This is a genomic window from Bacillus canaveralius, from assembly GCF_002860125.1.
GTDB lineage: Bacteria > Bacillota > Bacilli > Bacillales > Cytobacillaceae > Bacillus_BJ > Bacillus_BJ canaveralius.
In genome coordinates, this window is the sequence record NZ_PGVA01000020.1 from 1 (window position 1) to 54,660 (window position 54,660).

At 38.6% G+C, this 54,660-nt stretch carries 43 protein-coding genes and 3 riboswitches; of the genes, 6 read left to right on the forward strand and 37 right to left on the reverse strand.

Annotated elements, in window-relative coordinates:
- Positions 1 to 317 precede the first annotated feature (317 nt).
- The 24 genes from ptsG to CU635_RS09190 all read right to left on the reverse strand — a co-directional run bounded on the left by ptsG (position 318) and on the right by CU635_RS09190 (position 34,882).
- Positions 318 to 2,378, reverse strand: a complete 2,061-nt coding sequence (gene ptsG, locus CU635_RS09070; RefSeq protein ID WP_101577050.1) for a glucose-specific PTS transporter subunit IIBC — start codon at positions 2,376 to 2,378, stop codon at positions 318 to 320.
- A gap of 196 nt (positions 2,379 to 2,574) precedes the next feature.
- Complete coding sequence (gene glcT, locus CU635_RS09075; RefSeq protein WP_101577051.1) at positions 2,575 to 3,417, reverse strand: glucose PTS transporter transcription antiterminator GlcT; 843 nt, start codon at positions 3,415 to 3,417, stop codon at positions 2,575 to 2,577.
- Between the two features lie 114 nt (positions 3,418 to 3,531).
- Positions 3,532 to 4,866, reverse strand: a complete 1,335-nt coding sequence (locus CU635_RS09080; RefSeq protein WP_101577052.1) for an NCS2 family permease — start codon at positions 4,864 to 4,866, stop codon at positions 3,532 to 3,534.
- Positions 4,867 to 5,050: 184 nt separating this feature from the next.
- A riboswitch (purine riboswitch) is annotated at positions 5,051 to 5,152 on the reverse strand.
- A gap of 188 nt (positions 5,153 to 5,340) precedes the next feature.
- A complete protein-coding gene (gene guaA, locus CU635_RS09090) occupies positions 5,341 to 6,861 on the reverse strand; it encodes a glutamine-hydrolyzing GMP synthase (protein WP_180956561.1) in 1,521 nt (506 codons plus the stop codon).
- A 179-nt stretch (positions 6,862 to 7,040) separates the two neighbouring features.
- Positions 7,041 to 7,142: riboswitch (purine riboswitch) on the reverse strand.
- 34 nt (positions 7,143 to 7,176) lie between these two features.
- Positions 7,177 to 9,387 carry a DUF4129 domain-containing transglutaminase family protein gene (locus CU635_RS09095; RefSeq protein ID WP_308303522.1) on the reverse strand — a complete coding sequence of 737 codons (2,211 nt, stop codon included), beginning with the start codon at positions 9,385 to 9,387 and terminating at the stop codon, positions 7,177 to 7,179.
- Positions 9,384 to 10,598: a DUF58 domain-containing protein gene (locus tag CU635_RS09100; RefSeq protein ID WP_101577055.1), complete on the reverse strand. Its 1,215-nt coding sequence runs from the start codon at positions 10,596 to 10,598 to the stop codon at positions 9,384 to 9,386. Before CU635_RS09100 ends, CU635_RS09095 begins: the two co-directional genes overlap by 4 nt.
- A gap of 2 nt (positions 10,599 to 10,600) precedes the next feature.
- On the reverse strand, positions 10,601 to 11,557 hold the full coding sequence (locus CU635_RS09105) for an AAA family ATPase (protein WP_101577056.1): 957 nt from the start codon (positions 11,555 to 11,557) through the stop codon (positions 10,601 to 10,603).
- A gap of 477 nt (positions 11,558 to 12,034) precedes the next feature.
- Entirely contained in the window at positions 12,035 to 12,520 is a 486-nt protein-coding gene (gene essA / locus CU635_RS09110) for a type VII secretion protein EssA (protein WP_101577057.1), read from the reverse strand.
- On the reverse strand, positions 12,510 to 15,140 hold the full coding sequence (gene esaA / locus CU635_RS09115; protein WP_101577058.1) for a type VII secretion protein EsaA: 2,631 nt from the start codon (positions 15,138 to 15,140) through the stop codon (positions 12,510 to 12,512). Before esaA ends, essA begins: the two co-directional genes overlap by 11 nt.
- Positions 15,137 to 19,618: a type VII secretion protein EssC gene (gene essC, locus CU635_RS09120; protein ID WP_101577059.1), complete on the reverse strand. Its 4,482-nt coding sequence runs from the start codon at positions 19,616 to 19,618 to the stop codon at positions 15,137 to 15,139. Before essC ends, esaA begins: the two co-directional genes overlap by 4 nt.
- Before the next feature lie 24 nt (positions 19,619 to 19,642).
- Positions 19,643 to 20,986 (reverse strand): type VII secretion protein EssB, encoded by a 1,344-nt coding sequence (gene essB / locus CU635_RS09125; RefSeq protein WP_101577060.1) that lies wholly within the window; start codon positions 20,984 to 20,986, stop codon positions 19,643 to 19,645.
- Between the two features lie 14 nt (positions 20,987 to 21,000).
- A complete protein-coding gene (gene yukD, locus CU635_RS09130; RefSeq protein WP_101577061.1) occupies positions 21,001 to 21,240 on the reverse strand; it encodes an ESX secretion system protein YukD in 240 nt (79 codons plus the stop codon).
- A gap of 143 nt (positions 21,241 to 21,383) precedes the next feature.
- Positions 21,384 to 21,677, reverse strand: coding sequence for a WXG100 family type VII secretion target (locus CU635_RS09135; RefSeq protein ID WP_101577062.1), 294 nt, complete (start codon positions 21,675 to 21,677; stop codon positions 21,384 to 21,386).
- Between the two features lie 209 nt (positions 21,678 to 21,886).
- Positions 21,887 to 22,219, reverse strand: a complete 333-nt coding sequence (locus tag CU635_RS09140; protein ID WP_101577063.1) for a hypothetical protein — start codon at positions 22,217 to 22,219, stop codon at positions 21,887 to 21,889.
- Positions 22,220 to 22,232: 13 nt separating this feature from the next.
- Positions 22,233 to 24,245, reverse strand: a complete 2,013-nt coding sequence (locus tag CU635_RS09145; protein WP_101577064.1) for a DUF6792 domain-containing protein — start codon at positions 24,243 to 24,245, stop codon at positions 22,233 to 22,235.
- A gap of 21 nt (positions 24,246 to 24,266) precedes the next feature.
- Complete coding sequence (locus tag CU635_RS09150; protein WP_125927825.1) at positions 24,267 to 24,866, reverse strand: hypothetical protein; 600 nt, start codon at positions 24,864 to 24,866, stop codon at positions 24,267 to 24,269.
- A gap of 390 nt (positions 24,867 to 25,256) precedes the next feature.
- Complete coding sequence (locus CU635_RS09155) at positions 25,257 to 26,153, reverse strand: LysR family transcriptional regulator (RefSeq protein ID WP_180956560.1); 897 nt, start codon at positions 26,151 to 26,153, stop codon at positions 25,257 to 25,259.
- A gap of 70 nt (positions 26,154 to 26,223) precedes the next feature.
- Positions 26,224 to 27,630, reverse strand: coding sequence for a hypothetical protein (locus CU635_RS09160; RefSeq protein WP_101577067.1), 1,407 nt, complete (start codon positions 27,628 to 27,630; stop codon positions 26,224 to 26,226).
- A 21-nt stretch (positions 27,631 to 27,651) separates the two neighbouring features.
- Complete coding sequence (locus CU635_RS09165) at positions 27,652 to 29,082, reverse strand: hypothetical protein (RefSeq protein ID WP_101577068.1); 1,431 nt, start codon at positions 29,080 to 29,082, stop codon at positions 27,652 to 27,654.
- Positions 29,083 to 29,441: 359 nt separating this feature from the next.
- A complete protein-coding gene (locus CU635_RS09170) occupies positions 29,442 to 30,716 on the reverse strand; it encodes a TRAP transporter large permease (RefSeq protein WP_101577069.1) in 1,275 nt (424 codons plus the stop codon).
- Positions 30,717 to 31,274 carry a TRAP transporter small permease gene (locus tag CU635_RS09175; protein ID WP_101577070.1) on the reverse strand — a complete coding sequence of 186 codons (558 nt, stop codon included), beginning with the start codon at positions 31,272 to 31,274 and terminating at the stop codon, positions 30,717 to 30,719.
- An 11-nt stretch (positions 31,275 to 31,285) separates the two neighbouring features.
- Positions 31,286 to 32,311: a TRAP transporter substrate-binding protein gene (locus CU635_RS09180; protein WP_180955703.1), complete on the reverse strand. Its 1,026-nt coding sequence runs from the start codon at positions 32,309 to 32,311 to the stop codon at positions 31,286 to 31,288.
- 171 nt (positions 32,312 to 32,482) lie between these two features.
- On the reverse strand, positions 32,483 to 33,574 hold the full coding sequence (locus CU635_RS09185) for a zinc-dependent alcohol dehydrogenase (protein ID WP_101577072.1): 1,092 nt from the start codon (positions 33,572 to 33,574) through the stop codon (positions 32,483 to 32,485).
- A gap of 27 nt (positions 33,575 to 33,601) precedes the next feature.
- Positions 33,602 to 34,882: a Rieske 2Fe-2S domain-containing protein gene (locus CU635_RS09190; protein ID WP_101577073.1), complete on the reverse strand. Its 1,281-nt coding sequence runs from the start codon at positions 34,880 to 34,882 to the stop codon at positions 33,602 to 33,604.
- Between the two features lie 291 nt (positions 34,883 to 35,173).
- Here CU635_RS09190 and CU635_RS09195 point away from each other — a divergent pair, with 291 nt between their 5' ends.
- The 5 genes from CU635_RS09195 to CU635_RS23290 all read left to right on the forward strand — a co-directional run bounded on the left by CU635_RS09195 (position 35,174) and on the right by CU635_RS23290 (position 37,867).
- Complete coding sequence (locus CU635_RS09195) at positions 35,174 to 35,416, forward strand: Rossmann-fold NAD(P)-binding domain-containing protein (RefSeq protein ID WP_101577074.1); 243 nt, start codon at positions 35,174 to 35,176, stop codon at positions 35,414 to 35,416.
- 98 nt (positions 35,417 to 35,514) lie between these two features.
- Positions 35,515 to 35,844 (forward strand): helix-turn-helix domain-containing protein, encoded by a 330-nt coding sequence (locus CU635_RS09200; protein ID WP_101577075.1) that lies wholly within the window; start codon positions 35,515 to 35,517, stop codon positions 35,842 to 35,844.
- A gap of 670 nt (positions 35,845 to 36,514) precedes the next feature.
- Positions 36,515 to 36,826, forward strand: a complete 312-nt coding sequence (locus CU635_RS09205) for a hypothetical protein (RefSeq protein WP_101577076.1) — start codon at positions 36,515 to 36,517, stop codon at positions 36,824 to 36,826.
- Positions 36,792 to 37,259: a hypothetical protein gene (locus CU635_RS09210; protein ID WP_101577077.1), complete on the forward strand. Its 468-nt coding sequence runs from the start codon at positions 36,792 to 36,794 to the stop codon at positions 37,257 to 37,259. The genes CU635_RS09205 and CU635_RS09210 overlap by 35 nt, the downstream gene beginning before the upstream one ends.
- Before the next feature lie 434 nt (positions 37,260 to 37,693).
- Positions 37,694 to 37,867 (forward strand): hypothetical protein, encoded by a 174-nt coding sequence (locus tag CU635_RS23290; protein WP_180955702.1) that lies wholly within the window; start codon positions 37,694 to 37,696, stop codon positions 37,865 to 37,867.
- Between the two features lie 926 nt (positions 37,868 to 38,793).
- On the opposite strand, the gene CU635_RS09225 is transcribed toward CU635_RS23290, so the two are convergent.
- The 10 genes from CU635_RS09225 to CU635_RS09270 all read right to left on the reverse strand — a co-directional run bounded on the left by CU635_RS09225 (position 38,794) and on the right by CU635_RS09270 (position 49,546).
- Entirely contained in the window at positions 38,794 to 39,246 is a 453-nt protein-coding gene (locus tag CU635_RS09225) for an ASCH domain-containing protein (protein ID WP_101577079.1), read from the reverse strand.
- A 370-nt stretch (positions 39,247 to 39,616) separates the two neighbouring features.
- Positions 39,617 to 40,447: an STAS domain-containing protein gene (locus CU635_RS09230; protein WP_101577080.1), complete on the reverse strand. Its 831-nt coding sequence runs from the start codon at positions 40,445 to 40,447 to the stop codon at positions 39,617 to 39,619.
- Between the two features lie 238 nt (positions 40,448 to 40,685).
- Positions 40,686 to 41,186, reverse strand: coding sequence for a FixH family protein (locus CU635_RS09235; RefSeq protein ID WP_180956559.1), 501 nt, complete (start codon positions 41,184 to 41,186; stop codon positions 40,686 to 40,688).
- Positions 41,187 to 41,710: 524 nt separating this feature from the next.
- A complete protein-coding gene (locus CU635_RS09240; protein WP_101577082.1) occupies positions 41,711 to 41,962 on the reverse strand; it encodes a hypothetical protein in 252 nt (83 codons plus the stop codon).
- 94 nt (positions 41,963 to 42,056) lie between these two features.
- Positions 42,057 to 43,547 (reverse strand): hypothetical protein, encoded by a 1,491-nt coding sequence (locus tag CU635_RS09245; protein ID WP_101577083.1) that lies wholly within the window; start codon positions 43,545 to 43,547, stop codon positions 42,057 to 42,059.
- Positions 43,548 to 44,399 carry a hypothetical protein gene (locus CU635_RS09250; RefSeq protein WP_101577084.1) on the reverse strand — a complete coding sequence of 284 codons (852 nt, stop codon included), beginning with the start codon at positions 44,397 to 44,399 and terminating at the stop codon, positions 43,548 to 43,550.
- Between the two features lie 129 nt (positions 44,400 to 44,528).
- Positions 44,529 to 45,425, reverse strand: coding sequence for an HNH endonuclease (locus CU635_RS09255; protein WP_101577085.1), 897 nt, complete (start codon positions 45,423 to 45,425; stop codon positions 44,529 to 44,531).
- Positions 45,426 to 45,590: 165 nt separating this feature from the next.
- Positions 45,591 to 45,677: riboswitch (cyclic di-GMP riboswitch) on the reverse strand.
- A gap of 528 nt (positions 45,678 to 46,205) precedes the next feature.
- Positions 46,206 to 47,897: a DUF262 domain-containing protein gene (locus CU635_RS09260; protein ID WP_101577086.1), complete on the reverse strand. Its 1,692-nt coding sequence runs from the start codon at positions 47,895 to 47,897 to the stop codon at positions 46,206 to 46,208.
- 999 nt (positions 47,898 to 48,896) lie between these two features.
- Complete coding sequence (locus tag CU635_RS09265) at positions 48,897 to 49,277, reverse strand: retropepsin-like aspartic protease (protein ID WP_180960020.1); 381 nt, start codon at positions 49,275 to 49,277, stop codon at positions 48,897 to 48,899.
- An 8-nt stretch (positions 49,278 to 49,285) separates the two neighbouring features.
- Positions 49,286 to 49,546 carry a hypothetical protein gene (locus tag CU635_RS09270; RefSeq protein ID WP_101577088.1) on the reverse strand — a complete coding sequence of 87 codons (261 nt, stop codon included), beginning with the start codon at positions 49,544 to 49,546 and terminating at the stop codon, positions 49,286 to 49,288.
- Between the two features lie 144 nt (positions 49,547 to 49,690).
- Here CU635_RS09270 and CU635_RS09275 point away from each other — a divergent pair, with 144 nt between their 5' ends.
- A complete protein-coding gene (locus CU635_RS09275; protein ID WP_101577089.1) occupies positions 49,691 to 50,296 on the forward strand; it encodes a restriction endonuclease in 606 nt (201 codons plus the stop codon).
- Positions 50,297 to 50,974: 678 nt separating this feature from the next.
- Here CU635_RS09275 and CU635_RS09280 read toward each other — a convergent pair.
- The 3 genes from CU635_RS09280 to CU635_RS09290 form a co-directional block, all read right to left on the reverse strand.
- Positions 50,975 to 52,414: a caspase family protein gene (locus tag CU635_RS09280; RefSeq protein ID WP_101577090.1), complete on the reverse strand. Its 1,440-nt coding sequence runs from the start codon at positions 52,412 to 52,414 to the stop codon at positions 50,975 to 50,977.
- Between the two features lie 30 nt (positions 52,415 to 52,444).
- Entirely contained in the window at positions 52,445 to 54,190 is a 1,746-nt protein-coding gene (locus tag CU635_RS09285; protein ID WP_101577091.1) for a hypothetical protein, read from the reverse strand.
- Positions 54,187 to 54,660, reverse strand: a 474-nt coding sequence (locus tag CU635_RS09290) for an AAA domain-containing protein (protein ID WP_219620169.1), incomplete at its 5' end; no start/stop codon positions are given. The genes CU635_RS09290 and CU635_RS09285, both read right to left, overlap by 4 nt.

The window sequence follows — 54,660 nt, forward strand, 5'->3', positions numbered from 1 at the left end:
TTTTGCTTGCTTGTTCAGTTTTCAAAGAGCAATAAATTCGTTTGCCGCCGAGAAGCGACTTTACTAATATATCACGGTGTCGATATTATGTCAACAACCTTTTAAAAAGTATTTTCTAAATGTGATTGTTTAACATGTTTTGTTTGCGACACTGTTCATATATAATATCACCCTCGTTCCAGCGCGTCAACACAATTCAGGTGATTTTACAGATGGTATTTAAACCCAAATAAATAGCATTTAAACATAATAGCGCCTGACCGTTTCATAAAAACAGTCAGGCGCTAATTGCTTATATATAATAAGTAGAAACTAGTCTATTTCCGGATGGAAATAATGTTTTCTTCCTTTATATTTACACTTCCTGATTTGTTGATGGCAATTGATTCACCAGCAGAAAGGTTAGTAAAGACAATCGGTGTTATCGTCGCAGTAGCATTGTTTTTAATATAGTCGAGATCTACCTTCAAGAGTGGTTGCCCGATCTTAACACGGTCATTCTCAGCAACCAGTGCTTCAAAGCCTTGGCCTTTCAAATTAACCGTATCAATTCCGACATGAATTAATATCTCTCTGCCAGCATCGGAAAGGATTCCAATTGCATGTTTCGTCGGGAATAAGTTTACGATCTTCCCATCTACAGGTGAAACAATCGTTCCGTCTGCGGGAATGATCGCGAAACCATCGCCCATCATTTTTCCGGAAAAGACAGCATCCGGAACTTCGGTAATAGGCTTGATTTCCCCTTTAAGCGGAGAGACAAATACATCTTCTCCACCCTTTTCAGTTTGGAGCGCTTCTGGATTTACTTCTTCGATTTGTTGCTCAATACCTTTTTCAGGAGCTTTTTCGATAACCCGCGGCTTTTTACCGTTCATAATATCTTTCATTTGTCCTTTAATCGTTTCAGAACGAGGTCCAAAGATTGCTTGTATGTTATCGCCAACTTCAAGAACTCCAGCAGCACCCAGCTTTTTCAGGCGATCTTTATCAACATTCTTAATGTCCTTGACAGAAACGCGCAGACGCGTAATACATGCATCAAGGTGGGCAATGTTTTCTTTACCACCCATTGCGTCCAGAATGTTAGAGGCCAAATCTCCCGCATGGGCAGTTGTCATTTCTTCTTCCTCAACCTCTTCGCGGCCAGGTGTCATTAAATTAAATTTGCGAATTGCAAAGCGGAATCCGAAATAGTAAATAACTGAAAACACAAGTCCGACAGGAATGACAAGCCACGCGTTCGTTTGCGGGTTGATTAGGCCGAAGAGGATATAGTCAATCAATCCGCCGGAGAATGTCATTCCGATTTTCACATCTAATAAATGCATCGTCATAAATGACAGACCTGCAAAAATCGTATGAATTGCAAATAATAACGGCGCAACAAAAAGGAATGAGAATTCAATCGGCTCGGTAATACCCGTTAAGAAAGCTGTTAACGCGGCAGAAGCCATTAATCCGCCAACTACCGTTTTTCTTTCAGGTCGTGCTTCCTTGTAGATCGCTAATGCTGCAGCAGGTAATCCAAACATCATGAACGGGTATTTACCTGTCATAAATGTACCAGCAGTAAGATCTTGTACTCTATCCTGGATCTGCTCCATGAAAATCCGCTGGTCACCGCGAACGATTTCGCCAGCAGCATTCGTATATTGGCCAAACTCATACCAGAAAGGCGAATAGAATATATGATGCAGTCCGAACGGAATTAACGCCCGTTCAATCACACCAAAAACAAAAGCTGATAAAGGTAAATATGCGTGTACCATGTTTTGCGAAAACGTATTAAGGCCATTCTGAATTGGAGGCCAAATTAGCATCATCAATAATCCCAATAAAACTGCGCTTGCTGCAGTCACAATTGGAACAAAGCGTTTACCGGCAAAGAAGCCAAGATAAGACGGCAGTTCAATTTCATAAAACCTGTTATACATATAAGCAGCGAGAATCCCGACGATAATACCTCCGAACACCCCCGATTGCAAGGTAGGAATCCCAAGCACTGCTGCGTATTCAAGGCTGCCTTCCAAGTCGGCGGCTTCAATCCCGAGCACCGTACCCATCGTTACATTCATTATTAAATAACCGATGATCGCTGCCAGTCCGGCAACACCTTCACCGCCAGCCAGGCCAATCGCAACCCCAACAGCAAAGAGTAATGGAAGATTGGCGAAAACAATATTTCCTGCTGCTTCCATAACCGATGCAACCATTTCGACCGCCCCATTTTCAAGAAAAGGAGCAAGTTCAAGTAAAACCGGATTTTGCAATGCATTACCAAAGGCAAGCAATAAACCGGCGGCTGGTAAAAGGGCAACCGGAAGCATAAGCGCTTTACCGACTTTTTGCAACACTCCAAAAGCCTTTTTAAACATAATAAAAACCTCCCGTTAAATTCTTTCAGCTCATAAAGCGTTTTCATCATCGCGCATCAAAAGCAAATAAAAAAGGCATGAGAAAAGAGTACGATTGAATAGGAGTTGCACTTAAGGGTAGAATACCCTGAATACTCCATTCCAATTATCTTCTTTACTCATGCCTGATCGTATCAGTAACACGTTAAGATAATACCTATTTATTTTTCTTCTGAAGCCTCTGCAAATGCATTGTCAAATAGACTGCTTCAGCGTCATAAACTTGCTTCTTCATTACTTGCTGCATGACTTTAATGAGCTTCCAGGCTAGATTATAGCATAAAGGATATTCTTCCTTCAATAGTGAAGATATTTTTTCAGGCTCATCCACTTTTTCTCCTGTCATGACGCGCTCAATCGCAAACCGCAAATGACGGACAAGCCTCATATAATCGACTGATTCTTTATCAATTTTAATATCAAGCTGTTCCTCAATCATATCAAGCAGCTTTGTTACGAGCTGTGAATGCTGATTCACGTCTGATAAATTTTTATTGGTTAAAGCACTGTGGATATGCAGAGCAATGAAGCCGACTTCCCCTTCCGGCAAATGAATTCCTGTCTTTTTGCCGATTAGTGTGACCACTTCTTTAGCCAGTTTATATTCAAAAGGGTAAAGCGCTTTTGTTTCAATTAAAAACGGGTTGTTAATCTCCATTCCCTTTGAAAGCCGGCTTACCGCAAAAAGGAGGTGGTCAGTAAGGGCAACATGAATATGTTCATTTAACGGTTCCGATGTGTTTTCCTTTATATGGAGTGTCGCTGTAATAATAGCCTCAAGTAAATGGTCCTCCAGTAAAGGCAAGAGCTTTAAGTAATTTTCCTGTTCTTTCTCATTTTTAAGAACAAACAGCTTTTCAGCTGTATTTTCCTCAATTTGATCATCCTTTTTCCGATTAAAGCCGATCCCTTTACCGATTAAGACTACTTCGCCGTATTCGGGATGGACAGCGATTATAACATTATTGTTTAAAGCCTTACTCACCGATAAATTCGCCATTTGATTCCTCCGCCTTACCAAGCTTTTCTATCCATCTACATGGTAGCGGAGAGCATAAACTAAGTCAACGCATAAAGAAAGAGAACCGCACAGTGTACGATTCTCCATAATGTTCTATCTAAGAACAAAGATGAAATACAGTATAAAAATCATAGCCAAAGCATACATGATTGGATGTATCTCGCGGCCGCGGCCTTTCGTGATCATCGTAATCGGATAAAAAATAAATCCGATTGCAATTCCGGTTGCGATACTATAAGTCAACGGCATCGCGATGATCGTCAAAAACGATGGAACAGCAATTTCAAATCGTGTCCAATCTATTTGCCCTAAAGATGCGACCATTAACACGCCAACTATGATCAATGCAGGCGCCGTTACCGGTGCCGTAATTACTTCAAGCAACGGCGAGAAGAATAAAGCAAGTAGAAAAAATCCCGCTGTTACAATGGAAGCGAAGCCTGTTCTTGCACCCGCAGCGACACCCGCTGATGATTCGATATACGAAGTCGTTGTTGATGTTCCTAACACGGCTCCGATCACTGTTCCGCAAGAATCGGCAAATAGTGCTTTTCCCGCGCGCGGCAGCTTATTATCTTTGATTAATCCCGCCTGGTTTGCCACAGCAACTAAAGTTCCTGCTGTGTCAAAGAAATCTACAAACAAGAGCGTCAAGATGACGACTAACATTTGTACAGTAAACAGCTGGCTGTCGCCGGTAAACGCCTGGAAGGCCGCCCCAAAGGTAGGTTCAATACTAGGCACAGCGCCGACTACTGCTGAAGGACTTTTAATCAGGTTAAAAATCATCCCGGCGATGGTGGTGATCACCATTCCGATAAAGATTCCGCCTTTAATCCCTCTTGTCATTAAAATAACGGTGATGAAAATCCCGAATACCGCCAGCAGTGTATTTCCATTCGTTAAATCACCAAGCCCGACCAATACCGCATCATCATTTGTTATAATGCCGGCGTTTTGAAACCCGATAAAGGTAATAAACAAACCGATCCCGGCCGCTACGGCATATTTTAACTCTGCCGGAATTGCATTAATAATTTTTTCACGCAATCCCGATAGTGTTAGCAACATCATAACCAGACCTGAAATAAGCACACCGGAGAGAGCCGTTTGCCATGGTATCCCCATTGTAAGTACGACCGTATAAGCAAAAAATGCATTCAAACCCATCCCTGGAGCAAGAGCAATCGGGTACCTTGCGACCAGTCCCATGACCAGAGACCCTAAAGCAGCTGCAAGCGCAGTTGCGACGAATACAGAACCGTAATCCATTCTCATCGAATCCGGCAAATCAGGCACGGTCTGCAATGACAATGTGATTGGATTAACAATAAGAATATAGGCCATTGATAAGAAAGTTGTTAAACCGCCAAGAAACTCACGGCGATAATTTGTTCCCAGTTCTTCAAACTGAAAATACTTTTTCATTCCCTTTTCCCCCTAGAATATTGTGTAGGCCGATTTATAACACAAAAATGAATTCATCATTTCGACATATACCCGAAAAATAAAAAAAAAACGCACCGGTTCAGTTCTACCGGAGCGCTTGACGAAAGGCCTGTGCATCATAAAGGGAGATAAAAAAAATCCTTAAAAACAAAAGGCATTCCCCTAATAAAAACACATACCTCGTAGTCAAGCTATTTACGGCAGCTTGGTAGAAACTTCTGGGCCATATTCCCAACATTATACGACGTATTATGACAATATTCTTTTTGCTTTATACATTTTATCAAGGGGCGTATGTCCCGTCAACAAATAAACGAACATTATTCCTGTTTTTTGAATTTTCGTTCGTGTATTCTATCACTTCAAAGCCATGAAAATGTTTGACTGAAAAGGAAAGGACCGGGATCCGGTCCGAGGTACTTTCCTTATCATTGCTCGCTTCTGAATCCGCTCTTATTCCCACTCAATTGTTGCTGGCGGCTTGCTTGTGATATCGTAGACAACCCTGTTAATATGATCCACTTCATTAACGATCCGCGTTGAAATGATTTCAAGTACATCCCAGGGGATTCGTGCCCAGTCTGATGTCATTCCGTCAATTGAGGTAACAGCACGAATGCCAATTGTGTAATCATAAGTGCGGGCATCACCCATTACTCCGACGCTGCGGATATCAGGAAGGACCGTAAAGTATTGCCAAATATCACGATCCAGACCCGCCTTCTTAATTTCTTCGCGTAAAATGGCATCCGATTCGCGGACAATTTCAAGTTTTTCCTCGGAAATCTCACCAAGGACGCGAATTCCCAAGCCTGGTCCCGGGAACGGCTGGCGCCAGACAATCTCATCGGGAATACCAAGCTCGGTGCCAAGAGCCCGAACTTCATCTTTAAACAGCGTATTAAGAGGCTCGATCAGCTTGAATTGCATGTCTTCCGGCAATCCGCCAACATTGTGGTGCGATTTTATCGTCTGCGCTGTCGCCGTGCCGCTCTCAATAATATCTGTATAAAGGGTTCCTTGTGCTAAAAATTCGATGCCCTCAAGTTTTGTTGCCTCATCGTCAAACACATAAATAAATTCGTTTCCAATAATTTTACGTTTTTGCTCAGGATCGGAAATACCGTTTAATTTAGTTAAGAAACGGTCCTTCGCATCGACTTTAATCACGTTCATATTAAATCCATCGGCAAATGTTTTCATAACACTGTCGGCTTCATTTTTGCGAAGAAGGCCGTGATCGACAAAAATACATGTCAATTGGTCGCCGATCGCTTTATGAATCAGCACAGCTACCACCGATGAATCGACGCCGCCACTCAACGCACAAAGAACTTTTTTATCACCAACAGAATGACGGATTTTTTCCATCTCGATTTCAATAAAGTTTTCCATGGACCAGTCGCCCGTGCACTCGCAGGCATTGAATACAAAATTTCTGATCATATCGTTTCCATATACAGAATGCCTTACCTCAGGGTGAAATTGGACACCATATAAGCGGCGCTCTTCATTGCTGATTGCAGCAATCGGGCATGACGGATTGGTGCCATCTACTGTAAAACCTTCAGGCGCTTCAACGACAAGATCGCCGTGACTCATCCATACGACCTGTTCATCGGGCAGCCCGGCAAGCATTCGATTTGACTGCTGCACCTTCATGACTGCTTTTCCATATTCGCGGTTTTTGGCGCGTTCTACTTTTCCGCCAAAATGCATCGTCATTAATTGCATTCCATAGCAAATCCCCAAAATAGGCAGGCCCAATTCAAAAATTTCCTCATCACAGCGGAAAGAGTTTTCTCCGTAAACGCTATTTGGCCCGCCGGAGAATATAATTCCTTTCGGATTCATTTTTTTGATCTCTTCTGCCGTAATGGTATGGGGATGCAACTCACTGTAAACCCCAAATTCACGAATTCTTCTGGTAATCAATTGATTGTATTGGCTGCCGAAATCGAGCACCACGATCATTTCCTGGTGTTGCAATTCTGTTTTCCCTGGCAAAATGGTCACCTCGTTCAAATTTGTTGAAAGCTGTCAGTTTAATTCTATTATTTACTGTTGGGTCAAAAATCTTCAATAAACAAATAAAACCAGAATTCTCCCTGAAAAAAACTAAAGGCAGAATTCCGGCTTTTATGCGTGCTGATAAAAGAATGATCTGCCTTCATAGTCAAATCATTTACGGTGATTTGGTAGAAACTTTCGAACCCTATTTTCGAGGATATATGAAGGTAAGTACAATATATAGTTCCAAAACATTGTATCAGGTGATCATTTTTTCGGTCAAGCACTCGTTTTTTTAATTAAATTTTCCCACAATTCCTTCATTTCAGCCCAGCTGCCTTCCTGAAGAGTTCCCCTGTACAAGAAGTGTTCATATTTATCAGTTAAGCTGGACATTTCTTGCGAAGAAAAGAAAGAATCAATATAATTGGCATACTCTCTTAACGTCTGGTCGTCTTTTCGTATTAACCCAAAGCGGTGAAATTGCTTTAACAAAACTAAATAAGCCTGTGCAAAATCTTCATTGTTGTTTTTGTGCCTGAATCGCCAAATAAAGTAATATGGCAGCCACTTTGTCCTTGTTTTATACAAAATAACCGCAATGATAGCTGCTCCGCCAACCGCCAAAAAGATACGGTCCCAATGCGCAGCAAAGAAGTCTTTTATGGCTTCCCATGCATGCTTGAAGGAAAACGTTGAATTACTGTCACCGTTTGTTTCTTTGGATTTGTCCTGCTCAGGTATGTGTGGTCTTTGTGCAGGAGTGGCTGTCTGTGCATTCGGCTGCTGCGCTGTAACAGAGTCGTAATTAAAGCGGGTACTATTTGAAAAGCCTTGCGTCGGTTCAAACTGAACCCAGCCAGCGTTCGGGAAAAATACTTCTACCCAGGAATGGGCATTATTGTTGGTTATCTCGAAGATCCGTTTGTTTGGGCCGATCATCTCGATAAATTCCCCTTCCGTATACCCTTTTACCCAGCGGGTCGGAATACCGAGTGTCCGCAGCATAATGGCCATTGAAGACGAATAATTATCGCAATAGCCCTTCTGGGTCTCAAACAAAAATTGATCGACATAATCATCGGTTGGTCCCGGAACCGCGACATCAGTCTGGTCATAAGTAAAGCCGCTTCTACCAAAATACTGTTCGATCTTCCTCGCTTTATTAAACCATGATGTCTCTCCTGCTGTAATCTCCTCAGCCAATTCCCTGACTCTCGCGGGAAGCTGCTCAGGAACCTGCGTATACTGTTCAATGAATGCACTTTCCAGCCCAACACGATTTGCATCGACCGTTTCGCGCAACGCAGTCACGCTGTATTCAGGCATTTCATAGTTTACTGTGTACTGGTTAATCGGGGCCAACTCGCCTGACCGCAGCGTATTAATTTTTTCCGTTATCGGATTTGCCTCAAACGTATAGCCGACATCCCCGGAAATTTCCTTGAGTCCAACCGGATATGTGATATGTGAGTAATTCTGAGTGAAAAACAGCGACCCTTCCCGCTCAGACGTTTTTATCCCCTCCGGTGTAGCAGAAATTGGAACGGGTTCATTTTCGGCGAATGGAACCAATGGCTGATTTTCCCCGGAAGTGACCCAGCCTTTCCCCGTATAGACATCCTTTGTCTCCACCTTCCAGTAATGGCGTGACTCAACTTCCGCTCTGAACACGACTTGATTACTGCCGATGAATGGTCCGCCAAGCTGCGAATCATCTGTTCCATAACCAACTCTTCGTATGCCTCCCCCTTCTCCGCTGCCACTTTCCTGATTATAGGATGTGATAAAAGGGACAGGATCTGGCCAAATCGGTTCTGCCTTAGGTGCAACGTAACCGAAGATTGCACTGACCGCGACCATCCCGGCCAGCGGTATAATCCATCTTTTCGAAAAAACCGATCCTTTATTAATCGATTCCTTCTCCACCAAACGGAAAAAAGTGAGCAGTCCCATCAACGTAAATCCGCCAATAACTGTGCGGACGATGGCTCCATCAGCTTGATAAGGCGTGAACGTATCTAGGACAGTAATATAAATTAACGTCATAAAGAAGAAAACAAATATTTTCCGGCGGCTTATCAGCCAATATTGGATCAGGTAGGCCATTAGCCATAAAAGCACAAAGAATAACAGGCTCCGGAACATATCCGTCAGTTGCTGCCATTCTGCAGCCAGGATGAACACTGCATTACTTTGAATATCTGTGATGAATGACGGGATCCACTGCAAACTGAAGAAAGAACCTTCCAGATGAAAATAGTTTAAAGCATAAACAATATAAACAACTTTTACAGCTGCCCCAAAAACTTTGCGATACCCTAGAATGGATAGTCCGAAAGCAAGGATTAGGAAAATCAAGAATATATGGATATTACCAGTTGCAGTCAGTTGTTCAAGCGGCTGAAGCCATTCCCATAAAAGCAAAAACCCGAAAATATAGAGCAAAAGATTTGGAAAACCTTTGCCGGATGTGCTGGAGGTCATCATCGGTTCACCTCCGAAAATGCCTCTTTAAACAAGCCATTATGAATCATCACTACACGGATTCCCCTTGCCGTTGCAGCTGCTTTTAAGGTGAGTTCATTCTGGGAAGGGGATTCTTTTTCATTCTTTATTAAAAATAAAACGACAGAGCTCTTCCGCTGAGCAAAATAGCCGGCTCTTTCAATCAGCTGCTTTGTCAGCTGGGCAGTCACAAGCATGATGGTGACATTTTGCTGTGTCAAAAAGGTCTCCGTTTCCAAGATGCGGTCCAGCATGACCGGACTTGCATCCCTTACCTTAGCAAGATGATAGAAAAGCTGCTGTTGCTGGACCTCACCGCCACGAATCGGAAAAGCTGCCCGTTCATCACTGGAAGATATCAGGCCTACCTGAGCACCTTTCCGAAGAATCGCCCGAATAATCGACGCCGTAAAAGAGACAATGATTTCAAATCTGCCTTCCGGTGCGCAATCCATCATAATAAAAACATCATGCGACTGGCGCTGCTCAAATTGCTTGGTCATAATATCATTCCGCTTTGCCGTTGCTTTCCAATTAATCCACGAAAAGCGATCACCTGGCTGGTATTCGCGAATGCCGATTGCCATCGACGTGTCCCGCTGCACCCTTTCCTTGGATGCCGTCATTCCCTGGTCATAATGATTTTCCAAAGGCCGGTATATCAGCTCTTCAAAGGCCGGGTAAACAATTACTTTATCATCAGCAGCAATTCGCTGCTCTTTTTCAATCAAACCAAGCGGATCACCCGTTTTGACCCGAATTGCTTTTAATGCATGTTCACCTCTTGGCATCTCATCAATCGTATACTGAAACGATAATTCTCTTCGGAAGCCCGGTGTTAAAAAAGTCTTCGCCTGCTTCTGCTGGCGGGAAAAAGCCAGCGACTCCCCAAGACAATCCTCGATGACGATATAAAACAAAGGGAAGGCAATTCGTCTCGACAGGCGCACTTCCGCTTTCAATGTTTCACCAGCATTAAATTCTTTCTTTACAAGCACCCGTTCTACTTCGATATCAGTAAGTGAGTAGAAAGCCAGGGCAAGGCCATAAAAAGCAAAGGGAAGAAAACTATAAAACAGAAACCAGCTGACAAATCCACCTTGAAACATTGCGTAAGAAAAAGTGACGATGACTAAAAACAATAGAACAATCAGCTTCCAAATGCCTTGCAGGTGAGTCCAATGATTTTTCATTGTTATTTCACAAGCCTTTGTACAGGAACAGGCACCCTCGCCAGCACCCGGATAATGATTTCTTCAGGCGATATCCCTTCAAACTTTGCTTCCGATTTTAAAATAAGCCGGTGCGCAAATACGTTCGGAGCCAGGTATTGAATATCATCGGGAATAACATAATCCCTGCCATACATAAAAGCAAAAGCCTGTGCTGCTTTCATTAAGGCAATCGAACCACGCGGACTTGCACCAAGATAAACACTTCCATGATTTCTAGTCCGGTTCGCGATATCGACAATATATCTTTTAATCGTATCATCTACAAAAACCTCTTTGATTTGCTGCTGTAAATACCTGAGTTCTTCAAGATCGACAACCGGTTCCAATTCTTCAATCGGCGGAACCTTTTGCGCCCGATTAAGCACTTCCACTTCCTCGTCGATGTCCGGATATCCCATCTTCATTTTTAACAGGAACCGGTCGAGTTGCGCCTCAGGAAGCGGATATGTCCCCTCATACTCTATCGGGTTTTGCGTTGCCATAACAAAAAACGGCCGGTCAAGCTTATGGGTCACTCCATCAATGGTGACACTGCCCTCCTCCATCCCCTCGAGCAAAGCAGATTGGGTTTTCGGAGAAGTACGATTGATTTCATCGGCCAGAATAATATTTCCCATTATCGGTCCAGGCCTGAACTGGAATTCAAGCTCCTTCGGATTATAGATAGAAACTCCCGTCACATCGGAAGGTAATAAATCAGGGGTAAATTGGATCCGTTTAAAGCTGGCACTTACCGATTTTGCGATCGCTCTGACCATCATCGTTTTTCCCACTCCGGGAACATCTTCAAGAAGCACATGGCCCCCAGCCAATAATGCGACTAAACTTAATTCGGCGACATTCCGCTTGCCGGTCATGACTCTTTCAATATTGCCGATAATCCTTTCAATCGTCGGGTTCATTTCATCTCTCGCCATTGTTTCCCTCCTGAATCTCTATATAAAATTATCTCCCCCTCATACGAAAAAGGAAGGTCGCTGCTCAAAAAAAACTGTTTATTTTTATATTCTCTAAATTCTGTAAAATTCCTGTAACAAAAAAATAGAAATCGGGAAAATTTCCGTTGATTAGACAAAAAACCCCATGATTATATAGACGTTCATCGTAGGAAGAAAGTTTCGAACAATTCATTTTAAAATTCTTCCATTACGCTCAATGAAAATCAGAAATTGGAACAACCAAAATGCCCACCTGATACTAGCAGGTAGGCATTTTTCATTTTTGGGTAAATAGTTACGTTATTGAGTCAATTTCACAATGTAATAAGCTAAACCGAAAAACGAATGAATTTGTCTACATATTAAAGGAGTATGCCGTAGGAAACGAATAATATGCTTAACTTAAATTAACTGTTCGTTTTTCACTTAAAGAATTGCTTTATGAAATTCAGTCTATTAAAAACCATTTTTGCTTTGTGCCATTTTCGGAATAAGCAAGCCCAGCATGACAATAACTCCTACCGCAAGCAAGCAGATGTATAGAATAATAAGCTTGGGATTATCGTTTGTGATGCTTTCTGTATCTTCAGAAACATCAAATTTGTTTTTATTCTCCACATCCGAAAAAAGTTTTAACCGTTCTGCTTTTGCTGTTATTGTATTATTGGCTTTGGCATCTCCGCTAAAAAGCTGATCTTTTACACCTTCGAGTGGATTCGATTTCTGCCCTTCAAAGGTTAAACCCTTTTGTTCCTCTGGAATTGCTTTTTTATTGTCATAAAGAGAATCTTCATGCAAGAAATTAGTGTTTTCGTTAAATTCTTTTTTTTCATAAGTATTGGGCATTAAATCATCAATATTGGGACTTGCTCCCACTGAAATTCCGTTTAAGAAAATTGCGGCGGGGAACATATAAGCGATAATAAAGCCTTTAAGCTTCATGTGCCTCTTCCCCTGCCTTATGAGCGCGTGCATTCTTCAGTGCATTGAACGCGAACGGTATGATGGAAAGGAAAAGAATGGTCCCTGCTAACACGATAATAGCAGGTATGAACAGTGCACTTGAACCATACTGAATCGACATATAAACCTTTGACATTTGGTCTTCATATTGAAAGTTTGGTGCAGCAAGAGCAAGCAGCGGTGTGATGAAAAACGCAACAAGTGCCACACTTGCAACCCAACCAATTAAATTGCCTATTTTAAAGCTGACCAGCACGAGCGTCGAAGCAGTGGCCAAAAGAAGAATCGTAAATATCGACCATTCAATCGCGCGAGTTTCACCTAGTGGATAGATATTTAACCCGAATAAACTAATAATCAAACCGACGATTAAATTTAGTAACACAAACATCGAACCTTGCACCAGTATTGAAGCACCTTTGAAGTAGTGGCTGAAATAACCGATTAACAGGCTGCTCAACAATACAATCGCCAAAATGACAACTGGAGGAACTTTCTTTTCTTCTTCCTCTTTAGAAGATCCATCCCCACTGATTTGCAGCGGTTGAGATAAATATTCATACACCGGACCATTTTGCTGTCCGTCTACATACGCGTTGCCGAGAACACCAAAGATATCATCGCGGAACAACTGAGTAGTAGCGACATTTGTGCCCCATTTTTCATTCAGCTTATCTGCATCCGCCTGGACATTTTGGACCTGGGACTGCAGTTCGTCCGTATAAGTGACAATACTCCCCTGGCTCTCACCGAGTGATGTCATTAACTCGTTAATGCTCAGCATTTCCTGGCTGATACTTTTCTGGCTTGAAACTACCACCGTACCATCAGCACCTTGGTCAGGTCTTGGTACGTTTCGAGTTAACAGATGAGTAGGGTTTTGAATTTGCTTTAGGACTGAGCTGGCAGTTTCTTCGATTGATTTTAGGTCATCTTGGACTATTTTTTGTTCTTTATCTAGGTTTGCACCGTATTCTGTCATGAACGCTTGTAACGTACCTTCTAAAGCAGTCATTCCGGCTTCTGTGGAAGGCAGTTCGGTGTTTAGAGTTTCCCATGCCTTTTGCTCATCAGGATTCATTGCAACTATTTCATTAATGTCATTTAAGAATTGTAATTTATTTTCGCTATCATCATAAAGCATGCCTTTTAAGGTAGATTCATACTGTTCCAGAAGTGAATAATATTTTAGATTTTTTACCAGATCATTACTATTAATAGTAATCCCAAATATATTTGATAATTTATTATTCGCAGGTAAATTTTCTAACCCAAAAATGAGTTGCTCCTTATTCTGCACAATTGGTTTTAGAGGATTATTATCTCCTGTATTCTTAGTTTCTAAATTAGTCTTTAGTATATTTATTCGAGAAGCCCAATCGCCTAAATCCTCTATAATCTGGTTTTCTGGTTCAGGCTCTTGTTCAAGGGATGTTTTTAAAGCAATCACTTCATCATGAATTTTTGTAAGTTCATCTATTTCAGCCTGTAAATCTAAGATTGACGAAGAATTACCATATCCAGAGCCAGTATTCAGTTCACTTTTTATTTGCAAAAGTTCATCTTCAAGTTGCTTTAGTTTTATTGAATCTTGTGAATTAATATAGGCTACTAAGTGATTAGGTTGTTCTTTGACCTGTTCAGAACGAGATAAAGACAGATTTTTTATCATCTCATTGTTCTCTTTAATATCTTCATTAATCTCTCCCATATTGACAGAGAGTTGTTGGGTATTCTGCTCAAACAGCTGTTTTGACCTTCCACTCGAATCACTTTGAGCGGTACTAGCATTCTGAATACTAGTTATATTCTGATCCTGCGCCTTCTGCAAAGTCTGCTGCTGCAAATCCTGGTACTCCTGATAATCCTCCACATACTTCACAAAAGCGGCAAGATTTTGTTCGAATTGTTTTACGTTATTCTCCCGCTGCGGCGACGAATCTACTGTGGATCTCATCGTCGACTGAATGGCTTCAAGCATGTTACGCTGCTGCTCGATTTCACCTGCTAAATTCTGTGAGCTTGGTTTATAAAAAGCGAGCATTGCATTCTGGAAGTCGATTTCTTTTTGGAGGATTTCATCAAATTTACTTCGGACATTTTCCAGGTCTTGAGAAATATAAGACCAGTATAAAGTAGAAACTTTCCCGTTTACACGGCTTGTTGCCTGCTCAATTTCACGAAGGACTTTTTCACGATTGAACACATTCAGTTGATCCTGGACCGTATATTCGAACTTCGCTTTAACAGGCTGTTGCTCTTCATACGACATAATATTCCTTGAAAAATCTGATGGAATAAAAACGACTGCATCGTACTTTGTATTTTCCAGTCCATTGACAGCAGCACTTCGGCTAAGGACTGTCCAGTCGAAATCCGAATCTTCTGCGAGAATATTGGAAATTTCTTTGCCGAATTCCAATGATCTGTCCTCTTTATCTGCACCGGTATCTTCGTTTACAACTGCGATTGTCCTAGTTGCATTGGCCCTTTCCTGCAATTCGTTGTCACCAACAGAACCAAAGAAAACGGCCGGTGTGGAAAAAATGAGAAAGACAATAAATATCATTTTCACAATGTATTTCGTTTTCCACGTCATGTATAGACCTTCCTTTCAGTGGCACATAGCGGAATTTGGATTTTGATTTCCTTCCCATTGACTACGTAATATCCATAGCCCGGGTGAATTTCTTCTTCTTTACGCTCATAAGGAAGCGTGAAAAGAGTTTGTTCTGATTTCTTCATCAAAATAACGGCCTGGCGAATCTGCTTAATTTCTGATGTTAAAGAATCATAGCCTTTAGACAGGTCATTATTGCTTCCGGCCACCAAAATATTAAACCCTAGATGGCTGAAATTTTTCATGAGGTTGGCGATTTTATCCTGTAATTGGCTGTCCAATGTTTGTGAGAATCGTGCATAACCATCGATCACGAGTAAAACTGGTGTAAAGCCCACAGCCACATTTCCATGTTGGATGCTTTTAACATACTCTCTTTCCCTTTGTGATAAAATCTGCTCAACGCTGCCCAGCCACTCTGCGATATGCTCCTTCGATTCCATATAATCGACGTTGTCCTCATCCATATACATGGATAACCCCCGATCAAATGAATCAAAAATCCCAATCGTTTCAGTTCCCTGAAGCAACGCTGTATTCAAAATCACCTTCAGGACGTTTGTTTTTCCTTTTTGTGCCTGACCGACAATCAGCCCATGCTTGTTTTTTACAAAGTTCATGTAAACAGGCTTAACCAACTCTTCATCGAGGCCAATCGGAATCATTCCCGCTTGTTTCATGCCATCTGTATATTGGGCGAAGTTAATCATCGTCAATTCAGATGGAAGCATCGGAACCGCTTCAGGAACCTTAGACCCGTCGTATTTAACTTTTATTAACTGAATATCGTCTTTAATTGTGTCCAATAATTGATAGTCATCCGCTCCATCCGCCGGCAAGAATACCTGTGAAAAGAAAGTTTCTTCTTGTTTGATAATGGCTCTTCCCGGTATCGGTTCTGGTGCAAACGGCACTCTTCCCAAGATCGTGTAGGCTTCGGTATTGTCCATTAAGTAATGAACGATTTTTGTTTTTAAATTGTTCATCAACGACTGACGAATTGAGTTAATCCTTGTCGCAGTAAAAACCATATAAACTCCCAGCGACTGCCCATCTCTCGCAAATTGATTGATTTGCGTTTCGAGGTCCTGCATCTCTTCTTTGATGAGATCAAAATTATCAATCGTAATAAACAGGAGCGGAAGCGTATCGTTGCTGATTGAGTTATACATTTTAATGCTGCTGACTTCCTGCTGCTGAAACAACTGTTTTCTGCGCGCTATTTCCTCTCTTAAGATCCTCATGAACTTCTCTATTTTTCGTTCATCGTCAATTAAGAAAAAGTCTGCCGTATGTGGCAGCTGCTTTAAAGGCAAGAGTGCTCCATTTCCAAAATCGAATATATAGTAATGAACATCTTCGGGACTGTAGCGCTCAGCGATACTGAGAAGAAGGGTTATGGCTGTATGCGATTTCCCGTAGCCGGAAGAACCAAAAATCCCAATGTTTCCATCGTTCATGATGTCATATCCATAAGGTGTCTGGCTTTGTTTCTCCGGCTCGTCGATTAAGGCAAAATAAATCTCGCGCTCGTTGTTAGAAGTATACAGTCTCCGGGACAAGCGATTCGCGAGCGGCGGCAGCCAAGGGCTTCTCAGCTTTTTAATGCCCATTTCCTGTTGCAATGCTTCGATTTGATCTACAATGGCTTCTATCTCCGTCTGACCTTCTTTTTTCTTTCTCTCATGTGTGGACACGTCCGAGAGCGGAATCAAGCCAAGATCGGTCACGATCGCAACCTCGTCTTCTGTCTCGGAAGTGTCTTCAAGATACTTGGCACCGCTCCATGCCGACTGGAAAAGCTCATAAATTTCGTTGTTTCCAACTTGGAGATATCCCCGGCCGGTCATAGTAATCGCAGCCGCATCGCCGTTCTTAAGTATTTCCCGGCTGTCCTCGACATTCTGAACCTTCAATGCGACTCGAAAGCGGGCATTGCTCCAAATCTGCTCATCAATGACACCGCCCGGTTTCTGTGTGGCCAAAATCAAATGTACTCCGAGGCTTCGGCCGATACGTGCGGCACTGACCAGCTCCCTGATGAATTCTGGCTCCTCACTTTTTAATTCGGCAAATTCATCCGAAATCAAGAATAGGTGCGGAAGTGGTTCCTCAGTAAGGTTTTGTTTATATAAATCTGTATAGTCATTAATGTGATTGACCTGGTATCTATCAAATAAGCGCTGGCGCCTTCTTAACTCGCTTTTAATCGAGGCGAGCGCTCTTGCGCTGAAGTTTTTACTGCCTTCAATATTGGTAATCGTCCCAAGCAGATGAGGCATGTTTTTAAAAGGCTGTGCCATGCCTCCCCCTTTATAATCAATCAACAGAAATGCGACTTCATGCGGATGAAAGTGAACCGCCAGTGACAGTATGTATGTTTGCAAAAATTCACTTTTCCCCGATCCGGTTGTCCCGGCGAGAAGTCCATGCGGGCCATGGGCTTTTTCATGAAGATTTAGTTCAACGAGGTCTTCTTTCCCTTTTAACCCAATTGGGACTGCCAATGATTTAGCTGATTCCATTGTTAACCAATTTTGTTTGATCGGCAGCTGTTCGACTTCCTTTATGTTCAGCATTTCCAAGAACGAAACACTAGCCGGAATCGAATTTGTCATCCCAACTTGATGGTCCAGCGTTCTCAGCATCCGTGCAAAAGCTTCATTTCCTTTGCGTAGGTGGACATCGAGCCTGAACGGAATCGAGACTGCTTTCTTGTGCTGGATTAAAATATCCCCCTCCTTGTCATTGATATATCTGACAAGAGTTTGGATATGCTCGGTCAAGCTCTCTTTCGAATCGGCCGCAAAAATAACCGAAATTCCCAGATGTGCATGCTTTCCTTCCAAATATTCAAGAATGACGTGTTCCGCAATTAACTGCTGATTGGTGATAATAAAGACGATGTGCGGAGAAAATCTTGTCTTCTCCTTGTCTTCATCCATATCCCTGTCCCGAAGAATTTCATAAATTGGCGAAAGTAACTGGTCGCGGGTTTGCTCATTGTAAATTAATCCTTTTGCATGGGCATGGGGTAGCTGGAAATGCGGCAGCCACTTAACCCATTCCCATTCGCTATATTCTTTTTCATTAAAAATAAACACAAATCTTAAATCGTGATAGCTGTGGAAAAAGGAAAGCTGGCCGATGATCTGGTGAATTTCATTCATCACTACAGCCTCTTTGCCGACCAGCCCGATCGCTCCCTGTGATAAATCGGCGACAACTGGAACATTTTTAATTTCGCGGTATACTTTTTCCATCAGCTGCGATTGTTCAAGTAAATCGTCAATTTCCCGGTTTGCCAGATCCCCGGCGCTCACGTTCACCTGGTAGCTGGGTGGTATTGTACCGGTACCAAGCCGGAACTGAAGAAAGTCATGGCTTTCAAGCGAACGTTCCCAAAGTCGGTCGGAAATTTGTCCAGTCAAGTACTTCATTCTTTCGAATGATGGAAAATGAAATTTCAGCACCTGCTTCTGTTTTTCAGCTAACTCCTGCAGTTCACTGCGCTTGTTTTCAAGATACTGGGTATACACCCTGTATCTCCTCTCTTTGCGCTTTTTCTGGGTACTTTTATCCTTAAAGTACTGAACACTCGACGTGACCATCGTTGTCATGAACATAACCATTGAAATAATAATAAATATTCCTCTTGGCTGAATCAGTGCGACAACGCCCATTACAATCAGCATGATTAGAGGAGGCATGATGATGAGCCATAAGCCTCTGTTTGTGTCGTCCGACTCTTGCGCTGGGAAAGACAAAGTCACTTTTTCGTTTGGAAGCTCATAAATCATCCTCGGGGTCCTTCTGTAAATCGGATACTTTTTGCTCATTTCCGATTGGGGGCGACGAGCTAAAGAAAGACTCGTCTCGTAATCTTCCAAACTTTTGATTTCCAACAAGTCGTCTTCGAGCAGGCGGATCGTCATAAATGGAAGAAATAAAAAGTCGCCTGTTTCCACCTTTGTATTATTTGAAATTCTTTGTCCATTTAAGTAGAGAATACTGTTTCCATGCTCAACCATCCACCCCGTCCTCATTTTAACAAGCTGAAAAGAATCATCTTCAGCTTTACCAATAATGGACGTCTGCGTTTTGAAAACGACTGAACTCTTCTTAAGCGGAGAAAAAGTCAATTCTTGATGACTCCCTATAAAATAGGTTTCTGTTTTCTTATCTTCTCCCGTCAGGAAAATCGATAGTGATTCAGTCTGCTGTTTCAGTTGGAACGGTTCCTCGATTGTTGCCTTTCCAATCGACTTTCCATTTTGCTTAACTGTTAAAGCAGTAAATCCATCGGTCTTGATTTCAAGCGGACCATCTTGAAACGGGAATTCCCTTAAGGTTACCGTTTGTTGCACATCGCGACCAACGGTGAATGAATGGTTCTCGCCTTTTTTTACCGGGACCCGCTGGTAATATTGATTATAAAACAACCAAATGTTGCTCAAGCTATCACCTCCTGTAGAATCCCGTCAATTTGTATTGGTTGAAGACTCCTGGTTTGTATCGGCGGGCTGAGTCGTGGCCGGGTCTTGTGCTGGCTGTTCTTCATTAGGCTGATGTTGATTTTGTTGTTGCTGGCTCTGCTGTTGTGCAGCAGGCTCATCTTCCGCTTTCTGCTCAGTCTGTTCTTCTTTCATCCTGCGCTCTTCTTCTTCCAGGGCTTTGCGTTCATCCTCGTACTCATCAAGCTCAGCTTTAATCTCGTCCAGAGTCTTCTGCTTTTCATCGCTGGTAAGATCTTCATCCGCTTTCACTTCTTCCTGATGCTTAAGCAGACCGAATACAATCAAATCCCGATCTTCCAGAGAACGGGCAATTTCCAGTGCTGCCACTGCGTTTCCTCTGCCAATATGAATCCAATATTGATAATATTGGGGATCTGCTTGAAGCGTTATCGTGTTTTGGACATTTTTTCGTTGGTCTTCACTAAGTGACTCACTAACGATGTAAGATCCCGCCAGTTGGTATTGGACGACCCTTGGCATGTCTTCCACATCATAGTTGGCCAGAGATCCGACTACTTCGCTGTAATCGTTTTTTAAATAATGCTCCTGGCTGTCTATAAACGCTGCTTGTTTGGGCTGGGCAAAAATAAGCGAATACACACTAAAAATAAGAGCAGGCAATAACGCAATGACCAATCCCAAAGCTGCATACCGAGTAATGTTCCATTTTTTTCGTGTGACGCGGACGAAGTCTTTCTCCATTCGCTCAATGAGTGTGATGTTTTCCCGGATTATATCCAACAGTTTTTCTTCTGACTGGGCAGCCATCACTTTCGCAGCAGTGGGTGAAAGTTCAAGGGTTTCATGGAATCTTAAATATTTCTCGAATGAAAACTTTCCATCAACAGCTGCTGAAACGGTAGCTTTGATTTCCTGCCAGAGCCTCTCTTGATCTTTTTCATATGGCGGAAGGCTTTCCTTCACTCCGTAATGAAGAAAATACGGCGTTAAACTCTCATCGATTACAATGTTTTCCGGACAAACAATGATATGGAGCCGCGAAAGAGAGTGATTCATTATTTTCTTTAAAAGTTGCGAAGCAAAAATCCATTTGCTTTTTGCGTCTTTATTTTTTAATTTGGTAAAGGTTATGTAGTTTGATGGTGGCTGTAATTCGAGGCGGAGTTCATCCTCTGTTAAATGAATATTCTTATCGACCGACGGCTCGATGTCCTTCAGCATGTCCACTTCTACTGCATTGTCCAATTTGATTTTCTCTCTTTGAAAAATCAGCGAAACAGAATGATTTTCTTTTTTCATGACCGCTTCGAGTTGCTCTTCGAGATAAGTTCGATTCTGTTCTGACATGTTTATGTGCTCCTTTATAATATTTCGAGACGGTCTCCAGTAGTGATGCCACAATCTACCAGCTTATCGGTTCCAGACAGGACGATCTGCTTATTAGGAATGCGTACCCAATATCCTTCACGTGGCGGTTCAGAAATGGATTTAGCCTGCCAAACAATGTCAATCACTTTTTTAACAGAGTGATAGTTGGATAGGCGGAGATCAAAAGTATCTTTTTTATAGTTCTTTAAGTCTACTGTTAATTCGATATACATAGTTTCACCTCATTAAAGAAAAGCGGGAAGTGCCTTGTTCATCATCTTTGTATTAACAATTGATATAAAATTTTCACAATAAAGGAGCGCCCTTCATCTGGTTGGAATGGCGCTCCTCTTTACTTCATTGATATCAGATGAAGTTAACCGCGAATTTGGCTCGCAATTTGGCTGTCAGCATCTGCAAGAGCTTTACCAGTGTTTCTAAGCTGCACAGAAATGTCCTCAAGCAGTTGCTGCATTTGAATAATTGAAGGTCTTAATGCCTCATACTGGTCACTGAACGCTCTGCTCGCTTCACCTTCCCAAGCACCCTCCAATTCCTTAATCATGCCATTTAAACGGGTAATTTGTTCTCCTACCTGATTGCTTTCACTGCTATAGCGACCTGCCATGCTTTCAAGTTCTGCTGGGGTAACGCGAATAATTCCTGACATTTGAACAACTCCTTTTTCCTTAATTTACTTCAATTGTAAAAATATAGACCAAAGAGGTCAATGGTAAACTTGATAATAATAGAAAAAGAGTTAAATATACCCGTTTTATTCCCTTATAAAAAGAATCATAAACCTTTGTACTAGTAATTTTTTCATATTTTTTTAAATTGCTATATCAACGACTAAGTCCAATAGCCTAAAACAACTTATCATCTTGGAACCTTAGTTTCTTTTTCCTCGTAATAAATCGTAATACTCTGTTTATTCATCTCATTAATATGGTCATGATAACGGTTTGCCAATGTATCCATGAGGGATATTTGATCATTGATAATTGATTTAAAGTCTTTATGGTTATTTTCCAGTAATTTCAGCGATTCTTCTATGATGGTGCCAGAGCTTGCTTTCAGTTCTTTTTCGATAAGGGTCAACATCTCATAACCAAGGCTGCCCATTTCCTCGAGGTGCTGTTTGAAAATAGATGATTTATCCTTTAATTCCTCATACGGCTGAAATCGATGAATTTTTGTGAGTTGCCCCATGATTTCCTCCTTATTAACGCAAATCAAATATAGTCGAAATATTCTTATCCTCCTGAAATAACTTTTCGATGGAAGATCGGATGCTTCTTAACTGTTCAATCCCCTTTGTTTGCTCCGCCTGGAAGTAATGAAAGGCATCCTCAAAGGTATCTGTAAAAATTGCATCCAGAGGGTTAATAGACTCATGGACAGATATCCCTCTCATTTCTACGTCCCCACCCGGCAATAGATACCGGTAAGAATGCGGATTGGCTTCCATATCATTAATGGCGCCGATCAAACGGCTTTTCCGAGTTTGAAAATCGTCCAAATACTGACGATGATAGCTTTCTTTCAGTTTGTTGAGCATGTCGGCTTTATCCTGATATTTATCGATGCCAATTTGATAGATTCTCACAGCCGAAGAGAGATTTACTTCGATTCTCTGGCCTTCCGACGTGACTTTAAAGCGATACATATCATTTCCTACATAACGCTTCCCGTCCTGCGCGGCAAGAGAACTGGCGACATGAGCCACTCCATGCGCTTCTGCAGCCTTCCCAAAACCGTCTATAAACTCTATTGAGCCGTCAAAAATCTTCTTGAATTTGTCTTTGATATTGGCGGTTTCTTGCATGATAGTGGCTGCTACGTCCAAAATACCGATCACATACTTCTCATAATCAGCAATACCCGGGTCAAAAAGATCTTTTATCAGTAAATCCCCTAAGCTGCCAATCGATTTCGTTATGTTATGAATATGACCCTCTATTTCGTTTAAATAAGATGCAATCTCATATCTAATGATTAAAGTAACTCCTGCAGCCATGTTAATGAGTGCCGGTAAATTTTCACTTAACTTTGCCAGCCTTTTGCCGATTTCCTCTACTCTCAGTCCCAATTGTCCAAGTGCATAAACAAGTTCTGTCGGGAATTCGGGAATCGGCAGTGGCACAGTTACATTTACAACGCGAGAAGGAAATCCTCCAGCAGGCACAGCGATATTGACATCAACACTGCTCCAGTCAGGTCCATCCATCAGCTTCCCCCACTCAGCTTCAATCGTATCAAGCAAAGTATAAAACTCCTGATCGACTCCGATTAAGCCTCTCATTAACCCATCCATTCCATTCTCCTGATAATAAGGCGCCATTGTCGCCAGGAACATTTGAAGCACCTGCAGGTCCTTATCAGAAAGGTTGGCAAAGGTTCCGCGAAGCCCAGCGAAGCCAGGATCGGTGTCAACGAATGTTCGGTCGCCCAGGTCCAGAAAGCCTCGTACGCCGGACACTCCGTATAACACGTCCTCTTGGGCTGTTAGATGGTGGATGTTGGCTCCTTTTTCTTTATAGTATTCTTCTGCGAATGATTTTAGTTCTGCGGGTGGGATGGTGTAGAGTTCATCAAAGTTTTCTGGATCTCTGTTAAATTTGTCTGCTAAACTAAACCGAAAGTAACTATCTACAAGTGCGAGTTGATATGCACTTGGAGGTGCATCATTTAATGCATACACATTATCAAACGAATTTGTCGTTAACTGTAGCATTTGGACTAAATTCCCACCGAGTGAGTGCCCAATAGCTGACTTTTGCAATCTTAATTCTTGCGTTTCTTTTTCTACTTTTTCTGTGATTTTTTGAGTCACCATCATATCAAAACGCTTAGCATCTGCAAATTGCTCATTAATCTTTCCAGTGAAGATCCCTAATCCGTTGTAAATCCAATCATGGGGGTGACCTTTACCGCCATCCTCTAACGTCTCACTGCCCCTAGTTATTGTGTATGAGCGATTAATATTCTTCGCGGGATTATAAAAATGAATAATTGTTCCATCGAAACCTGAATCTTTTCCATTGCTTTTTAATTCTTCTATTCCTTGTGTATCAGAAGAGTGATATATGGTGATTTCTCCGGGTGGTTCCATTCCGGTTTCTTCAATATATATTTTCCTTATACCCTCAACACTTATTTTTTCTGACTTTCCATATTCTAATTCGGCTATCCGTGCCCTCAAAATATCAGTATTTAAAATTTCCTTTTCACTCATTAATTCCACCCACAATTTGAGCTATTCTAAAAAATCTACGGATTTCATTAGCATTAACAATTGTTCTTCTACTTCCATTGAATTTGCTCCACAACTCTTTTTTTCATCTGTACAAAAAGAACTGGAAGAAAATCTAACTGCCTTGGCACTCTTTTTGGATTTAATATAGCTAAAATAATTATGGTACTCTCTTTTATCTGTTACAAAGTTGTCTTTGGCATAGTAAAATATTGCATTCTCGTTCTCAAATGTTTCATACTCACCTGTATAATTTGCAAAAGAGGATAATAAATCTAAATTAGCATTGATATTTTCTGTTTCGGGCCCATTTTCATATATCACTTGGAAACTATAAGAAATATTCTTATCTTCATCTTTGCTTCCAAAAGTAATCAGCTCTTCATGTTCATCATGTTTCTCGAAGCTTTTTTCCGCTATTTGTCCACCTGATGGAAATAACATAGCATATCCATCAGTTTTAGACTTAAAAAGGTAATAACCATCCTGTACTTCCTCAGGTGCATCCATAAATTCTCTTGTAAACTTATCTTTGAATGCAGGTGTGTCAGGCAAGTTATTGGCAGCTGCCCTTGGATCCTTTTCGTCTGGCTCCTGATTCATTTCGCATCCCCCTATAATAAGCATCAAAATGATGATTCCAAGCTGCTTAAGTCTGTTCAAAATCAAAATCCCCTTTCGAGATTTTCCCCATGTTTCTTATCCCATTACTACCACATATTCCCACATGGTTTCAACTGTATTTATGTTAAAAACTAAAAAACACAACTTTCCTACCAGATTATTCATTATTTTTCGGAAATTTTATATGGATTTTTACAACTTTAGCACCAGCAATTAATCGCGGCGGTGGATAAAGTAGAATTTGGCCGATACCGATGTGTGAGGAGAGGGAGATAGTGACTGACTAATAGCAAATGCATAAAATAACAGCTTCGATTACTCCGGATCATGAAGTCTCAACAGCAACTATCAACTTGTCATCGCTAAACTTTATTTTACCAAGATTCGTCTTATGGTTTCAGTGACAATTTCCATTAATTCTGTGGAAGTCTCAGGATTAAAAATGAGATAAATGGGTGTTTCTGGTATTGACGTGGGCAAATCCAGTTGTACTAGATTACCGCTCTTTAACTCATCTTCGACAATCATTTTTTGGAGAATGGTCAATCCAACCCCCTTTCTGACCATCATCTTTATCCAACCTACATTGTTAATTTCAAGAGATTTGTTCGTTTTGATCCCTAGATCCTGAAGGTAATTTTCAATAGAGCGGGTTACAAAAAAATTTCGATTGTATATAATAATTCTCTCTTCTTTTAGTTCTTCGATGGTCACCACCCCTTTATTTGCCAAATGGTGAGCTGGACTGCAAACAAGCACATTCTCTTCATCCGTAACTTTTACAAATATAAGATTTTGAGAGTCTAATTCTTTTTCCGAATAAATGTAGCCAAGGCCAAACTTTATTTCTCCATTCTTGATCAACTCTATTGTATCCTTTGTTTCTTCAATTTTTATTTTAAAATCCACATTCGGATAGGATTTATACAGCACCTTCAGTAATTCTGGCATTATATTTACCCCCATATGGTTGGGGGAAGATATTGTGATATTATTATCAATTTTAGAACCACTTTTTAACTTTTGTTCAGCTTTTTTTATCAAGGTAAAAGCATCTTGAAGATAACCATAAACCTCTTGTCCCATATCGGTTAAGGTGATTTTTTTTCCATTAGTTCGTTTAAACAGGATTGTGTTAAATTCACTTTCCAACTGTTTGATTCGAACACTAATCGTTGGTTGGGTTATATTCAATTCCTCTGCCGCCTCTGAAAAACTGCCTTTCTCGACAATCATTAAAAAGGCTTCAATATTTTTAAGTTCCATCATAAACCCCCAATATATACTTTGGCGTTATCTTTATAAAAGTATAACAGCCCCTAAAGCTGGTTTGTGATTAAAGAGCAAGGATGATGTAATTTATTAAGGTTATCATTATTGAAGTGATTATCATCATTATGATGGCAAATTGCCAATTCCACTTTAATAAATCTTGGTACCTTACATTCAGAAGATTTGTGCCAATGATATTTAATGCAGACACCGGAGATAGCAGGGTTCCCATTGCCCATCCAATTGTTAAGGTGATCGCGAACATAATGGAGCTTAAATCGAGACTATTTGGATCAATGGAATTAGCCATAATGGAGACGGTTACAATTTGATGTACTCCTAATAGTGAAAAAAGCACGATTGAAGAGAGAATCATTAAAATGACAAAAACTTGGGAATGGTTTGTAAAAAAAACAAAGATTGATAATATGTATTGCGGAAAAGGTGATAGTTGAAACATGTGAGAGAAAAAAGAAGCTGTAATGATCATCAATGATTCATTATGGACATTGGGCAGAATATTTTTCCGGTAATTTTTCAACTCAGATTTCATCTCATCCTTTTTCCTTATTAAAGATGACCATAATAACGAAGACACAATCGCAATGAGGCTGACGATGATGATTAGATTGAAGTCGAAAATTCTATCTAAAATAATGATTGAACCAAATAAACCTAAGAATCCGATTGTTAGCTCCAAAAGCTTTTTCCTGGTTTCTGGTTCGTCGCTGATTGTTTTGGCATCTGCGTTCCAAGTCGGCAGCGACCTTACTTCTATTCTAAAGAGAAATAGTGAAATAAAAAAACCCAAAATAACAAAAATAAGGGCATAAAATAAAAAAGGAATAAGTGTTAAGTCGAGTATAAATAGGATTATAGCAACACCGGCGATATAGGGTGAAAATATAATGGATAAACAAAAACCCTGCATAATTGCCTTTGTATAGGTCCCTCTACTGGACTCCAAAAGTGGCCTGAACAGATCGGTTGAAACTCGCAATGCACCAATATTCATAAATGAAGTTAGCAAAGCCGAACTGCCAAGAACTATTATTGGTACAAAAAATGGTTTGTCTGACCATTTATTAATGATAGTTACAATCGTACCATCATATCCGCCTAAGCGCATCGGAATGGAAAGCAGTGGAACAGACAAAAATAAGGGTACGAAGGCCAAGTTTAGCAAGATCGCTTCCTTCCAGTAACTAACGGCACCACCATAGTAAAAATAAAAGACATGACCGATTATAACCAGGACAAACGTAATCCTCCTTGGAGCTTTATTCATGAAAAAAAAGCAATAAAGAAAGGTGATGACAGCTGCGCTGACTATTAAGGTGTCATTTCCTGCTCCTAAAACCGAATAAACTAAGTAAATCGCGCCCAATAAAAATAATAAAGCTCCTCTAATTGAGCTTGCATACTGTAAACGATCCGATAATAATTGTCGTTTCATTTCAATCTTCTCCAAAACATACACTCCTCCTAGCTACTAAAAATAGATCTGCATTAAAATCGAAAGTGAGGACGTTACAATGAAAACTATCAGTGCAAAAAATAGATTGTGTTTAACAACTTGCATTGGACTCTCATTAATGGTCACGGCTACAATGTTTGCGTTCATTGTAAATGGGCTTGAAGCAGATCCAGTCAACGCTCCCCCCAGAATGGCTAACGCCAGCCATTCAGCCGATACATTCATAAATTGTAAACTTAATGTTTGCGTGGCTAAAACCACCACTAATTGAGGGATTATACCGATCCATGTCATTAAGAAAACGACAAATCCGATCACCAATAAAATAAACGGTCCAATCGTAATGCTTATGGAATATACGGTACCGTTAATCCAGTCGTTAATATGTGAATGAGCAATCACATTGATGAACACAGACATAGCGACAAACAATGCAACCTGAGGATATATATTTGGGACCGTCTCAATCAGACGCTTTTGCATATTTTTGCAGTAAGATTTCCCCTTTTGTAAGAACAAGGCCCAAATAAACGAATATGGAATAATCATCAATACAACAGCGTCCAGCATTGAAAATGTTAGCCAATGGCTTAAGCTCAAAATTATGACAATAAAAATAACAATATGCAGCAGAAAATAAATAAGACTCATTTTGGCCTTTGCAGACAAAATTTCATGGTCATTTTCTTCAACTAATAAATGTTCATTCACTTCTCCTTTTAAACGTCTAAAGCTTGACTGGATATCTAATAACAGAAATAAGATGGCTATAGTAAAAGTAAGCGGTAAAATAATCGATGCCTTTGCCCCGGTGCCGGTGATGGCAATGGTCGGCGCAGCAGCTACCGGTGTCCAAAAAAGAGTCATTATAAAAGGTCTTACATATGTGATGGATTGAAATTTATTAATAAATGAGGCTGGCAGCTTTTTCAGAAACTCTGATAAAGATGCCTGGATAGTTGGAATGGCAGGAGCTGTCATCACAGAACATAAAATAAACGTCACGATTGAAAAGGTTGCATACAAGCTTTTAAAGGAAGTGATTCTGCTTCTAAAGAAGCGATATATTTTTTGTGGATATTCGCCCAGTAAAACGGGAATGGACAATAAAGAAGCATAAGCTAACAGAACCAGAATATTGGTCATTCCTGAAAAGTAGGTTAATGCGTTCCATGTAAACAGATCGTTCAAATACATCACAATGAACGAAAACGATAGGGAAATTACGACAATGATTTGATAAAAAACTTGGATACCCTGAAGAGAAAGGATTAACGCGAAAAAACTGCAAATGCTTAAAATATAGTCCGAGTATTTGATAGGTAACACCAATTGAATAATATAGAAGATAAAAAGACAGTTAAAAACAATCGATCTAGCAAGATTTAAGATCACACCCATATCCAATTTCGAAACACTTTCTTTTGCCATCCCAACCTGGAGCATTCGTGCCATCACCTCTGTAATAGTGAAATCTCTTAACTTGTTTCAGCCATAAATAAAATGATTTATGAGGGTATCATAAATCATTTTAAAACTTTACCGTATTCCAAAGTACGATCTAACAACTTACTTGTCATAGCCCACAGCTATTTTTCCAGGCGATGGACGTTGTAACACAACTCAATAGACATTATGGGCAGGTCCTTTACCAGCGTTTTATATTCGGATGTTCTTCAATAGCAAAGAACGACCGAAGTTTGGTCGTTTTCTTTGCTAATATTATCTTCTGTATTACAAAACACCGAAGACACCAAGAAGATGGATTCGCACACACTGGCAAAAATCTTTATCATCTTAATTAACTACAGCGAGACCATATTAGGCAACCACAATATAAGTTGTGGAAAGTATGTGATCAATGCCAATACAACCAATGATACAGCTAAAAATGGCCAGATTGCTTTTACCAGCGTTTCTAACTTCACTTCTGCAATGGATGATGCAACAAACAATCCCGCCCCAACTGGCGGAGTTAAACTACCAATTACGATGTTAAGACACATAACCACGCCTAGATGGATCGGATCAATATTAAACGCCATGGCAACAGGAATCAAAATCGGTGAAAGTAATATTAACGATGCAATGCCATCAAGAAACATCCCAACCAGCAATAAGAATAGGTTAACGATCAATAAAAATACAAGCGGGCTATCCGTTAACGTAACCATCCACTCTGTTATTAACTGCGGAATCCTTTCAAAGGTAAGCACTAATCCAAATAATTTGGCTGTGACGATTAACAATGTCACAGTAGCCGTTGTCGTCGCTGTATTTATCAGGATCTTGGGAAGTTCCTTCAACTTGAGCTCTCGGTAGAATAAAGCACCAGCAAGAATGGCAATTAAGCATGCAATTGCTGCAGATTCAGTAGCTGTAAAGATGCCGCTTAGAATGCCAACGATGATAATGACAGGGACAGACAATGCTGGGATCACTTGATAGAAAGAAGCCCTGATTTGCTTAAGGCTTTGCTTATCTGACTTAGGTAAATTATGCCGGTGGCCATAATAGATGATAAATAATATAAACGAAAGTGCCAAGAGGATGCCTGGCATGATGCCGGCTATGAACATTCTTCCTATAGAGGTTTCAGCATGAATACTGTAAATGATGAAAATCATGCTTGGCGGAATGATTGGTCCCAACATCGCCGCAGCAGCAGTAGTAGCTGTGCTAAATTCCCTTTGGTATCCTTCCTTTTCCATCGCCGGTACCATTACACGGCTCATCATCGCCGTTTGTGCTAAGGAAGAACCCAAAATGGAAGCTAAAAAAGTGTTTGCTACTACATTTACATAGGCTAATCCACCTTTATAATGGCCAACAATGGCCTTGGCAAAATTAATAAGTCTCGAGGTTATCCCTCCATAGTTCATTAATTCTCCAGCCAGCATAAATAACGGAATGGCCAGTAGGCTAAAGTTATCCACTCCTGAAAACAGTCTTTGGGGCACACTATCAAATAACCCATTATTCCCTGTTGAAAAGATATAAATGATACTTGTGGCGCCAAGGACGATGAAAATAGGAACTCTAAGGAATAACAAGCTGAAAAAGGAGAAGAAAACGGTCACTTACCCCACCACCTTCTTTGTCATATTTTTCCTACTACCTCTAATCACTTCGTTCTGGCCCGATGACCTCACATTTTTCACACCATCCACAACGTCATGCAACAAAATCTCTAATGAATGAATAGTCATAAATGAAAAACCAACAGGAACACTCAAATAGGCGACAATCATGGGCATTTGTATGGCAATTGATTTTTCAAACAGTATGAAAGGAGACGCAACCCACCTTATTGAAATGAACACCATGCAGGCACAAAATAAAAACACAGTCAGGTTACAGATCAAAACGAGTGCGTTATAGGCATGTCCTGTGAATTTTTCCACGATAATACTTACAGCAGCAGATTGCTTCCCTTTCAATGTCATACTGCCGCCAACAAATGTTACCCAAGCTAATGCAAAAACGGACGTCTCTTCCGTCCAATGGAGTGGATTGTTGAAAAAATAACGAAAAAACACCCCGCTTGTTAGTGAAATAAGAACGGTTGAGAGTAAGACAATAACGAGAATTTTTTCTATTTCATAAATAAGGTTATTTATTTCAGAAAATATCTTCATGGTTTACCTCCTCAGCTGGATTTGGCTTCTTCTATAAACTCTTTTGTTAACGGGCTTTTATCTGAGTATTTTTTATAAATTTGTTCCGTTACATCCTGAAATGCTTTTAGACTGGATGGTTTGTGAATGTTAAGCCCCTCTTTTTTTAATAATTCCAGGTTCTCCACTGTTTCCTGGATCGCTAATTCATTTCCATAATCAATTGCGACTTTCATCGCTTCTTCAACAATGTTTTGATCGTCTTTAGATAAACTATCAAACTTAGCTTTACTCATAAGTACAGCCGCATTAAACGCAAATTGGTTTAGCAGAGTAAAATCTTCGCCTACCTCATAAAACTTTTGTGAATACGCCGAATCTGCACTTGCATTAACTCCATCCACTACCCCGGTTTGAAGTCCCTGGTATACTTCAGGCAGTGGCATTGGAACTGGACTAGCACCCAATGCATTATAAAAATCGTTAATGACCTCAGACCCTGGCGCCCTAATCTTTTTCCCTTTGAATTTCTCAGGTGAGTCCATAACGCCCGAATTCATTAAAATACTGTGGCTCCCGGTAAATAGCCAATCCATGCCGACCAGGCCCTGCTCACTAAATAAATCTAACAACTGGTTTGCTGCTTCCGTATCTCTCATTTTGTTTGCATCACCAATATCTTCGAAGAGAAACGGCATTAACCAAGCATTCAGCTCTTTATTTCTGGAAGCTAGATATGCGGTGGTTATGTAGCCAAAATCAACTGATCCAGAAATCATTTGTTGGATCATATCGGCCTCAGGCCCAAGCTGGCTGGCAGGGAAAATTTCTAGTTTCATTCGTCCATCCGACCGTGTTTCAAGTTCCTCTTTGAACTTTTCAGCTGTTTTCGTCCATGAGTGCGTTGGTGCAACTATTGTTGTAAGTTTAAAATGATGTTCACCTTGGCCGGCAGATTGTACTTTAGTGTCTTGACTACTGCCTGCGCCACATGCAGTTGTAATGATGCTCGTCAGTAATAAGAATGAAAGGAAGATATTCACTTTAATTTTTTTCATGTGTTCCTCCATTTAATCATTTTTTAAAGTGGTTATAACCATAAGGAAACGCTTACAATTTCGTGCTTGCATAACTCTTTTACAACCATTTTTTGCTCTATAAACGATGGTATGTCTGTTAAGAGGAACATCCTTCTACCATCAGAAGAATGCTCATTGCTCTCCAGTTTTTCAAAGCCAAGGGGAAACAGTAACAAGCAAAGGCTTCGGTTCGCCAACTCCTCCAGCAGTCTTTAAAGCCTGATCTGTTTGATCCAATGGATAGTTATGAGAGTTTAACAGGCAAAGAGGGAACTTATTTGACGCTATGCAATCTCTTGCCATGCTTACAGATTTATAACTATGGCCTCTAACCCCCTTTATAGTAAGGGTTTTATGGATCACCTCATCAATCTCCAAACCTGAAAGCACTTGATATTTATAGGCCCCTAAAATAATTTTCGCATTCTTATTTGCTACTGAAATAGCTTGTCTAATAGGCTCTGTTCCACCTGATGTTACATCAAGAACAATATCAACCATTTTCCCCCCGGTGATCGCATCTACAGTTTGATACATATCTTCCGTTTGAATATTAATTGTATGGTCAATCCCCAATTCTTTTGCCAACTCTAACCGATGGGCACTTGTTCTCCTCCCTGTAACAATGACTTCAGCTCCAACATATTTAGCGGCTAAAGCACATGCAAGCCCTTGCTGGCCAGGTCCCTGGATGAGCACCACTTTGCCGGGTCCTGCCCCTCCTTCAATACACATCCACTCAAATCCATTTGCCAGCGGTAATGTTATTGCTGCTTCCTCTGCTGGGACATGCTCAGGCATTTTATGAAAAACAGCATTGGGATGCAGATACATATACTGTGAAAATCCTCCATACAGAGATGGATTTTCTGAAAGAGGCGTCGCTCCATATCGTATACCTCTATACTTGGGATCTGTTGCGAGACAGGCTCGGTATTCTCCTGTTCTACAATGCTCACACTGGCCACAGGGAATGTATTCTTCCATGACAACCCTGTCTCCCTTTTTTACACCCCAATTTTTTGAAGCGAGTTCCCCTATTTCTTCGATATATCCCACAACATGATGCCCGAGAATTTTCGGCTCCAACTCGTGGTTATAGTAAGAAACATCCGTGCCGCAAACTCCAACAATTTCAACTCTCAGTATCCCATCGTTATCGGAAAGGGTTGGAATTTGGATTTCCATAAGTGCCGTTTTGTTTTTATCAACAGCTACTGCTGCCAGAGATTTTTCAATCATAATAACTCCTAGTCTATTTAAAGTTTTCTAAACAATTTCGACTTCCTGTGTGGTTAATTTCATTTGTTCTTTAGCACCTTCCTGGAATGGCAACCCCTTGGGAAGCAATACAGATGCTGAGCGAATATGATGCTGTTTTGGATCCAGTGCCTCTACTATTTCATTCTCATTTAATTGTTTTACAGCATTCAGCAATCTTCTTCGTGCTTTTATGATTGCAGTATCGCTGGTTCCCAGTTTTTCCAATGAACGATCTGTAATAGACCCAGCACTTTCTTGTATTGCTTGATCTTCCATTCCGACCCCTTTGATTCCGATAAACGATTTTCCACTTTTTTGTAACTCTCTATCTAGTAAGTATCCATTATCTTTGTTTGCCACCGGACGGAAAGTACCAGGAATAAGTTCAGCATGTATACCTTCTCCCGCTTTCATCTGCTCAATTTCTTCTTGCTCCAAAGGACGATCAGTTGTCCAGCTCCAGCTCCACGTCATACAATTTTCATCATCAATTGGAACCCAGGCATGGCCTCCCCGAGGTGCTCCTGCAAAAGGTGGAATCATTGTATACCATGGCATAAGAAACTGAGTAATTCTCCAATAATAGTGTTCGTCATCAGCATTTCTCCTGGCGCCTATAAGCATACCGTATTCAGTGTCCACCACTTCAAATTTAGGTGAAGTGTCTTTGGCCAGTAAATGTGGACTATTACTTTTTTTTGAAACACCTAATCCACCCACTGAACCAGAGTGAAGGATGGATACATGACTTGAATCTATTCCACCTTCTAATGCTTGAAAATAGTTACACTCCTGAATTTTTTTGGATACAAACCGATGACTATCAGGCACCAGCATCCATTCTTGTTCCGGTAATGCTGGTTTATGTTCTGGTGGTCCCATGTATGTCCAAATGACCCCGGCAATTTCCTCGCAAGGATAGGATTTAATTTTAATCCTGTCCTTAAAAATACTATCCTTTGGTTCTGATGGCATATCCACACAATTCCCATTGGTATCGAACTGCCAACCATGATAAACACACCGCAAGCCACATTGCTCATTCCGGCCATAAAACAGGGATACTCTGCGATGTGGACAATATTCATCGATCAAGCCAATATTTCCATCTGAGTCCCGGAATGCAATCAATTCTTCACTTAACAATTTTACTCGGACAGGCGGACAATCATTTTCTGGTAGTTCTTCTGAGAGAAGAGCTGGAATCCAATGTCTTCTAAAATATTTTCCCATGTCAGTATCAGTGCCAGTACGCGTTAACAAATAGTTATCAGCTTTAGATAGCATTTTGAAGTAACCCCCTACCTTTTTGTGAGTCAAGATTATTATCAGTATATTTTGCAAATTCTTTATTTTCAAATTGATTTTTTTAATAAACACTATTTAAAACTTCTATACCGTAAAAAACTATTTTCATCTCCCGCGGAAAAATCTGAAAGATACTGAGTTATCTTCTCGTTGCGTTTTTTAACGAATATTAAGATTTTCAATAGCGATATAGAATTTTTTCATTTGAATATTCAGAAATATAGAATTAAACTGAGTTTATAAATACTATTTAGAGGAGGACAGTAAGTTATGATTCAAAAATATAATGACGAAATGATCATATCCTATTACAAAAATAAAACCGTGGCTATACTGGGATACCGATCTAACGGTGGTCAACAGAGAGCCAAATTATTAAGAGATAATGGTATAAAAGTGTTGATAGGACTGCGAGTAGGAGATGAATATTGGGGACAGGCAGTAAATGATGGCTTCAATGTATACCCTGTTTGGGAGGCAGCGGAACAGGCTGAGGTTGCTCAAGTTTGGTGACAGATGAAGGCTTCCTGCTATGTTCCTGCTGAGTTATAAGAACAATTTAGAGAAAGAATTACACCAAAGATTAGAAATAGAAAGAGGGTTTATAAGCAGTGAAATCGGAAGGAAAATCTGATTATCAGCTTTCTTCGGTTAATAACGCCCTTCGTCTTTTAAAAAGTTTTTCCAAAGACGAACCAGAGAAAAAAGTAACGGATTTAGCCGCTTCCCTGGGCTTATCTAAAAGTACGGTAAGCCGGCTCCTGTCGACTCTCGCAAGACAGGGCTTTGTGCTAAAAGATGCAGATACTAGAAAATATCGGTTGGGTCTATCGATTCTTCAATTAAACTCCATTATGACCTCGAATCTTGAAATCTACCAAGAATCAATGCAAACCCGGCAAAAACTTGTCACTGAGGTTGATGAAATCCTCAATTTGTAGCTCGGGAAGGATCACATTGTTCAGATTTAACAGGTACATGACGATACCCAGTACATATTCTATCCCGTGTTGTAACTGCAAACCTGCTGCATTGTACATGCCTGGCAAAGTGATCCTTACATTTCAGGGTGAGGACTTTACGCAAGACAATATTGACAAGATTTACGTTTAAAAACAAGAACCGAAATCGTTACTATTGATATTTCAATCAGTCTATAATGTTAAGTTATTCTAAAAAAATCCACGGATATTATTAGCATTCAATTGCGCCTCGACTTCCATCGAACCTCTCTTTTTCATCTGTACAAAAAGCACTGGATGAAAATCTAACAGCCTCTTCACTCTTTTTAGATTTAAAATAATTTTCCACATCCCACGATAATAAGCATGATAATAATCATTCCAAACTGCTTACATCTTTTCAAAGTCAATATCCCCTTTCGAGATTTTCGAAAATTACTCATTCCCTTACTACCTGATATGTCCCATATGGTTTCATCTATATTCAGGTTGGAATTAAAAACAGAACTTTTTTACCAGATTATTCTTTAATTTTCTTTTGATTTAGTAAATTTCTATAAGTTTAGAATCAGCAATTCATTTGCGGAAGCAGATAAAGTATAATTTTACAATACCGATCATTTGAAAATAAGGGGATGTAGACACGGATATGACTATTGAATTGCCATATAAAGACGCGACTGTTTCTTATCAAGTTTTAACACAGTCAGATGATAGTCTGTTTAAGGAGGCGGCTGCGTGTCTTGCTGACACCTTTACTGGCGTAAAACTAGGCGCTAGCATCATCAGGGAGCCGATGTGTTATACAAGGCATATTTTAAAAGATGACTTTGAAAATTTCGTTCTCGACTATCTTAACCATGTTGTCGAGCAGGGATATTGTTTTATTGCAACCGATGATAAAACCGGTATGGTAATCGGTGTTTATGCTTGCGAAATTTTTGATCCTGCAGGAAACTGAAGCGCCTGTTTTTGAAGGAAGCTTTGAGCCTTTTAACCGGATTATCGAATTGCTTGGCGATTTAGATTCGAGGTTTATTGAAACCCTTGTACAGAGATTGGGAAGAATGCCGAAAAAAGATGAGTATTTGCATGCATTTATGCTCGGTGTCCGTACAGAAGATAATAGAAAACAGATTGCCAACCAGCTAATCCAAATGTCGTTGGACAAGGCGGAAATGAACGGGTTTAAAGGCTGCTTTCTGGAGGCGACCAGTTTTAAGTCACAAGTTTTGCTCACAAAGTATTTCGACTTTTATGTGCCTGTAGATACTGTCAATATGCCGATCCAGACAATATATGCTGAGACCTCCGTGTTTAAAACTATACCAGCGGAGATTGGGAACAGCTGTCAAATTCTTTACAAGCCTTTAAATGGTACCGATAAAATCTAAGAATCTCTTGAACTACCCACCACTTATTTTTCTAACGAAAATTTGAAGTGGGGGATTCCTGCGAACACCAGTGTATCCACCAGTTTTTTAGAGGCTCTACCCGTCGTCCCGACGGTGATTGCTTAATTATCTTGTACGTTGGCTTGCCACACGTTCTACTTTAGCTTGGTTTTCGCAACTTCGGTACGTGTGGATACGAATTAGAACGTTGAAGGTTTTACCTAGCAGACGTTTTTCCTGCTAGAACTCCCTATCTTCAGTTTTCAAAGAACAGCTTACGAGTATATATAGTACATTTGTTCGTTTTTTCAACAACTTTGGCTATCGCCAACCGACATTCATCTCCCACCTATTCATTGGGCTTCGCCCTTCCCATTCCTTGAGGTGGGAGTCTTCTGTCGGGAAATGATAAAAATCACGTTGGAGGTTTTCAGATGGATCTCGCAGGAAGCTGGTTCCCGTTAGTCGCATTTATCCCATTCATTCTGTATCTGGGAATATTTATTTTCGGCATTTGGTTTGCAATAACGTTAATCCGTACGTTAAAGGAAAAAAACCAAATTCTTAAAGAAATCGCCATGAATATCGAACAAAGAAACAAAGAATAGCCATAAATCATTTTTACACAGTACAAAAGAGGCTTCCCGACGTGAACTAAGGGAAGCCTCCTTTTTTATTAAGTATGAAACGACCTGGTAAACTCCATTTCCAGAAGGATGTTTAGATTACAGTCCGCCCACTATGTATGGGAATTACATACTCATCTTTTGTTTTCGCATAAAAAACATCTATATAAGAATTATTGATTTACGGGCTTTGATAGTTTAGAAATAGATAGCTTTTCTCGCCAATTATTAATCTTTTCCTATATCGGATTCATAAGGACATTTCTGTAGTATTCCCTATTAGTTGTGACCTTCATGAATCCTATGAAGAACACTTTGCCTATTTTCCGAATGAGTTTTGTCCTTCGTGAGCCATAAAAGCACCCGCTCTCTTAGCCCATCTCAAGATAGCTGAAAAATGTTAAATTCAAGTTGTATAGATCACTAACTGAATTCCTGTTTTGATGTTGTTTTTTCTGATTTTGCCTGTTTTTCGTCATTTTCAGCCCACGACCATGAAACATCTGGCCGAGGATGTATAGGTCCTCGCATAAGTTCGTCAGTATTCTGATCATTGTCACCCTTTAGCATTTTTTTCCTGTTATCTGGCAATAAACTCACCTCCCATGGATTAGCTATATTGTTTTGGCAAGTTTTATACGGCAGACAGACAGCGCGCCGATTTCGTATTAGATTGAAGGACTTGCTTCTATTTCAGCTTACTGTATTACGATGTGACATGCAGGCATATCCGTCTTTACCGCTTTTTGCTTGGCCATGAGTTTGTTAGTATAACCTCGGATTGGCATGCTATGCTTGTATGGATGTTTCATTGAATCACTGCTCCCATTGTTTTGTGTTATAACTGGAGCAGGTGGACCAAACAAATAAAAACTCGCTAAATATTCACAAGCTTTCATTCAGTGCCCTCACGGATGTTCCGCAGGATGCGGCGTTGTAATAGTATGGTTCCATAAGCCAAGTTGGCCCTTGGCTGGAACGTACTTATCTAATTTTTTTATATGTTGGATTTCCCATGCAAGCCGCCCCTCACTAAAATTCCCAAAGTAGTATTCAATGCCAGTGACTAATCGTCCATCATCTAGCCTAGCTGATGCTCCTGTATCTAAAATTACTTTAATGCAATCAGATAAATGACTGGTTGCTAATATTACCCCGATTGGCAAATTCTTTGCTGTGTATCCATGCTTTGCAAGCAAAGAGCAAATAGGTTCTTGCCTACATGCGAATTTGTCTATTTTTTTGCTTGAGTGTATAGCTAGCTGGCCGCGGTGTTTAGTGCTCCAAGATCTTGTTTCAAATTGTTTTACACCCAGCACAATTAACATCGCCCAAGGTTGCATAATAGATAGGACTTTCACTTTCCACTCCTTTCAGTGATAACACACTGCACGACCCTTTGCATGGAATGTTTAAATTCCCTACAAAAATATTTGCTATTTATTTATTGTTGACCAAGTTATCGATATCTGAAAATGCAGAGGGTTATTCAATAAACAACTCAAATAAAAGCACCGACTGAGAACTGGGAAAAGGATTGCCAACACGATGTTATTATGGTTACCCATCTTATCAACAAATATCATTTCAGTTTATGCCGTATAAACCAAGCCGATCGTGGCGTTTGACTTCAATAAATAGAATGACAAAGCCACATGACCCTTTATCAGATATGCGGCTTGTTTAATCGATATTCGATTATTGTAAAACGGAGTATCAATGAACTCGCGTTTACGATACAGTGGGAGTCAGGTAATCTTCCAGTGCCTGTTGCAGTGTAGCTTTTGTTTCTGCTTTATTTTCAAACGTTAACCCGAGTTTGGTGATTGTCCTTACGATTTCAGGACGCAGCCCTGTGATTACACACTCACACCCCATCATATTCGCTCCGTCGATAGTCCTCATCATGTGGTGGATAACTTCAGTCTCCATTTGCGCGATTCCTGAGAGATCCATCACCAAGGTCTGAATCCGCAGCCTTGCAATTTCCATTAATGCTTTCTCTTCTATCGTATTCGATCTAAACAAGTCAATTTTCCCTATTAAAGGCAGAACACATACTTTTGGGCTAATAGGAATAATTGGAACAGAAAGATCTTCCACCATCGCCTGCTGCGATTTAATCAAATCGTCTTTAAACTTAGAGTAACTCAGAAAAAAGCCGTTCAAGAACTGGTCGATTCGGTCATTGACTTGTCGTTCGAGCTCAAAAAAATTTTCATGAGACGGTTTATTCTCACTGTCCACATCAAATCGTTCCAGGAAGTACCATACCGTCCTGCGGATGGCTTGAACCCATTCAAGCTTAAAGGCTAACGTCAAATTATGTTTGGCCCACGAAACGCCTTCCATTCTGGCGAACTCATTCAATGATACATTTTGCTCACCGATTGAATACATTACTAACTTATGTGCGTTATTCAAGAGGTCGATGTTTCCGACTAACAAAATTTCTTCAATCTTTTCACGCACATTACCTGCTTCGCTCAACAGTTTCTCTTGAAAATCGTTACTATTATTACTGAAATATTCTGCATATTGTTTTTCCATGGTTAGCCCCATTTGGTTCACTCCTATTCCGCATTATCAACTTGGTAATAGTTTTCTTCTATTGTATCAACTATTTGATAGACGGACTATTATTAAGTGTTACGTCTCGAGTTTGACTATCTGCCTAAAAGTTGAACTAGTAGACTATTACACACTATCTCCGAAACCGAAAAAGAGCAGCTCAGCCTGCGTTCACGTTGAATATAAATAAAGCCTTCTCGACGAGAGAAGGCTTTATCTACGCGCATATTTATTTAACTTCGACTGTTGTTTCTTTATGATCATGTATTTCTTCGCCTTTTTCAACATGAATTTTCAAGTGATAAACACCTGGAGATGAAAAAGATGTATTCACAAAATAATCACCATTACTTGCTTCGCTTGCATCTATGAACTCATGCTTCTCCTCATTTTCCTTCCATAGTTCAAACCGAACATTCGCTTGTGTTAAAGGCTGATTTTCGCTTTGAATATTGGCAGATAAATCAACATCTTCATTAACAGAGACGATAGTTGGAACACTAATGCTGATGGAAGCACTGCTATGATGGTGATCTTCCGCAGCATGGTCATCATCATGCCCGTGAGCTTGCTCTTCATGATGATGCTCCTCTGCAGATTCTTGATGTTGGTGGTCTTTTGCACTTTCCTTCTGTTCAGCTTCATTTTGTTTACTAGGTTGATTTGCTTCATTTGAACAACCTGCCAGTATTATAAATAAAGAAAATAATGAGAACAGTAACGTCTTCATGATAGTCATCCTTTACTTGCTTTGTAGCATTACATTTTTAACATACGCATGTTAATTATAACAAAAATCACTTTTAAAAACTGTGTGTTCTGTGAACAAGCGCAGTAAACCTTATAATGAAAACAATCCTGTCCCTGAGTGCGGGGATTGTTACGTTTCAGGAACGACAATGCAGAATATAAAAAAGAATGCCACCGAAAAGATTAACAATCATTTCGGGAGCATTCTCAGCATGGCAAACTCGCAATAAATGTGATAAAAATGTGATTTATTTCGGATTTAGGAGTTTAAAAACACCCCGCAACCCTTGATGTATCAACGTTTCATAGAACGTTATTACATCATGCCGCCCGTAAGGTGAGAGTGTGTAATATCTTTAACGATGAGGTTAAAAAGTGCGGTAAATCAACGTTTTGGATATTGTTGGTTGTAACATCTTTAACGGCGATTTACCGTATTTTATAGGATGGCGTTAGCAAAATGTTAGCATCTAAAAGATATATTACAAATTAATAAGTCTATAATCACGTTAAAGTCTTTCTTGATTCAACTAATTTATTGTCTATATGTAGTTCTGTCAAATAGTATAACAACCTACTTTTACAAATAACCTCCACATTTTTCCCTTCTAACTTTCCTTTTACAGAAGTGCCAAATGGAGTCACAAAAGTATGTTTATCTTGAAAAACACCATTAACCAAAAGCTTCATACCCATGCCATCTTCTTCATAACTTATTATGTTTCCTTCATATAAAAATTCAATTTTTTTCCCCATACTTTCCTCCCATCTATCTTTAATAATAATTAGGGGTAAACTAACGTTTAAATCATTATGTCAATCACCACTACTAATTTGTAGAAATAGCATATTACCCTAAGAAAAACGCATCCAAGTCATCATCACTTCTTAATATTTTACTTTCATCCACACCCAACTCTACTGCTAAATCTACGGAAGCCGCAGCTAAAACAGCGGAATTTGCATGAACATCAAATGCTACATCAATTAGAGAATTATAACGAGCATATCTTGCGTTTATTTTAGAAATGATGTCCTGATAAGCCTTATCAACCTTTGCTAAAATAGATTCTGTGTAGGCATCTAGCATTTTCTTTAATTCTTGTTCTTTCGCACCTAGTTTGTCTTTTGCAAATCCCCAAACGAAATTTGCAGTAACTGTACCTATAACAGAGCCTAACACTGGAATTGGAATTAGCATTTGTCCTATTGCTCCACCAGTAGCTGCAATACCTGCTTCAATACAAAGGATCTGACCTTGTGTGACAAATTCATCCATAGAGATTTGATCCTTCTTTAGATCAGTAAGTAAAGACGATAATCCCATTGTTGCACTTGTAACAGCACCTGCAAATGGGGCTGACAGAGAGGTTAAATTAGTTAAAGCGTATATACTGCCAGCAGTGACACCACCTTTAGCACCTGCCTTGGCAGAACTTATACCTATTTCTTTCCAATCATCTTTATCAAAGTCTTGAATTTTCTTCCCTTTTTTCACTTTACTATAAATTACTGTAATTGTATTTAACGAAGCCGCAATAGCCGCTGTTACACCAGCAACCTTAACTCCTTCACCGATTGAAGGTCCTTTTTTTGCTTCGATAGATTTTGTCTTTTCCCTTGTATCCTGTTGAATCTCATCTTGTATTCTTTGATTTTCATCAACTATTCTGTCTTGATTTTTTGATATTGCTTCCCCAACTGTTCCTAATTGGGTTTCACCATAATCTGAAACTGACGGTCTTACTATATCTTGAAAACTTCGGCATGTCTGACGTTCTATTTCCTCTATTTTTTGGAGAATAGCACGAATTGACTTATCGTTTAAATCACTTGGAGCATGACCTAATCTAATAGCTTCAATAATTCTATATTGATCTTTTGGTATAGAATAATTCATTGAATGATCTTGATACTTCCCAAAATGATCAAGTACATGTTTAAGTGTATTATTTGTACCATTTATAAATTTTGATTGATACTTAATACCATCTAGTATGAAGTCTTCAGGTGCAGTTCGAGCAACACCATCAAATGTTGCAACTTCACTTTGACCTTTTAAGGCAGCCCAAGCATTACGCACATTGACTTCAAGATGTTCTGCTACTTCTCCATGTTTCGTTTGCTCCGAACCCAGTATATTCTTAGGTTCAGAGAGACACTGACGCATTTTCATCATATGTTTTAATGCCGTTTCAAAATTTATATTTTGTTGTTGTTGACTCTGAAATTGTTCTTTTACGATTTGATCTAACTGTTTCGCAATGGATTGACTTTTCCAATGATTAAACCCATCTACCCCAGCTGCATTAATTTGATCTTTCCACACACTTGTTGACATCTACTTGCCAACTTCCTTCATAAATAATGCTGATAAATTCTCTGTGTTATTAATTATAGCTCTTAATAGATTACGCTCATCCTGTGAAAAATCAGTAAATGATTTTATCTTCGTCGTATTACTAATAAATGAAATTAAACTTTGCTCCAAATTAGTAGCTAAGGTTTGAGTAGAAGATTTTAAGTTGTTAATCTCATTAGATGTAGCATCAAGAACTCTTGTTGCCTTTACAATTTCAACTCGCTCATTATCTGCTTTGATAGCAGCTTCTTTATTCTTGTTACTTGCAAAAAAACCACCTGCTGCTAAACTGGCTGCACCAATCCCCCAACCAATAGGACCCGCTAACGCAAGTAAAGCACTTCCTCCTGCCATACCGCCTCCACCTGCTGCAAGAGCGCCCCCACCTAACCAAGCTAAAGCGGCATTAGTTGCTGCTGCACCTGACAAAGTAGATATTGCTGTACCTGTTGCGGCAGTACCAAAAGTGGTGGCAATTGCCATAGCTGCTGTTGGGGCCAGTGCAGCTGTGGCAACTCCTGCTGCAACTCCTGCTGCTGCACCTCCACCTGCTAACTTAATCATTTCTTTTTCATCATATGAAATTTCACTAAGAGCTTTAAAACTTGCTAGATTAACACGAACTTGATCAAAGCTTTTTTCAAATTCTTTTGGGGTATTTGCTAATGTATTTATGTATTCCTCTACTTTTCGAATAACATTGACACCATAGGTACGCGTATTATGCAACTTAACTGCATTATTTTGCAATGTACTAGAAGATCTCTTATATTGAGCTACAGCATTTTTCAATTTTTCTATAGCATCTTTCTTTAACGAGCTATTTAACATAGTTTATTACTCCTTTTATGTGTTTAATAGGTTTTAAAGCACACTCAAATCATAGGCTTTGAGAGATATGGTTTTCATTCTCCAAAATTTTAAATTCAACATCTAAAGCAACCTCATTGTCCATTTCAATTATCGGTTTTCACTTCCACCGCCCCAAATTGCTCGACCACCTGTATGAGCAGTTTGAGCATGAGGTTCTTCCTCTACTAATTGCAGAAATCCCGGTTCTTCATTGTGATGCCACGTATATCCTGCTGGTGTTTGGCCATTTGAAAGAGCTTGTACATCAGATTGAGATAAACCTAACTCATTAGCAAGGTTCGAGTTCTCTGTAATTGCTAGATACAATGTATCATTAGCTACTTCAAAATGAGCATCATCACTTTCTAAATACAGTTCTTCTGCAATCATGACATTGAAATTTGAATCGAATACAGGGAATGTACCTTCAATGACTTGTCCATTTGGTAATTCTACTATTTTTTCAACGAAAGCTACTCCTGTATCTGGATGTTCATACCCAGTTAAGTGGTCATTTCTAGTTTCAAGTTCCTCCGCCTCAACGATATCTGCTCCATCAACCAGATCCACTACACCAATAGCAAGTCCTGAAACAGCCACTACTTTGCCAATATTCTTCAATCCCTTTATTGCTTGTTCTTTATCTCCACTTGTAAATCCTTTATAAGTAGTACCTGCGTTATTAAAGGTGTACTTTAGAGCCGTACCAATTCCTTTTACCGTTTTACCCGTAGAATCCTTTAAATCATTTAATCCTTTTTGTTTATAATATTCATCTTTTTTAATAGCACCATATATACCTTGAACTGTTCCATCTACAAACTGTCCTGCATTGTCTAAAGCTATTTTGGAAGCAGATTGAACATTATCTCCAACGTCCTCCAGCCATTCACCAGTGCCTTTCCACTTGCTACCGACAGCTTTTCCCGCTACTTTAACAGTACCGCCGATAAGCCCTCCACCGACAGTGCCAACACCTTTTCCAATCGTTCGGAATAAACTCATATTGTATTCCCCCAATATTAATGACAAGTTTCTTCAAGTAGTAATTTCTCAACTGAATTTTTTAGATATCAATTCTTGGTATTGATTTGAATTAATAAACTTTTATTTATAAAAAAGCTATCCCTGATTCAATCAGGATAGCCAAATAAAGCAAATAATACTGTTTTTGGCAACCCGACTATCATAATCCTAGAGGACTTTAGACTCGTAGCTTTGCGTCCTTATCTTTCAATAAGTTTGCCTTTTCAATTTTCCAGTTCTTTTTACATATGAATATATTACTATTTAAGATTTCGGAATTATGTCATAATTTGTCGAAGATTTATAATTTTAATCTGATTTTTTTGTTTTTCACTTGCAGATGTGGGATATTTTCATAGTCTGTAACCCACATAACCTAAAAATATATATCCTCAAAATAAATTTTCAAAAGTTAATTTTTATCAGACAAAAAAAGCACCCATACAATAAAGAGTGCTTTTGCCTATGCGGTAAATTACATCGTGCCGCCGTAGGCTGAGAGTGTGTAATATCTATCATTAACAAGATGTGCAAAAAGTGCGGTAAATCAACGTTTTGGATATTGTTGGCTGTAATATCTTTAACGGCGATTTACCGTTTTTTATGGGATGGCGTTAGCAAAATGTTAGCAACTTCAAGCAGATATTTGAAATAGTTACTTTCACATTTGAGATATGTTGAGGTATAAATGCCTTATTTTTTACACATTTTTCAGATCTCGGTTCGCGGGAAGAGGTCAATAATGTCCCAGATTTCAAATTATCCAAGCAATGAACGAATCTTCGTTGTAAGAAGTTCCTTGCGCTTTTCATAAAACACTTCGAAATCTTCAAATTCAAGTGAAACATCCGCTGAAATGATTGCCTCTCCATGAAATCTCGCCTTTTGTTGATCATTCATATCGTTGTAATAATCAATGAGCCTCATATCATTTTTGCTGCCGTTACTTCTTCCTTCAAGTAGATGAAGATTAGGAAGTTTGTTTCGTATACTTCTCCATTTTTTCCAATCATCCATTGAAATTGAATGTGGTCTGCTATTATCAAATCGACTAACCGGATGAAGATGGTCTTGTTCATATTTAAAGTTTTTATTTATCCAATCAAGATTCAAATAATAAAGAACTTCTCCAGCAACTCTGCTTCCTTTTTCTGAATTAAGGACATCCTCTATTTTTCCATCTGTTACTCTCAAATCATTGATTTGATCAAGCATTTCAATGGTGATTTCATAATCAAAGCTGTTAATATAACTTTTCATTTGTTGCAGCTTACCTGTAGTACCAGATTGGAAATAAGTGAAAAATATTGCTCTAAGCAAATATGCACGAACTGCCTTGATATTATTGCTATATTCGGAATTGTAATAAATGTAATATATAATCGGTAATAGAACGTTCCAACTGCTTGAAAAATGGCTAACATCTATTTTCAACTCATGAAGTAATCTCTCTAGGTTTGTAAGCGCTCTTTTGAACTCGCTCCAGTCGTTTTTCAAAGTTTCTGCAATACCTTTGTTTATATTGGATTTTACAACATCACCATACAACATCAAGGCTGAACGAATAATAAAGTCTGTACCGAATCCCTCATATGAATCGACTAGAATTTTACCAAACTCGCTTCTCGCACTAGGCCAGTACGCCTCTAGAATTGACATCGTAATATCCGATTTGCGAAGTGGTTTTCCTCCACTATTAAATCTGACAAACATTTCAAGAGCATCATCTTGTTTCATGTCTGTAATTTCAGTATATCTAACGAGCTTCGCTTCAAAAATCTTTTTATATAGTAATTGCAAAATGTTTCTGGCATATTCTTTGCTATCAGCGGGAACATTCACAATTGCTTCCTCAATTGCTGTTTCTCTTGTGGCTGCGTTTTGATATTTTTCGTTGAGAATATCTTTCAATTCAAACTGAGTTGGACTTATTTTTCCTACTTTATCACTAAATTTAATATCAAATTTCTTACTGTTATACTCTTCTTCATCTATTGATATTTTATTCTTATTTAATTCAATCAACAGTTTAGTACGAATTGTACTCCCGCTCTTTTTTCTAGCATTTTTAGGACGTATATATGCCTCTCCAAATAATGATAAGAATAAAGATGTTAACCTTTGTTGTCCATCTAGTATTGCAGTATCTGTATTTTTTACATTAATGCTTGTTAATTCGTAATTCACACTATCCGCCGTTTTTCGGCTATCAAAAGTTACATCTGATAGAAAATTACAAAAATATGTATCCCACGTAACATTAGAGTCATCAACACGCCAGAACAAGAATGTAGCAATCGGATAGTCCAGCAAGATAGAATCCCACAATTTTTCTATTTGATCAATGCTCCAAACATATTGTCTTTGGAATGCAGGCATTACATATTTCCCATTCTTAATATTTTGCATTGCTTCAAAAATTGTTATGCTATTGTCTATAAGTTTACTCAATATATTATCCCTCCAAATATCATCAAATTTTTTCTTAACAAATCAATAGGGTTCAAATAATTCGAAGAGTCACACATCAAATTACTACCAACCCCTTTATTTAGTTCTATCAGATTTATTTTTTCGCTAGGCAAATAGGAAAGTAATGTTGATAGATAGATTGGTTTTCTAACCAACGACTATCATAGTCACCTTTGCCAATCATTCCTAAATGTTCCCAGTAGCATTCTGCATATGCATAATTTTACCACACTAAAAGTATGAGAAAATAAAATTGCTTAATTTTCTTTATAATTTATTCATTAAAATATGAAATACAAAATATAAAAAGCCTCTCAAAAGTTTAATAAACTCCTGAGAAGCTGTTTAAATATTTTATTACTCCGTATGCTGAGAGTGTGTAATATCTTACACGATAAGTGAAAAAAGTGCTGTATATCAAGTTTTTTGACAGAGAGTGATGTAACATCTTTAACTATAATTAACCGTTTTTTATGGGATTGCGTTAGCAAAATGTTAGCAAATTTTGCGCTGTATTAATTACTATCGGCTTTAAATCTAAGGCTCTGTGAACCATAATTCTTGATATTTTGTGTAGATGGATTGAGGTGAGATTATGGATGGAAAAATGCAAAAATGTGATATAGTGATAATGAAACCCTAATAAAGGCAATTGAACTAATTAAAAAAGGTAGCACAGAAGAAGAGGTACAAAGAAGGATGAAATTGTCGAATGAAGATATGGATTTGATTGATTTTGTTATTAACGAACTATAATTTCCTATAAAAAGGCGAAATATAAATCGATAGGAAACAAGAGTCAAATATTTATTATTGATTGTACTTGGAGGCTTTCGGGTGCTTGTGTAAAATTTGTATAAAAGGATATACATGAAAAATCTTGAAAGCAAGTGAATTATTTTCACCTGCTTTTATACTTGTTTCCGCTTTCCACATGGCTTGGATAGTGATGGCAGATTAATATAGATGTAGTAGTGTTTACCTTATTCTAGTTTTTCGCACTTCCATATTTTCGAAGTCGATGATCAATTTATTCGCTAGAAAAAAATCACTGCCTATGATTCCGTCAAATCCATGCATTTCTCTAACATCACCGAGCTGTATAGTGAAATCTCTAAGTTGGAACATATCTATTGTCATGCCGCTCACTTTTTGTTCAATACAGATTTCAGTACCGCCAATTCCATACATCTTTCGTGTAATGGCGTTTTCTAAATCGAGCATCAGCCCAATTTCTTCGCATAAGTCCGTATCTAAAATGGTTGAAGAGCAGCCAGTATCAAGCAGCACGTTGCTAAATGTCTTCTTCATTCCATTGTATTCAATCTGAACAGAAACTAGAGGCAATTGGTCATCCATTGCAAATTTCATACTCTTCTTCGCACTCCTATATATGGCTGCTCAATTACCTTTATTTCTTCGTTATTCGTGTGAAAGATATATAATTCACGATATTGATTTTCCGCATGTAGTTTTTTATACACTTTCCATGCTGCATTGCCGTTCTCAAAGTCATCAATTACTGACATTTCTTCGATGATTCTTTCTTTCCCTCTTGTTTCTGATTTTAATGCTTCTACTAAGACACAACGTTCTGGAAAATGCTGACGAACTTCAGACCATTTCATTCACATGCGCCTCCGGTTCATTCTTAATTTATTTTTATTATAGCATTTTTAAATGGTAAGAAAACTGAATGATTTTTATTCCTAATTATATTGACTTTGAATACTATTCATAAAATTGATAATAATGGTAGCTGAGGTGATAATATGGAATATTTTATATCCTTGGTTTTATTAGGTTTTATCTTTTTTCAGTGGAAGAAAGGAAAAAATTCTAGAGCAGAAGAGATTTATAAAAATTATTTATCCACTGAAGAATTTAAAAGAACGCTAGCATTTGGCATTTATCAACGGTTTTGTAAAGAGAATGAAGAAAAATCTTATTCATCTACCTTTATAAAAAATGATCCCTTAGAATTTGAACACTTTATTGCTGATATATTAAAACACAAATATGGCGGAAATATCTATGTAACAAAAAGTTCAGGGGACTTTGGTGTTGATATAGAACATGGTGTTGGTGAAGGGAAAGTGCTTGGTCAAGTAAAGTGTTATAAAGATGATGTTGGTTACGAACCTATCGCATTATTACACTCCAACATCGTAAAGCAGAATGCTTCAAAGGGATATGTTGTGACAACATCTAACTTTACGGATAATGCCCGTTCATATGCCGAAGGATTAAGTATTGATTTGATAACTGGAACTGATTTAGTGGAAATGTGGCTGAATTATTCTAACCCATTATCCGAAAGTATTATAGTGGAGCCAATTCATAACCAAACGACAAATAAAATTGATACACCGATTTAAGAACTGCCCTCCAGCCAGACAAAGGTTAGGGAGCAGTACTATTTGTATGATAAAGAAACAAAAATTAGGCTGGGATAAAATCTAGCCTATCTATTACTAAACTTCTTCATCTCCAAAATAATCTGTATCCATTCTTTTTACAATTTGATGAGCATGACCTATCAGTGGACTTGGATGGAAATGGAGTAAATGATGGAATTGTGTAAAAATATAAGTTTTTTTCTCATTTATTATTGTTTGCACTCTAGGTTTGTACTTCAAAAACGTTCAGTATGGTGAAGAAGGTCACCTACTAAAGCATTTCTGGAAGTTTATCAGCGAATCTACCAATATATTAGCGAGTTTTTTTTAAGTCAACCTATAGTGCAATTTTCCATTAAAGTAACTTGAGCTGGGCTGTATTATATATCTATTATCAAACAAGAGTGCAAAAATTCCCGCACTCTTGTTTTTATTTTCCAGAAAATTTTATTTTACATCGTGCCGCCCGTAGGTTGAGAGTGTGTAATATCGTTAACGTTGAGTGCAAAAAAACGCGGTAAATCAACGTTTTGGATATTGCTGGCTGTAACATCTTTAACGGGGATTTACCGTTTTTTATGGGATTGCGTTAGCAAAATGTTAGCAGATTTAGAGCTAAAACCATTTCTAGAACACAAAATAAAATTAACCACATACTTAAATTGAAATATCTATTGCTTCATTAACCTCAATTTTCATTGGATCGACATTGGAATAATACTTTGGACGATATCCTATAAGATGAATTTTAGTAATTACCCCGTTATCCAATGTAAGTGAAAGAGTTTCAATTTTGTCAATTGTACCCGTTAGAATAAGAGATCCCACAATCATAACTCGTATTTTTTCAAGAGTGTAACCTTGGCTAGCTAAGCTCGAAATGATATTTGGTATCACTTGGATTTTTGCATTTGTAGGATGACTAATCATTGATTCAACTAAAGAGTCTCCATAACCAAATGGTGTAACCTTTTCACCAAATAGAATGCGTCTAATACGCAACATTGCTATATCATCAGGGGTCAGTGTTTTACCCATTCCTCCACCAATTGACATTTCAGAATAGATTAAGTTATTTCTTTCCCCTGTACCTTTTAGATTTACAACAATGTATGTTCCTTCTCGTGTAGATTTAATGTCAATATTTTCAATGGATACAATATCTGCCTCATCTCTTATAGCAAACGGATATCTATCTCTATCCCTCATGTCCCTTAAAGCTTGTTCAATTTTAGAGTCAGGATTAATCAGTGTTATCTGATATTCACCCTTATTTTTGCTATGAAACTCATCGTAATCAGTTATTATTGGGCCAAGCCAGAAACTTAATCCAGAAGAATTTATCTGTTCAATTGTATTTGTTGCAGTTTTTACTGCAGTCAGTTCGCTTCTATTTATTGTTCTTTTTAATAACAACGGTTCTCCGTTAAGAGTACTTTTAATTACAGGATTCTGACCTCCAATTTCCTCATTTAGCCTTTTACTAACATATGAATATAAGTTATATACATCTATGTCACCATTTCTATCGGCAGCTTCTCCCTCTAAACCTCGAATTAAATAGTCGGTAAATGCTCCATGTCCCGCTCTATCCGCAGCATATTGACTTGCAGTACATGCAGCAATAAGAACCTTTCCTGATCCTTTAACTTCTAATCCTCGATGCATTTCCTGTTGAATATTTCGAGTAATCGTTCCACTATGGCATGTATCAAAAAACGATAAAATAGTTTTAGCTGGGGTCTGGTCAATCAAATCTCTTACTTCGGACATTTTTATCATTGATATATTCGGAGAATAGATATTTCCATCAAATGGAACAAAATAACCTTCATTATCTATAAATGCACCGTGTCCAGCCCAAAATAGAAATAATATATCCGTATCAACTGCGGTTTCAAAGAATGATTTTAAGGCAGATAGTAAAATAGTTCTTCTTGAAATGGAACCTTGGAAAACTTGGACATCTTGTTCCTTAAAAAAGGAAGGAGACTCCAAAAGAAGACGCTTAATTTCTAAAGCATCATTTACTGTATTAGGCATATCATTCACACTGTTATACTGATCTACAGCTATAATTAAAGCTTTATAAACCACTTTTTTACCACCCAACATTCCGTTTAATATTTATAGAGCAACCTTATTTAAATCCCTAGAAGTTTCAATAATTGCATTAAAAATTTCTTTTAAAATAATTGTTTGAAGTATTAGATAACCATTTGAATAAAATTCTGGAAAGGTTCCATTTAGATCGCTCTTTATATAGTTCAAATACTTTTCTAAGTTTTGCGAATTCAAATTATTGTGTTGCATAGAATTACGATAAACCCTCAACCTATCTAATGCGTAATGTAGTTTTGGGAAATTTTTCTTGAAGTCCATATAAAAATAATTATTAATACCCATTTCTTTGCCACGCTCATCAATTACTTCAACCATGGATGCGTTTAAATCTTTTGTAAAGTTGCTATAACTTTTTTCATTTTTTGCTAACTTTATATTATCCAAGTTATACTCATTTAAAAATTGACCATTATCAAGCCATCCCATACCATAGTAGTCTTCCATTTCAGCATCAAGACTTTTAGCCGACTCAACAATATTTTTAATTAAATCCTTTAATTCATTTAGATTATTTATTGGCTTAATGAGTTTATTATTACTTTCTGAATTAACCGTCTCAGCTTTTGCTTTTACTTTATTTAGTTTAAAAATATTATGGGTAACACAAGTAGGATTATTTTTTAAATTTAATTTATATTTAGCTATTTTATCTATATATCCATTTTTGTTATCTAATATCACCTTAGCATATTCATATTCAATTTTATGTTGTAACTCCAAATTATTATATTTTTTACTTAGCTCAATAATCTGATATACCTTATTTTTAATATTAGTTGTTGGGTAACAATAGCCAGTGAAATTAATTTTTACACTTCGTTTTCTTTTCAAATATCTTTCTAATTCATTTATCCATTCATCTTTTATTTCATAGGCTTCAATCATTGGTATGTCGAAAAATACACTATTAAAATCCCTTGTAAAGTAGTCATATTCTAAAATATTATATATTTCCCCAACAGATTCTTCTCCATAGACTTCCAAATCTTTAGTACCTATAACCTTTTCAATAAATATATCAATTGAGTTATCTGTAAACATTTTTATTCCAATTTCATCTGCATTTATCAATTCAGAATCAAAATAGTTTACCTTAGTATTTCTATCATAAACTACTAACCTGCTTTTTTTATCTAGATCTTCAATAACTACAATATAAAATTTTTTATATTCAGTTGGCTTTTCATTGACCGAAACCATTTCTACTAGTTGACCCTCGTATTCAGAATTGCTTTCTTTTATATACTCTTCTAAAATTCTTTTAATTATTTGCCCATGAATAATATTATTATTCTTTTTATCAAGAATAGGCTCTAAAGTATTTAAGTTTGTAGATTTTGCATTTTTATTCGTGATATAATTTCTTGATTTTTTTATATATCCTGTAAATCCATCAACTGAAATTGGTAACTCTACTCTTTGTAATTGTTCATATTTATTATTACTAATATATTTTCTACCATCATCTGTTAATGTTTGAGTTTTTAAATCATACATATTATTAAGCTCTAAATCATACACTGCATTTTTTATTAACTCTTCATCAATAGATAATAATTTTGAAATTTGATTAGTATTAAATCCTTGATTAAGTAACTTTAAAGTAAAGTCCAATACTACAGGTAACCCTTTATATAACGTTGCTAAACATACGACTGTTTTTTTAAAGATTGGAAAACCAACCTCTGTAATATTAATTATCTTATAATCCGGAAAGTCAGACTTAACTGCATCAAGGACTAATTTCATAGCTCCGCCCCCTTTATGTTACAACTATTGGGATTTCGATTAATAAACTGAATTACTTTTCCAATTCCCTCTTTATATTTTACTTCACTGTTGAGAACACACTCTTTGTTTCCAACTATGAACAAGCAATTTTTCCCTCTTGATAAAGCAACATTTATTCTTCGTTGATCTTTTAAAAAACCTAATTTATTTTCTTCATTTGAACGAACTACACTATAAAAAACAATGTCACATTCTGAACCTTGAAAAGCATCGATATTATCAATCTGAATATCAATATTAGTCCACTTTGAATTTTTAGGCTCTATTTTATTAATTAATAATTGCTTTTGAGCGTTATATCCTGAGATGATTGCCACGCTAGCTCTTAGATTCTTTTCATAATAAATCTTATTTATCTTATCAAGTGAGTATTGCGGACAGAATGAGCCGGCTGTGCGGAGTTTTGGGCCACTGTTTGCGGACAACAG

Coding starts and splice junctions, on each gene's coding strand:
- ptsG (WP_101577050.1), bottom strand. CDS start 2,378: ATGTTTAAAAAGGCTTTTGGAGTGTTGCAAAAAGTCGGTAAAGCGCTT.
- glcT (WP_101577051.1), bottom strand. CDS start 3,417: ATGGCGAATTTATCGGTGAGTAAGGCTTTAAACAATAATGTTATAATC.
- CU635_RS09080 (WP_101577052.1), bottom strand. CDS start 4,866: ATGAAAAAGTATTTTCAGTTTGAAGAACTGGGAACAAATTATCGCCGT.
- guaA (WP_180956561.1), bottom strand. CDS start 6,861: ATGATCGTGGTGCTCGATTTCGGCAGCCAATACAATCAATTGATTACC.
- CU635_RS09095 (WP_308303522.1), bottom strand. CDS start 9,387: ATGATGACCTCCAGCACATCCGGCAAAGGTTTTCCAAATCTTTTGCTC.
- CU635_RS09100 (WP_101577055.1), bottom strand. CDS start 10,598: ATGAAAAATCATTGGACTCACCTGCAAGGCATTTGGAAGCTGATTGTT.
- CU635_RS09105 (WP_101577056.1), bottom strand. CDS start 11,557: ATGGCGAGAGATGAAATGAACCCGACGATTGAAAGGATTATCGGCAAT.
- essA (WP_101577057.1), bottom strand. CDS start 12,520: ATGAAGCTTAAAGGCTTTATTATCGCTTATATGTTCCCCGCCGCAATT.
- esaA (WP_101577058.1), bottom strand. CDS start 15,140: ATGACGTGGAAAACGAAATACATTGTGAAAATGATATTTATTGTCTTT.
- essB (WP_101577060.1), bottom strand. CDS start 20,986: ATGTCAGAACAGAATCGAACTTATCTCGAAGAGCAACTCGAAGCGGTC.
- yukD (WP_101577061.1), bottom strand. CDS start 21,240: ATGTATATCGAATTAACAGTAGACTTAAAGAACTATAAAAAAGATACT.
- CU635_RS09135 (WP_101577062.1), bottom strand. CDS start 21,677: ATGTCAGGAATTATTCGCGTTACCCCAGCAGAACTTGAAAGCATGGCA.
- CU635_RS09140 (WP_101577063.1), bottom strand. CDS start 22,219: ATGGGGCAACTCACAAAAATTCATCGATTTCAGCCGTATGAGGAATTA.
- CU635_RS09145 (WP_101577064.1), bottom strand. CDS start 24,245: ATGAGTGAAAAGGAAATTTTAAATACTGATATTTTGAGGGCACGGATA.
- CU635_RS09150 (WP_125927825.1), bottom strand. CDS start 24,866: ATGAATCAGGAGCCAGACGAAAAGGATCCAAGGGCAGCTGCCAATAAC.
- CU635_RS09155 (WP_180956560.1), bottom strand. CDS start 26,153: ATGGAACTTAAAAATATTGAAGCCTTTTTAATGATTGTCGAGAAAGGC.
- CU635_RS09165 (WP_101577068.1), bottom strand. CDS start 29,082: ATGCTCCAGGTTGGGATGGCAAAAGAAAGTGTTTCGAAATTGGATATG.
- CU635_RS09175 (WP_101577070.1), bottom strand. CDS start 31,274: ATGAAGATATTTTCTGAAATAAATAACCTTATTTATGAAATAGAAAAA.
- CU635_RS09180 (WP_180955703.1), bottom strand. CDS start 32,311: ATGAAAAAAATTAAAGTGAATATCTTCCTTTCATTCTTATTACTGACG.
- CU635_RS09185 (WP_101577072.1), bottom strand. CDS start 33,574: ATGATTGAAAAATCTCTGGCAGCAGTAGCTGTTGATAAAAACAAAACG.
- CU635_RS09190 (WP_101577073.1), bottom strand. CDS start 34,882: ATGCTATCTAAAGCTGATAACTATTTGTTAACGCGTACTGGCACTGAT.
- CU635_RS09195 (WP_101577074.1), top strand. CDS start 35,174: ATGATTCAAAAATATAATGACGAAATGATCATATCCTATTACAAAAAT.
- CU635_RS09205 (WP_101577076.1), top strand. CDS start 36,515: ATGACTATTGAATTGCCATATAAAGACGCGACTGTTTCTTATCAAGTT.
- CU635_RS09210 (WP_101577077.1), top strand. CDS start 36,792: ATGCTTGCGAAATTTTTGATCCTGCAGGAAACTGAAGCGCCTGTTTTT.
- CU635_RS23290 (WP_180955702.1), top strand. CDS start 37,694: ATGGATCTCGCAGGAAGCTGGTTCCCGTTAGTCGCATTTATCCCATTC.
- CU635_RS09230 (WP_101577080.1), bottom strand. CDS start 40,447: ATGGGGCTAACCATGGAAAAACAATATGCAGAATATTTCAGTAATAAT.
- CU635_RS09235 (WP_180956559.1), bottom strand. CDS start 41,186: ATGAAGACGTTACTGTTCTCATTATTTTCTTTATTTATAATACTGGCA.
- CU635_RS09240 (WP_101577082.1), bottom strand. CDS start 41,962: ATGGGGAAAAAAATTGAATTTTTATATGAAGGAAACATAATAAGTTAT.
- CU635_RS09245 (WP_101577083.1), bottom strand. CDS start 43,547: ATGTCAACAAGTGTGTGGAAAGATCAAATTAATGCAGCTGGGGTAGAT.
- CU635_RS09250 (WP_101577084.1), bottom strand. CDS start 44,399: ATGTTAAATAGCTCGTTAAAGAAAGATGCTATAGAAAAATTGAAAAAT.
- CU635_RS09255 (WP_101577085.1), bottom strand. CDS start 45,425: ATGAGTTTATTCCGAACGATTGGAAAAGGTGTTGGCACTGTCGGTGGA.
- CU635_RS09265 (WP_180960020.1), bottom strand. CDS start 49,277: ATGGATGACCAATTGCCTCTAGTTTCTGTTCAGATTGAATACAATGGA.
- CU635_RS09270 (WP_101577088.1), bottom strand. CDS start 49,546: ATGAAATGGTCTGAAGTTCGTCAGCATTTTCCAGAACGTTGTGTCTTA.
- CU635_RS09275 (WP_101577089.1), top strand. CDS start 49,691: ATGGAATATTTTATATCCTTGGTTTTATTAGGTTTTATCTTTTTTCAG.
- CU635_RS09285 (WP_101577091.1), bottom strand. CDS start 54,190: ATGAAATTAGTCCTTGATGCAGTTAAGTCTGACTTTCCGGATTATAAG.